Raw genomic sequence first — 56,787 nt, 5'->3', positions numbered from 1 at the left:
ACCAGGTGTAGAGCGTGGCGTGGCCGCTCGCCGTCTCCCAGGCGCCGTCCTCGCTCCAGCAGTACGGGCAGAATTCGCGCGGGTAGTGATGCGCCCTGCCGCACCCGCCGCAGCGGCGGATCAGGAGGTTTCCCCGCGCGGCCGCCTCCCAGTAGGGGCGGGTGAACGCGTCGGGCTCGGGGAGGTCGAACCGCGGATCCCCCGCGCTCACGGTGTTCCCTGTGCTGCCCATGCTGCGGCCTCTTCCGTTCCGGGAAAGGGTTTCTGACGGTACGTCAGTTCAGCGTACGCCCGGCCCGTGCGCAAGGGCCGTACGCAAGAGGCCGTACGCGGGGTCGGCCCGCCTGCGTGCCGCGAAGCCCATGGACACGGGCGCGCCGCCTACACCCGTGATCAATTCGCAACCGGTTTGGGGCTTGACCGTCCCCCATCAAGTGACCACGTGATTACTCTCAGGTTCATGGCCGACACCACTCCCCCACAAACGCCACACCAAGACCGCCCCGTATACGTCGTCGGGGGCGGACCCGGCGGCCTTTCCGTGGCGGCCGCCCTGCGTGCGCGAGGCGTACGCGCGGTCGTGCTCGAGAAGTCCGACCGGGTCGGCGCCTCCTGGCGGGGCCACTACGACCGCCTGCACCTGCATACGACGCGACGCCTCTCCGCGCTGCCGGGCCTCGCGATACCGCGCGCCTTCGGACGGTGGGTGTCACGTGACAACGTCGCCCGCTACCTGGAGAAGTACGCCGAATTCCACGAGCTGGAGATCGTCACCGGCGTCGAGGTCTCCCGCCTGCAACGCGCCGCCGACGGCGACGGCTGGCTGCTGCACGCCACCGGCGGCCGCGAGCTGACCGGCAGCGCGGTGGTGATCGCCACCGGCTACAACCACACGCCCCGCCTGCCGGACTGGCCGGGCCGCGACACGTACACGGGCGAACTCCTGCACGCGAGCGCCTACCGCGAGCCGCGCCCCTACGAAGGCAAGGACGTCCTGGTCGTGGGCGTCGGCAACACCGGCGCCGAGATCGCCGTCGACCTCGTCGAGGGCGGCGCCGCGCGCGTACGCCTCGCGGTGCGCACCGCGCCCCACATCGTCCGCCGCTCCACGGCGGGGTGGCCCGCGCAGCGCACGGGCATCCTCTGCCGCAGGCTGCCCGTCGCGCTCGTCGACCGCCTCGCCGGGCCGCTCGCGAAGGTGAGCGTCCCCGATCTGGCCGCGCAGGGGCTGCCGCGCCCCTCGACCGGCCTGTACTCCCGCGTCAACGAGGGCGCGATCCCGGTACAGGACGTCGGCCTGATCGACGCGGTGCGCAAGGGCAAGGTCGAGCCCGTCGCCGCCGTCGAGTCCTTCGAGGACGGCAAGGTCGTCCTGGCCGACGGCACCCGGATCTGCCCCGACGCGGTCATCGCCGCCACGGGCTACCACCGCGCCCTCGAACCGCTCCTGGGCGACCTCGGCGTACTCGACGCGAAGGGCAACCCGCTGGCCCGAGGCGCCCGCACCCCGAAATCGGCCCCCGGCCTCTACTTCACCGGCTTCACGAACCCCATCAGCGGAATGCTCCGGGAAATGGCCCGCGACGCAGAGAAGATCGCAAAGGCAGTGGCAACCCGCCGGGCCCGCTAACCCCGTCACGGGCGCGGGGAGCTGACGAAACGGGCCCCGCAAGGGGCGCGGGGAACTGCGCGACCAGCCACGACGCCGCCGCAGTCGACCGACACCCCTTCACGAATAGCCCCCGTGGCCGGTACCGCACCCTCCCGGCGACCGAGATCGCCGGGAGGGGAGTAACGCCCCCGGAGCCATGGGTACTGCTAAAGGGCCGCCCCAACTCTTCGTGCAGCAGTGTTCCTGACGCAGCGTCAGTTCAGTAATCTGACTATGCGTCAGTTGCATTCCTTTCCCACAGGAGCGGGCGGACCGATGCTTGGATCGACTTACGGCACCTTCACCACCGACCCCCGCCGCGCGCATGTTGTGGCCTGCGGCGAAGCCCCGGCACCCGCCGTCCACGGACAGGCCGGCACGGCGGACGACCTGGACGTCAGCGGCCGTCCCCTGTACGCCGACATACCGGACCTGGACCGGTTCTTCCGCCCCGAGTCCGTCGCCGTCATCGGCGCGTCGGACGCCGAAGGCCGGCCGAACACCGGTATCACCCGCCAGCTCATGGACTGGGCCGAGCGGGTCGGCTCCCGGCTGCACCCCGTGCACCCCACCCGCCAGTCCGTCTTCGGCACCCCCTGCTTCCCCTCCGTCGCGGACCTGCCGGAACAGGTCGATCTGGCCGTACTCCTCGTCAGTGACCCCCTTCCCGTGATCGAGGAACTCGCCGAGTCCAAGGTGAAGTTCGCCGTCGCCTTCGCCTCCGGGTTCGCCGAGACCGGCGCGGAGGGCGCTGCCGCACAGGCCCGCCTGGCCGCCGCCGTGGAGCGCTCCGGGCTGCGGCTGCTCGGGCCCAACACCAACCTCAACGCCTTCGAGAAGTTCCGCGACGACCTCGAAGGACCGGCGATCGCCCTGATCACCCAGTCCGGCCACCAGGGCCGCCCCGTCTTCACGATGCAGGAGATCGGCGTACGCCTCTCGCACTGGGCGCCCACCGGCAACGAAGCCGACCTGGAGACCGCCGACTTCATCTCCTACTTCGCCGAACGCCCCGAGGTCGGAGCCATCGCCTGCTACGTCGAGGGCCTCAAGGACGGCCGCTCCTTCCTGCTCGCCGCCGACCGCGCCGCCCAGCGCGGGGTGCCCGTCGTCGCGGTCAAGGTCGGCCGCACCGAGACCGGCGCCCGCATGGCCGCCTCACATACCGGCAAGCTCACCGGCGCCGACGCGGTCGTCGACGCGGCGATGCGGCAGTACGGCGTGATCCGCGTGGACGGGCTCGACGAACTCCAGGACACCTCCGCCCTGTTCGCGCGGGCGCGGGCTCCGCAGGCCGAGGGCGTCGTCGTGTATTCGATCTCGGGCGGCACGGGCGCGCACTTCTCTGACCTGGCGACCGAGGCGGGCCTGCGGCTTCCCGCCCTCTCGGAGGCCAAGCAGGCGGAGCTGCACCAGTGGATACCGGACTACCTGAACGTCGCCAACCCCGTCGACAACGGCGGGCACCCGGTGGGCGACTGGCGCGGCCGGAAGATCATCGACGCGATCCTGGACGATCCGGAGGTGGGGGTGCTGATCTGTCCCATCACCGGGCCCTTCCCGCCGATGAGCGACAAGCTGGCGCAGGACCTGGTGGACGCGGCGGAGCAGACGGACAAGCTGGTGTGCGTGGTGTGGGGCTCGCCCGTCGGCACCGAGGACGCCTACCGCACGACGCTGCTCGGCTCCTCGCGGGTCGCCACCTTCCGCACCTTCGCCAACTGCATCACAGCGGTACGCGCCTATCTGGACCACCACCGCTTCACCGCCCGCTACCGCTCCCCCTTCGCCGAGGCGCCGCGCACGCCCTCGCCGTCCTTCCGCAAGGCACAGGCCCTGATGCGGCCCGGTCAGCAGCTGAGCGAGCACGCGGCGAAGCAGCTGCTGCGCGCGTACGGGATTCGCGTACCCCGGGAGCAGTTGGTGACCAGTGCGGCGGCTGCCGTGCGGGCGGCTGGGCTCGTCGGCTACCCCGTGGTGATGAAGGCGTCCGGTGCGCATCTTGCCCACAAGACCGAGCTCGGCCTGGTGAAGGTCGGCCTGACCTCCGCAAGCCAGGTGCGCGACGCCTATCGGGAACTGACCGACATCGCCCGCTACGAAGGGATCGCCCTGGACGGCGTCCTCGTCTGCCAGATGGTGGAGCGGGGCGTCGAGATGGTGGTAGGCGTGACGCAGGACGAGCTGTTCGGGCCGACGGTGACGGTGGGGCTCGGCGGTGTCCTGGTGGAGGTGCTGCGGGACGTGGCCGTGCGGGTGCCGCCCTTCGGGGAGTCCCAGGCGCTCGCGATGCTCTCCGAGCTGCGCGGGAGGGCGCTGCTCGACGGGGTCCGGGGCGCGCCCCCGGCCGACATCGACGCGCTCGTGGAGGTCGTGCTGCGGGTGCAGCGGATGGCTCTTGAGCTGGGTGACGAACTGGCGGAGCTGGACATCAACCCCTTGATGGTGCTGCCCCGGGGGCAGGGGGCCGTTGCCCTCGACGCGCTTGCCGTCTGCCGCTGAGCGGGTCTTCAGGCCGCCGCTTCGCGGCGATTTCTCCCCGCCCAACCACCCGATCACCCCGCAGCGAAATGGAGTACCCCGCGCCATGACACCCTCCCCCGAAGCCGGAACCGACCCAGCCGATCCCCTCGACTCATTGGTACTCCACGCCACTGACAACGCCGTCTCGTGGATCACCCTCAACCGGCCCGAAGCCATGAACGCCGTCACCTGGGACCAGCGCGAACGCGTCATCTCGCTGCTCGCCGACGCCTCCGCCGACCCCGCCGTCCGCGCCGTCGTGATCACCGCGACCGGCAAGGGCTTCTGCGCGGGCGCCGACCTGCGCGGAGCCACTGCCCCCGCCACCGCCACCGCCAAACGCGTACCCGGTGACGTGGCCCGCACCATCAAGCTGGGCGCCCAGCGCCTCATCTCCGCCGTGCTCGACTGCGAGAAGCCGGTGATCGCAGCGGTGAACGGGACGGCCGCCGGGATCGGCGCGCATCTCGCGCTCGCCTGCGACCTCGTCATCGCCGCCGAACAGGCCAAGTTCATCGAGGTGTTCGTGCGGCGTGGGCTCGTCCCGGACGGGGGCGGGGCCTATCTGCTGCCGCGTCTGGTCGGGCCGCAGCGGGCGAAGGAGCTGATGTTCTTCGGCGACTCGCTACCGGCCGCGGACGCCGAACGCCTCGGCCTCGTCAACCGCGTCGTACCCGCGGGCGAGCTGGAGAAGACCGCCCGCGCCTGGGCACAGCGCCTGGCCAGCGGGCCGACCCGCGCCATCGCCATGACCAAGCAACTGGTCAACGCCTCCCTCGAATCGGACCGCGCGACGGCCTTCGCGGCGGAGGCCGCGGCCCAGGAGATCAACATGACCACGGCGGACGCGAACGAGGGCGTGGCCAGCTTCGTCGAGCGACGTCCGGCGTCGTACGAGGGCCGCTGACGCCGCCGACGCCCGCACTGGACGGACCCGCGATGCGGCGCTCCGCACCCTTCCAATCTGACGACCCGTCAGCTTCAATGGGAGACGTGATGGGACACGCAGGGATGGCGGCCACCGTCGTCCGATATCTCAGGTCGGTCGGAGCGCCGACCGCCACCGGCCCGGTCGAAGCCCTCCCGCGCCCCCAGCTGCGGGCGGTCGGCGACGACGAGCGGGCGCCGCTCGACGCGCGTGAATTCCGGCGCGTACTGGGGAACTTCGCGACCGGCGTGACCGTTGTCACGGCACCGGCAGCCGAAGGCGAGCCGGGCCCGGCCGGATTCGCCTGCCAGTCCTTCTCCTCGCTCTCCCTCGACCCGCCCCTCGTCTCGTTCATGGTCGCGCGTACGTCGACGACCTGGCCGCGCATCGCCCGCGCGGGCGTCTTCTGCGTCAACGTCCTGGGCGCCGACCAGGGCGCCCTCTGCCGCGGCTTCGCGGTGAGCGGCGCCGACAAGTTCGCCGGCGTCGCACATGACCCCGCGCCCGTCACCGGCTCGCCCCGCCTGGCCGGCGCACCGGCCTGGATCGACTGCACGATCCAGGCGGTGCACACAGGGGGCGACCACCTGATCGTGGTCGGCCGCGTGGACGCGCTCGGCGCCGCCGACGACGGCGAACCGCTCCTGTTCCACCGGGGCCGGTTCGGCAGGTTCGAGGGACTGGACACGCTCGCTAGGTGAGCGCGGACGGCGGCCGCACCGCCGCCTCGTCGCGCACCCGCCGGATCACCAGGGCCATCAGCGCCGCCGCCGCGCACAGCGCCCCCGAGGCGATCCACATCACGTCGTACGACCCGAAGGCGTCCCGTACGACACCGCCGATGACGGCCACCAGCGCGGCACCCACCTGGTGCGAGGCGAGCACCCACCCGAAGACGATGGCGCTGTCGTCGCCGTACTGCTCGCGGCACAGAGCCAGGGTCGGCGGCACGGTCGCCACCCAGTCGAGGCCGTAGAAGACGATGAAGAAGACCATCGGCGGATGCACGGCCGAGTCGAGCAGGAGCGGCAGGAAGAGCAGCGAGACACCGCGGAGCGCGTAGTACACGGCGAGCAGCCGCCGCGCGTCGAAGCGGTCCGTGAACCAGCCGGACGCGATCGTGCCCACGACGTCGAAGACGCCGATGACGGCGAGGAGCGAGGCGGCGGCCGTGATCGGCATGCCGTGGTCGTGCGCGGCGGGCACGAAGTGCGTCTGGATCAGGCCGTTCGTCGAGGCGCCGCAGATGGCGAAGGTCCCGGCGAGCAGCCAGAACGGCCCGGTGCGGGCGGCCTTGAACAGCACGGTCACCGCACGCCGCGCGGCCCCCGTCGCGGGCGGCGGCTTCGCCACGAACTCTTCCGCCCCGTACGGCTTCAGACCCACGTCAGCCGGGTGGTCGCGCAGCAGCAGCCATACGAAGGGGACGACGGCGAGCGCGGCGAGGGCGACGGTCACCGCGGCGGGCCGCCAGTCGTGCGTCTCCACGATCCAGGAGAGCAGCGGCAGGAAGATCAGCTGCCCCGAGGCGGACGCGGCGGTCAGGATGCCGGTGACGAGGCCGCGCCGCGTGGTGAACCACCGGTTGGTGACGGTGGCGGCGAAGGCCAGCGCCATGGACCCCGAGCCGAGCCCGACGAGCAGCCCCCAGCACAGCAGCAGCTGCCAGGCGGACTGCATCCACACGGTGGCACCGGCGCCGACCGCGATCACGGCAAGCGCGACGGCCACGACCTTGCGGATACCGAAGCGGTCCATGAGCGCGGCGGCGAATGGCGCGGTGAGCCCGTACAGCGCGAGGTTGATGGAGACCGCGAGGCCGATCGTGCCGCGCGACCAGTGGAACTCCTCGTGCAGCGGATCGATGAGGAGCCCCGGCAGGGAGCGGAAGGCCGCGGCGCCGATGATCGTCACAAAGGTCACGGCGGCGACGAACCACGCGCGGTGGATACGACGCCGCCGCTCCGGCGCCTCCGCGTCCGGCGCGGGGACCGGCGTCGGCTGATTCACGTCTGTCTGGGTCACGACAACAGCATCCGGATTCGCGCATCCCCAAACGAGTGGCCCGAAAGACAGCATTAGCTAGAATCGGGCCATGGCCTCACCGACCGAGAACACCCGTCACCGCGTGGCGGTCCTGGCCATGGACGGCGTCATCCCGTTCGAGCTGGGCATTCCGCAGCGGATCTTCGGCCGCGCGCGCACCGCCGACGGCCAGCCGCTGTACGAGATCGTGACCGCCTCCGTCCGCCCGCCGGGCCCGGTGCGCACGGACGCGGACTTCGCGATCCTCGTGGAGAACGGCCCGGAGTGCCTGGCGAGCGCCGACACGGTCGTGATCCCGGCTTCGTACGAACTGGGCCCGGTCTACGAGGAAGGCCGCCTGACCGACGAACTGACGGCGGCCCTCGCGCACATCACGCCGGGCACGCGCCTCATCTCCATCTGCACGGGCGGCTACGTCCTGGCCGCCGCGGGCTACCTCGACGGCCGTACGGCGACGACGCACTGGGCGTCGGCCGAGCACTTCCAGCGCCTCTTCCCGCGGGTCACGGTGGACGCGGAGGTGCTGTTCATCGACGACGGGGACGTGCTCACGTCGGCGGGCGTCGCGGCGGGGCTCGACCTCTGCCTCCATGTCGTACGCGGCGACCACGGCTCGGCGGTCGCGAACGACGTCGCCCGCCGTACGGTGGTGCCGCCGCATCGCGACGGGGGCCAGGCCCAGTACATCCAACGCCCCGTCCCGGAACCCCAGTTCGCCACGACCACCTCGGCGCGGGCATGGGCACTTGCCCGCCTCCACGAGCCGATCCAGCTGCGCGACATGGCGGAGCAGGAATCCATGTCCGTACGCACCTTCACGCGCCGTTTCCGCGAGGAGGTGGGCATCAGCCCCGGCCAGTGGCTCGCGCAGCAGCGGGTGGAGCGGGCCCGCCACCTCCTGGAATCCAGCGACCTCTCCGTCGACCAGGTATCCCGCGACGCGGGCTTCGGCACTCCCCAGTCCATGCGGCAACACTTGCAGTCAGCCCTGGGAGTAACCCCCACGGCCTACCGCCGAACCTTCACCCGCCACACCGCACGCTAGCCGGACGAACAAGCACTCCCACCGCGAGACCGCGCCCCACCACCAAGAAAGCCGCAGTCGGCATCGATACGGGAGGGGACGTGTCGGTATTTCCGCCCGGAGCACGGCTAGCCCCACTCCGGCCCCGAAGCAACAGGGCGGCGCCCACCCGATAGCGAGGACGGACATACCGACGCGGCCCCGCACCCAACGACGAACCCGCCCCGAAGCACAAACGGACCCGCACCCGACCCCCGCACAAAGCCCACTGCCCACCGCCCACCGCCCCCGGCGAGAACCCTCAGAACGTCAACACCCCCCGCGCCACCCGCCCCGCCTCCGCATCCCCCACCGCCTTGGTGAAGTCCTCCACCGGATAGACCTCCGTGACCAGCTCGTCCAGGAGCAGGCGCCCCTCCCGGTACAGCTCCGCGTACAGCGCGAAGTCACGCTGCGGGCGGGCAGACCCGTACCGGCAGCCCAGGATCGACTTGTCCAGGAACAGCGACGAGACCAGGAACGACGCCTCGGCCGTGGCCGGCGGCACCCCCAGGAGGATCGCCTGGCCATGGCGGTCGAGGAGGTCGATCGCCTGCCGGATCAGCTCGACCCGCCCCACGCACTCGAAGACATGGTCCGCCCCCGTCGGCAACAGCTCCCGCACCCCCTCCTCCCCCACGGACGGGAAGAAGTGCGTCGCACCGAACTGCCGCGCAACCCCCTCCTTCGCGGGATTCGCGTCGACCGCCACGATCCGCGTCGCCCCGGCGATCCGCGCCCCCTGGAGCACATTGAGCCCGATCCCCCCGGTACCGATCACCACCACACTGTCCCCGCGATCCACCTTCGCCCGGTTGAGAGCAGCGCCGACCCCCGTCACCACCCCGCACCCGATCAGGGCCGCCGACGTCAGCGGAATGTCCTCGGGGATCTTCACGGCCTGCACGGCCTTGACCACCGTGCGCTCGGCGAACGCGGAATTCGCCGCGAACTGGTAGACCGGCGCACCGCCCCGCGAGAACGGCTGGTCCGGCATCCCGATCGCCCGCCGGCACATCGTCGGCCGCCCCCGGTTGCACTCCCCGCACGTCCCGCAGCTGGCGATGGTCGAAAGCGCCACATGGTCCCCCGCACCCACATGCGTCACCCCCGCACCGACGGCCTCCACCACCCCCGCCCCTTCATGCCCGAGCACCACCGGCGAGGGAAACGGAATCGTCCCGTCGATCACGGACAGGTCGCTGTGGCACAACCCCGCGGCCGCGACGGCGACCAGCACCTCCCCCGGCCCCGGATCCCGCACCTCGAGGTCGTCGACGACCTCGACCCTGCTCCCCTCGGCCCTGCTCCTGTCGAAAACGACACCCCTCATCGCGCCTCCCTCGGCAGGCCGAGCACGCGCTCGGCGATGATGTTCCGCTGAATCTCGTCCGAGCCGCCGTAGATGGTGTCGGCCCGCGTGAAGAGGAAAAGCCGCTGGAGCGCGTCCAGTTCGTACGGGGCGTCCTCGCTCCAGTCGGCGGGCCCGACCGCGGCCGCGGCCCCCCGCACCCCCATGGCCAGCTCCCCAAGGCGCTGATGCCACCCGCCCCAGAGCAACTTGGCCACGCTGGGCGCACCCGGGTCCCCGCCCCCGCCCGGACTCCCCGGCGAACTCCCCAACGTACGCAGCGCGTTCCACCGCATGACCCGCAGCTCCGCCCACTGCCGCACAAGCCGCTCCCGCAGCACCGGATCGCCGACGGCCCCGCTCTCGACGGCCTCCCGGACCACACCCCCGAGCTCCTGCGCGAACCCGATCTGCTGCACGAGCGTGGAGACCCCCCGCTCGAATCCGAGGAGCCCCATGGCGACCCGCCAGCCGTCGCCGGCACCGCCCACCACGTGCGAGGCACGCGCGACCGCCCCGTCGAAGAAGACCTCGTTGAACTCGCTCGTCCCCGTCATCTGCCGGATGGGCCGCACCTCGATGCGCCCGGGCTGGTCCATCGGCACGAGCAGGAAGGAAATCCCCCGGTGGCCACGGGACCCCGCCTCCGTCCGCGCGAGCACGAAGCACCAGTCCGCCTCGTGCGCGAGGGAGGTCCAGATCTTCTGCCCGGTGATGCGGTACGCGTCACCGTCCCGCACCGCCACCGTCCGCAGCCCCGCCAGGTCCGACCCGGCGCCGGGCTCGCTGTATCCCTGGCACCACAGCGCCTCGCCGCGCGCGATCGGCGGCAGGAACTCGTCCCGCTGCTCCTGCGTGCCGTGCGCCAGGAGCGTGGGGGCGAGCAGGTTCTCGCCGATGTGCCCGTGGCGTCCGGGCGCCCTGGCCCGCGCGTACTCCTCCGCCCAGACGACCTGCTGGGTCAGCGTCGCCCGCCGATTCCCGTACGGCCCCACGCCGGACCCCGGCCCCGCTCCCGGCCCTGGGCCTTCGCCCGCACCCCCCGACCCAGACCCCGGCCCAGACCCCGACCCAGACCCCGGTCCCGCCCCCGATTCCCACCCGAGGCCGATCCACCCGCCCCGCCCCAACTCCCGCTCCCAGGCACGGCGTTCCGCCACCCCCTCGTGCTCGCTGCCGGGCCCGCCCCGCCCCACCGCAGCGGCGAACGCCCCCGTCAGATGCTCGTCGAGCCACGCCCGCGCCTGCGCACGGAACTCCTCGTCCCCGGCGCCGAATCCGAACTCCACCGCCCGGCCCCGGCCTACGCGTTGGGCCGGTCTTTGGCGGCGGCCGCCTTCGCCATCGCCTCCAGCTGCGCCAGCATCGGCATCGGGTCGACCCCCACCGTCCCCGGCAGGAAGTCGGCGATCTTCTCCGGGGTCCAGCCGCCCTCGACATACCCCGCCCGCAGCTCACGGGGCTGCGCCCACACCGCGATCTTCGGGCCCGCGACCGTGTAGACCTGCCCGGTGATCTTTTCCGCCCTGGCGCGCTCGCTCAGCAGATAGACGACCAGGGCGGCCACGTCCTCCGGCTCCCCGATCTCCTTCAGCTCCATGGGCACGTTGGCGGACATCCGGGTCCGCGCGACCGGCGCGACCGCGTTGGCACTCACCCCGTACTTGTGCAGGCCCAGCGCCGCGCTCCGCACCAGGGAGATGATCCCGCCCTTGGCCGCGCTGTAGTTGGCCTGCGCGACCGAACCCTGGTGGTTGCCGCTGGTGAAGCCGATCAGCGTGCCCGTGCCCTGCTTGCGCATGACCGCCGACGCGGCCCTGAAGACGGTGAAGGTGCCCTTCAGGTGCGTGGCGACCACCGGGTCCCACTCCTGCTCGGACATGTTGAAGAGCATCCGCTCGCGCAGGATTCCGGCGACGCACACCACACCGTCGATGCGCCCGAACTCGGCGAGCGCGATGTCCACGATCCGCTGGCCGCCCGCCATGGTGGAGATGTCGTCCGCGACGGCGACGGCTTCGCCGCCCGCCGCCTGGATCTCCTTGACCACGCCGTCGGCTATCTCACTGGCCGGTTCGGCGCCCTCCATGGAGACCCCGTAGTCGTTCACGACGACCTTCGCGCCCTCGGCTGCGGCGGCGAGCGCGACCGCCCTGCCGATGCCGCGTCCGGCACCGGTAACGGCCACCACCTTGCCTGCCAAGAAGTTCCCCACGTCCGGCCCCTTCCCGCGGTTTCTGACGGACCGTTAGATTCTATGACCCGTCAGATACCGGAAGACAAGCCCCGCGGAGGACCCATGTCAGACTCGGCATCCACCAAGGCCGCAGGATCGGCACTTCCGCCCGAGTTCCACGACATCGCCAAACGCGTCAACAACTGGGGACGCTGGGGCGCGGACGACGAGACCGGCACCCTCAACCTCATCACCGACGAGGTCGTGCGCGAGGCCGCCGCCACCATCCGCACCGGCCGCCGCGTCCCGCTCGCGCTGCCCCTCAAAGAGGACGGCGTCCAGACGGGCCTGATACCCGGCCGGATCAACCCCCTGCACACGATGGTGCAGATCAACCAGGAGCTCTTCGGCCCCGGCACGGTCGCCACCAGCGACGACGCGGTCACGATGGGCCTCCAGACGGCCACCCACTGGGACGCCCTCACTCACGTGTCGCACTCGGGGAAGATCTACAACGGCCGCCCCGCGGACACCATTACCGCCCACACCGGCGCCCGGTTCAGCGGCATCGACAAGGTGGCGCACCTCGTCTCGCGCGCCGTCCTGCTCGACGTCGCCCGCGCCAAGGGCGTGGACCGGCTGCCCGGCGACCACGCGGTCACGCCCGAAGACCTCGCCGAGGCCGAGGAGTTCGCGGGGGCCACCGTCCGCGCCGGCGACATCGTCCTCGTACGCACCGGGCAGATCCAGACCTACCTCGCGGGCGACAAACACGCGTACGGCTATCCCTCCCCCGGTCTCTCCGTCCGCACCCCGGAGTGGTTCCACGCGCGGGACGTCGCGGCGGTCGCCAACGACACCCTGACCTTCGAGATCTTCCCGCCCGAGATCGAGAACCTGTGGCTGCCCGTGCACGCACTGCACCTGGTCGAGATGGGGATGTTGCAGGGCCAGAACTGGAATCTGGAAAAGTTGTCCACAGCCTGTGCAGAAGTTTCCCGCTACAGCTTCCTGCTCTCCGCGATGCCCGAGCCGTTCATCGGCGGCACGGGAACACCCGTGGCTCCGGTCGCGGTGCTGTGAGTTCTCCGGGGGCGGCAGACCCCTGAGCCTTCGGATGGCGGCGCCCCGGCACCCCCGCGCCCGCCCCGAGCGCGTTGCCGCACGCCGCCATCCGGCTCCCGGCGCTCGAGTCCTGCCCTCTGAGGCCACGAAGGGACCGGCGCCGGCTGCGACCCACATCTCGTCAAGGGCCGGGCCACGGACCACCGTCCCTCGACGTCCCCTCGCGGCGAATCGCTGCACATAAGCGTGATCAATCGAACACGGTACGTCAACACCCGTCCGGTGATTAATGAATTATGCCGCTTTTGTACCGACCGCGCACGGCCGCGCACCGGGGCACAGGACGGCGCATGCGGGCGCCCGGCACCGGCCTGCGGGACGTGCGGGGCTCAGACGGCCTCGTACGCCACGTCCTCGTACGTCGTCCCGTCGAACGCGACCGCCCCGACCCCGGACTGGGATTCGCACCGGTCCACCTCGCACCAGATGCTCTTGCCCGCACCTTCGGTCTGCCAGCCCCAGCGGTCGGCGAGGCCGTCGACGAGTTCGAGGCCGCGGCCGTTGGTCGCGTCGCCGTCCGCGTGCCGCGGCTTCGGCGGCCGTGCGCTGGCGTCGGCGACCTCGACCCGGACCGTCCCGGCCCCCGCCTGTGCGCTCGCGGCGGCCCCCGCGGCCTGCTGCGTCACGTCGGGGGCGTCCGGGAGCCGCATGCGCAGTACGGCCGGACAGCCCGTATGCACCACGGCGTTGGTGACCAGTTCCGAGATCAACAAGATCAGCGTCTCGGCCAGTGGCTCATCGGCTTCTATCCCGGAACCCGCGAGCCGCGAACGCGCCCACCTCCGGGCCCGTCCCACCTCTGCGGGGTCGGGCCTGACTTCCAGCTGAACATGAAGCACCTGCACCGCTCACACCATCCGAACCGGCGGACACATCGCCTCGCGACTCCAAGGAGTCACGGAACGTGATCTCCTTGAGAGACAGCATGGTTGACGTTCAGTCACCCCAACAAGCGCTTCAGGCATATTCCAGCGCGAAGGAGTACGCGTGCGGCATACTGTGCGACGCGCGCTGCGGGGGGTCGAACAGGCGGGCATATAGCCCCTTCCTGCACTGCGAACGGTATGCATCGCCGGGCCCGGCGCCGCCTCAGTGGCAACACCGGCATGGCTCGACCTCAGAACCACTCGCATCTCACACAAGGTACCGGAGCGGAAGCCCGACTCCATGCCGTGACGAGTCACGCATAGGACACAACCCGATATCGACGCTCAGTAGCCTCCCCCCACTTCGGGAATCCCACAAGTCGATCACTCTCCGCTCAGCGGCCCCAGGGCGCATTCCCGGCATCGGGCGCCTCACAGTGCCGCCGCGAGCTCCTCCTCCGCCCCGGCCGCCGACCGCCCCAGGCCGGCCCGCACCCAGGCCCGCTTCAGATGCAGATGTACGTCGGACTCCCAGGTGAACCCCATACCGCCGTGCACCTGGAGGCAGTCCCGCGCGCCCCGCACCGCGGCCTCGTCGGCGAGCAGCTTGGCGCCCGCGATCTCCAGTGGGTCGTTGGTGACGGCCGCCGCGTACACCGCGGCGCGGGCGATCTCGGTGCGTACGAGCATCTGTGCGCATAGATGCTTGACGGCCTGGAAAGCGCCGATGACTTGCCCGAATTGGGTACGTTGTCGGGCATACCGGACGGCCATCTCGCAGGTCTTCCCGGCGCTTCCCAACTGCTCGGCGGCGATCAGCAGGTCCGCCTCCGCCCGCCGGAACGCTTCCGGGGCCGCCGCCCCCGCGCCGCCGGGCACCCGGTGCAGCGGAGTCAGCGGGTCCACCGACCGCAGCGGGACGGCGCCGGACACGTCACCCAGGACCACGTCCGCCTCGTCCAGCCAGGGCACGAGCCCCCCGGAGCCGTCGTCCACCACGGCGGTCACCACGACCGCCCCCCGCGCCGCCCCCTCGACGTCCCGCGCCGCGAGGAACGTCGCGACCAGCGGCCCCGGAAGCAGCGCGCGCCCCGCCTCCTCGAAGGCCAACACGGCCTCCGGAAGCCCCAGTCCGACCCCGCCCTCCTCCTCCGGCACCCGCAGCGAGAAGAACCCGGCATCCCCGAGCTCCCGCCACAGCGCCCGGTCCGGCGAAGGAGTCCCGCGGTCCACGGCGGCCCGCAGGGCGGCCGTGTCGAACCGCCCCTCGAAGAGGTCGCGGACACCGCCCCGCAACGCGCGCTGATCGTCGCTGAGTTGGAAGTCCACGCGACCCCTCACCGCCCCTTCGGCAGGCCGAGTATCCGCTCGGCCACGATGTTCTGCTGGATCTGCGAGGTCCCCGCGGCGATCGTGTACGAGAGGGAGGAGAGCCGGTCCAGGGTCCACTCGTGCCCCAGGTCGAGCGCTCCGGGGCCCAGGACGTCGCCCGCGGCCTCGTACAACTCCTGGCGTGCGTGCGAGTACCGCAGCTTGAAGACGGACCCGCCCACGCCCGGCACGCCGCTCCCGGCCCGCTGCGACTCGCTCACGTTCCACTGCGTGAGCCGCCACAGGGCCCCGAACTCCGCGCTCAGCCTGCCGAGCCTGCGCCGGAGCACCGCGTCGTCCCAGCGGCCGTTCTTGCGTGCCTCACGCGCGAGCTCGCCCAGGACACGGCGGCAGGCGACGACCTCGCCCACGAAGGCCGTGCCCCGTTCGTAGGACAGCGTCACCATGGTCACGCGCCAGCCGTCGTTCTCCGCGCCGACCCGGTTGGCGACCGGCACCCGCACCTCGTCGAGGAACATCTCGGCGAACTCGGTCGAGCCCGCGAGCGTGCGCAGCGGCCGGACCGTGATGCCGGGGGCGTCCATCGGCATCGCGAGCCAGGAGATGCCGCGGTGCTTGGGCACGTCCTCGCTCACCGGTGTCGTACGCACGAGGAGTTCGCACCAGTCGGCGACCTCGGCGTGCGAGGTCCAGATCTTGGATCCGCTCACCACGTAGTCGTCGCCGTCGCGCCACGCGCGCGTGCGCAGCGAGGCGAGGTCCGAGCCCGCGTCCGGCTCGCTGAATCCCTGGCACCACACCTCGTCGCCGCGCAGGACGGGCGGCAGCCACCGTGCGCGCTGCCCGGCGCTCCCTTCGGAGGCGATGGTGGGTCCTGCGTGCAGCAGGCCGACGAAGTTCGCCCCTACGTAGGGCGCGCCCGCCTTCTCCGTCTCCTCCAGGAAGATGAGGTGCTGGGTCGGCGTGGCCCCGCGGCCGCCCGCGTCGACGGGCCAGTGCAGTCCCGCGTACCCGGCGTCGTACAGCCTGCGCTGCCAGCCCATGTCGTACGCGCGCCGTCCCGGCCAGTCGGCCGGGTCGGGGCGCGGCGGCAACAGCGGGAGCGTCCGGGCCAGCCACGCGCGCAGCCCGGCCCGGAAGGATTCCTCCTCCTCGGTGTAGGTGAGGTCCACGTCAGGTCCGCTTGTCGGTCATGGTGTCTCCTCCGGTGGTCTCTCCCGCACCCGAAGCCCATCTGATGGCCCGTCAGAAAGCAGGCTAGCTCCGCACCCCTGGACCGACAAGGCGGTGAGCCTTACGCTCTCGGCACGATCTGACTGCCCGTCAGTTACGTTGGTCCGCAAGCCGGACTCCGGTCGCGAGGGGATCACATGAGGACCCATGAGAGCGCGGGGAACGAGACCGCGCACGCACTCGGCGCCTCCCGCACCCTCTGGGAGCTCATCGAACGCCGCGCCGCTCTCACGCCCGGTGCACCCGTCCTGATCCAGTCCGCCGCCGACCCGGCCGACGACCGGACGCTGACCTTCGGCGAACTGCGCGACCGCTGCGAACGCGTCGCCGCGGGGCTCTACGAGATGGGCGTACGCCCCGGCACCGTCGTGGCCTGGCAGCTGCCCACCCGCATCGAGACCGCCCTGCTCTCCTTCGCGCTCGCCCGCATCGGCGCGGTCCAGTCGCCCGTCATCCCCTTCTACCGCGACCGCGAAGTCGGCTTCGCCCTGCGGGAGTCGAAGGCCGAGTTCTTCGCGGTGCCGGGCTTGTGGCGCGGCTTCGACCACACGGAGATGGCGCACCGGCTCGGCGCGCGGGGCGTCTTCCAGGCGTACGCGTACGAGGACCTGCCGGACGCCGATCCCGCCGTACTGCCCGCGCCGCCCTCCGACGGCACGTCGGTGCGCTGGATCTACTGGACATCGGGCACGACGTCCGACCCCAAGGGCGTGCTGCACACCGACCGTTCGCTGATCGCGGGTGGCTCCTGCCTCGCGCACGCGCTGCACCTGTCGTCGGACGACGTCGGCTCGATGGCGTTCCCCTTCGCGCACATCGCGGGCCCCGACTACACGGTGATGCTGCTTCTGTACGGCTTCCCCGCGGTGATGTTCGAGCACTTCGCGCTGCCGGACGCGCTGGACGGCTACCGGCGGCACGGCGTGACGGTGGCGGGCGGATCGACCGCGTTCTACTCCATGTTCCTCGCCGAGCAGCGCAAGCTGGCGCCGGGCGACAAGCTCATCCCCTCCCTGCGCCTCCTAGCGGGCGGCGGGGCGCCGAAGCCGCCGGAGATCTATCACGCGGTCGTACGGGAGATGGGCTGCCAGCTCACCCACGGCTACGGCATGACCGAGGTGCCGATGATCACCATGGGTGCGCCGGACGACAGCGCCGAGAACCTGGCGACGACGGAAGGGCTGCCGCCGGCGGGGATGGCGATCCGGATCACGGACGCCGACGGCAAGGAGGTGCCCGCCGGGGTCGACGGAGACGTACGGCTGCGCGGGGAGGCGGTCTGCCAGGGCTACTTGGACGCCGAACAGAGCGCCGGGGTCTTCGACGCGGACGGCTTCCTGATCACGGGCGACCTGGGGCACGTACGGCCGACGGGCCATCTGGTCCTGACCGGCCGGGCCAAGGACATCATCATCCGCAAGGGCGAGAACATCTCCGCGAAGGAGATCGAGGACCTGCTCCACCGGCATCCGGCCGTGGGCGACGCGGCCGTCATCGGTCTGCCCGACCCCGAACGGGGCGAACGTGTCTGCGCGGTGATCGAAGGGCGCCAAGGAGAGGCCCCTGCCCTCACCCTGGAGTCCGTGACCGCGTATCTGCGCGGGGAAGGACTCTCCACGTACAAGCTGCCGGAGCAACTGGAGCTGGTGGAGGCCCTTCCCCGCAACGAGACGCTGCGCAAGGTGCTCAAGTACAAGCTGCGGGAGCGGTTCGCGCAGGGCTAGACGAGGTGAGAACGAACACTCACTCGGGAACGGTGAAGTACTCCGAGAACGCCGCGACGATCTCTTCCTCCGTCACGCGCCCGTCCCCGTCGGTGTCGAGCGCGCCGCCCGCCGCGGAGGCGATGTCCGCCTCGACGCCGAGGGCCTTGAGGACCCGCTCGACCTCCTGCGGGCTGACCGCACCGTCCCCGTCACCGTCCGCAACGGCGATCACGGCGTCCAGGAACGGCCGCGCGATCTCGGCGAACCGCGCCGGATTGTCGCGCAGGCGCTTCACGGCGCCGCCCACGAACTCCGGCTTGGTGATCCGCTGGTCGCCGTCCCGGTCGGCGATGCCCGCCATGCCCTGCCAGAAGGCCTCGGCCCCGATGTAGAGGGCCTGGCCCTTCTCCGAGCGCGCGGTGGCGCCGAACTCGCTGAGCAGGGCGACAGCCGCCGTGCTGAAGTCCTCACGGGAGATGTAGCCGTTGCCATCCTGGTCGAAGGTGGTGAAACGGGCCGCGATCTTACGCTCGTACTCGGCACTGTCCATGGTGTTCGGGCCGCCTCACTTCTGCGGTTGGGTGCGTGTGCACGGGGTTTCCCCGGGTGTTACTGACAGCGAGCCTACGTCGTCGGCGACCGCCCGGAGGCGGGATGCCGATGCTTGTGCCAAGACCGGGACAAGAGAGGTTGTACCAGGAGCCGGCCCTTGATGATCTTTTGGGTCTCTCTTGACCTTCCCTCACCCACCGTCGACATCCGTGCCGCACCTCGCCCACTCTCCGTGATCCAAACCTCCCGAGTGTCATGATCAGGCTAAAGATCATTTACGTACGCGCAAAGCGAACGCACAGTGATCCGCACCCGACGTTTCGTGTCCCGAAATCCCAACTGCTTCTGTCGTACCGGGGTGTTACGTTCCTGGCCGCCCTGGATCGCACCAGGGCAGACCAACAAAAACGGGAGAACACAAATGAATCGAAAGCTGGCCGTCGGTGCCCTGGCAGCAGGGCTCTTTCTGACGGGCGCGGGGACCGCTTTCGCTACCGCAAACGGGGGTAGCGGGGACGTCGAGGCGACCGCCTCGTGGCACAAGATTCCGACGCTCTCCAGCAGCGGCGTCAAGTTCAAGAACGGCTACTACAAGTTCGAGGCGCCGGGCGCCAACCACGGTGCCTTCCACTGGAAGGGCGACCTCCAGGACACCTCGGCCGGAGACGGCCACAATGTCTACGTCCAGGTGAAGGTCGAGGGATACGACTGGAACCGGTTCAACGGCAAGCAGAAGAAGACGGTCCACAAGGACAAGCTCGTGTACGACGGCGCCGCTCGCTACACCAAGAACGCCTGGATACGCGCCTGCCGTGACCGGGGCTCCTTCCACCCGGACAACTGCTCGGTGACCAAGCACTACAAGCGGTAATCACCACAGGCACCAAGCGGCGGCACTGACCGGCTGCCGCGCATGCACACCGGGCCCGGGCCCCCGCCCCGGGCCCTTCGCCTTCTTGGGGGAAGCGATCAGTACGCCGACAGGTACGCCCAGTACGTCAGAAGTCCTCAGTGCCACGGGAGTCGACCTCTCCTACGGCTCGACACCCGCCGTCCGTGACGCCCATCTGACCCTGGCGCGCGGCGAGATCGCGGCGATCACCGGGGCGAGCGGCTCCGGCAAATCGTCCCTCCTGTACTGCCTCGCGGGCGTACTGCCGCCCGCGCGCGGCGAGGTGCGGTTCGAGGGCCGGGCCTACCGCGAGCTCGACGACGAGGGCATCAGCGAACTGCGCCGCGAACGCTTCGGCTTCGTCTTCCAGTACGGCGAGCTGCTCCCCGAACTGACCATCGAGGAGAACACCGCCCTGCCGCTGCGCCTTGCGGGCACGCGCAAGCGGCCCGCGCTCAAGGCCGCCGCCGAGGTGCTCGACCGCCTGGGGATCGCCGGTCTGCGCGAGCGGCGTCCGTCCCAGGTGTCCGGAGGGCAGAGCCAGCGCGTCGCCGTGGCGCGGGCCCTCGTGCACAAGCCGGCCGTGGTCTTCGCCGACGAGCCGACCGGCTCGCTGGACAGCGCCAACGCCGCCACCGTTCTCAAGGAGTTCCTCGGCCTCGCCCGCTCCCAGGACACCGCCGTGCTCCTGGTCACGCACGACGCTAACGTCGCCGCCCAGGCCGACCGCAACTACACGATGGCCGACGGAGTCCTCACCGCGAAGGGCGCGTCCGCATGAGCGAGTTCCTGCTCGGCCTGCGGCTCCTGTTCGGCTCCGGACGCGGCACCCGCGTACGTTTCTGGCTCATGACCCTCGGCGGCTCCCTCGGGGTGTGCTGCCTCGCGCTCGTCCTGACGATCCCCTCGATCCTGGGGGCCCACGACGGACGGGCCGCCGACCGCGACCCGCAGGTCTACGCCGGGCAGAAGTCCGGGCAGCACACGCTCGTCCTGGAGCGCTCCGACCCGCACGGCTCGAAGCCCTTCAGCCGCGTCTTCGTCGCCCGCGCCGAGGGCGGCGCCGCCGTGCCGCCGCCGCCGGGCCTGAGCGAACTCCCCTCCCCCGGCGAGGTGTTCGTGTCGCCCGCCCTGCGCGACCAGCTCCGCGACGAACCCGGCCTCAAAGGGCTGCTCCCCGGCAAGGAGAAGGGCCTGATCGGCCCTTCGGGCCTGACCGACCCGAACGAGCTGTACGCCTACGTGGGCACCACCAAGGACAAGCTCGGCGACGACGCGCGCGCGTTGAAGAGCTTCGGCTCCGCGCACCCGCCCACCACGGCCGTCGAGAAATCCACCCTGGACATCCTGCGCTTCACGCTCGCCGCGCTCGTGCTCCTGCCGCTCGGCGTCTTCCTGTCGGTGTGCGCCAAGCTCTCCGCCGCCAGCCGCAACCGGCGTCTCGCGGCCCTGCGCCTGCTCGGCCTGAGCGCCAAGGGCACCCAGCGCGTGAACGCCGCGGAGACCGTCGTCGCCGCCTTCCTGGGGGCGCTGCTCGGCCTCGGCGAGTTCTGGCTCCTCAACCAGATCATGGCGAGGACCGGCCTTCCGGGCCTGAAGTGGTATCCCGCCGACGGCGCGCTCTCCGCCTCCACCATCGCCGTCTGCCTCATCGGCTGTACGGCGCTCTCGTGGTTCGTGGGCCGGGCCAGTGCCCGCGCCGCGGCCACCAACCCGCTGAGCACCCGGCGCACCGCGGCGCCGCGCGCGCCCCGCGTCTGGGGCGGCCTGCTCCTGGTCACCGGGCTCGGCATCGTCATCGGCTACTGCGCGACCGGCCTCACCGACAACCCCGCGCAGAGCTCCGGCATCAACTCCCTCCTTGTGCCGGGCGGGGTGCTGCTCACCGGGCTCGGCCTGGTGATGGTCATGCCGCTGCTCTCGTACGGCATCGCCACGCGCCTTGCCCGCTCCGGCAACCTCGCGCTGAGCCTTGCCATGCGGCGCAACGAAGTCGAGCCGGGCAGCGCGATGCGCGTGGTCACCGGTCTCGTCCTGCTCGTGTTCTCGGCGTCCCTCGCGCAGGGCGTCCTGGTGGAGGAGCAGCAGATCACCCGCTCCGACTCGCCCGTCCAGGAGTACGGCCTGCGGCTTTCACAGCTCAGTGAGGAGCAGCAGGGCAAGCTGCGGGAGATCCCCGCGGTGCGGGCCGACGCGATCGTGATGGACCCGCGCACCGACCCCGCCGGGGAGGGCGGCGACTGGCAGGCCCCGGCCCTGGTCGCCACCTGCGCCCAGTTCGCCCGGCTGACGGAGCACGCGGCGGGCTGCGAGGAGGGCAAGGTGCTCCGGCTCCAGGACCCGAACGTGGCCGAGTCCCCCGTCAAGACGTCCACGTACACGATGAAGCAGGACGGCAGGCGCACCTCGCTGAAGGTGAAGGTGCCCGAGGCCACCGTGCTGTTCGACGGGTACGACGTCACCAATCTGCCGAGCCCCGGCCTTCTGGTGCCGCCCTCCGAGCTCCCGGCGCACGCCGTGCCCGCCGCGGCCACGCTCGTCCTGATGAGCGGCTCCGACCCCGGCACCGTACGGGACGTGCTCGACCGCATCGGCGCCATCGCGCCCACGGCGGACGTCGACCCTGCGGGCATCAACATCGACGGTCTCCAGCAGATCACCGTCATCGAGACGCTGCTCGCGCTCGGCATGGTGATGGGCCTGGTCATCGGCGTCGCGGCGTTCCTCGTCTCCGTCACCGACCGGGCCGTGGAGCGCCGACCCCAGGTCACGGCGCTCTCCCTGATCGGCGCGCGGGCCCGCACGCTGCGCCTGGTGCAGTGCACGCAGGTCGTGCTTCCGCTGGCCGTGGGGCTGCTGCTCGCGCTGGTGGCGGGGAAGCTGGCCGAGTCCGCCTATCTGGTCACCGGCGGCGGCGAGATCTTCTGGGACGGGGCCGGGGTTCCGCTCCTGGTCGCGGCCATGGCCGGGGTGCTCGTCCTGGCGGTCGCGGGGACGCTGCCGCTGGTGGGGCGGCGCATCGACCCGGAGCTGATCAGGCGGGACTGACGGGGCTGAGCGGAATCTTGCGAAGGGGGAGCGGCGTCACGCGGACAGTGGCGCCGCTTCGTCGTCCACGGCCGCGTCCACGTCCGGGAAGACCTCGAAGAGGCGGCGCACGCCCAGTGCCGCGAGGACGCGGTTCACGTGGGAGCCGTCCTCGGCGCCCTGCGCGGGCAGTATCAGGCGCAGGCGGCCCTGACAGGAGCGGAAGAGGCGACGGGTCGCGATGAGCACGCCGACGCCGCTGGAGTCGCAGAACAGGACGTCGGACAGGTCCAGGACAAGGCTGTGCCGGCCGTCGGCCACCGCGTCGTGCACGCGCTGGCGCACGACGGGCGAGGTCACGAGGTCCATCTCGCCGGACACCCGCAGCACGGCCCAGCCGTCCTGCTCGTCCACGGCCACCTGCAGCGTCACTCGCTCGCCTCTCGCTCGCTGATACCGCTCGTCCGTAGCTCGCCTCGCCGATGCGGATGCCTTCCCTACGCTTCCTGTGTACGTCGCGGCTGCCCCACCTCTTCTCCATGAAACACCAGTAACGCCGGTCTCTATCATCCGAGGCCGGGCGGCGGTGCACTTTGCCACAAAGGGAGTGCGTTGTCGGTGGTGGCGACTACATTCGATGGATAGTCGCCACGGGCGATTGACAGTTCGGCACGGGCAAGGAACAGCACGAGCACGGAACGGCACGAGGGGGCCGCATGGCGAAGGACGCGCCGCGTCGCTGGGACCGCCGCATGCAGCAGCGCCTCGCGCACGGAGAAGCCGCCGCACTCGGCGAGCTGTACGACCGCTTCGCCTCGCTCGTGCACGGCCTGGCCCACCGCGTGCTCGGCGACGAGGACGCCGCCGACCGGATCACCCGCGAGGTTTTCGCCCACATCTGGGAGAACCCCGACGCGTACGACCCCAAGCAGGGCCCCCTGCGCTCCTGGGTCGCCACACTCACCCACCAGCGGGCCGTCCGGCGGCTGCGCCAGACCGAGTCCGCCGCCCTGGCCCGCGGCGGCGCGGGAACGGCGGAGGACCTGGAGCGCAAGGTGCGCCGCGCATCGGCCGCCGCCCGCGCGGACTACATCGTCACGGCCATGCCCGCCCCGCTGCGCGCCGCCCTGGAGCTGGCCTACTTCCAGCGGCGCGACTACCGCCAGACGGCCGCCGACCTCGGCGTGACGGAGGACGAGGCGCGGCGCCGCCTGCGCCTGGGCCTGCAATTGCTCTCCACCGCGAACGACGCGGTGGGACCCGCGGAGCCGCATCCCGCACCGGGCCCGCCCCCCGGCTACGGGAGAGCGCTGTGAGCGGGCCCGACCGGCAGGAACCGTTCGAGGAACCGGACCTCCCCGGCAGCGGCGGCGGCGCGGAGGGCCGGGGCGAGCACAAGGACGCCCGCAGGCCGCCCCGCATACCGCTGCCGCGCACCTCCGTGGAGGACACCGGCCGCCCCCTGCCCGACCCGCCGCTCGCCCTCGACCTCGACCACCAGGTCCTGAAGTCGCTCCTGGGGGCCTGGGCGCTCGCCGCCTGCTCGGTCGAGGAAGCCGTCGCCGTCGAGGAGCACCTGGGTCACTGCGGCCCCTGCGCGGAAGAGGCCCTGCGGCTGCGCGACGCGGTGGGCCTGCTGCATCAGGAGGAGAGCCTCGACCTCGACCCCGGCCTGCGCAACCGCGTCATCGAGAGCTGCCTCGGCCGGCGCCCGCCGCGCATCCCTGTGCCCGAGTGGGCCGTGCCGTACGACGCCGAGACCGCCCGCCTGGACGCCCTCCTGCGGGACATCGGCGAATCGGAGTGGCATGCTCCGGTGCGCCTGCGGTGGTTCGACGAGGACAGCCCGGTCAGCCGCAAGACGACGGTGGCCGGAGTGATCGCGCATCTCCTCGCCGTGGACGGCCTCGTCGCACTGGCCCTCGGCCTCGACGACCCGCTGGGCAGGGACACGGCGCAGCCCGCCGACCCCGGCCGCCGCACCGAGGCGTACTGGCGCGCTTCGTACTTCCCGCCCACGCGCAGTGTGCGCGCCCCCTGGCGCGACCAGACCCACGAGCTGATCCGCACGGTCTCCTTCACGGCAGGCGGTACGTACGGCGCGGGATCCGGCCGCCTCACCGTCCCGTACAGCGCCCCGGACGACGAGGGCAACCGCGTCGAGCTGCCGCTGCGGGACTCGATGCTGGACCGCGCCTTCGAGTGCTGGATCCACGCGGGCGACATCGCGGAGGCGGTCGACTATCCGTACGAACCGCCGTCCCCGCGCCATCTGCACCGCATGATCGACCTCGCCGCCCGGCTGCTGCCCGCGACGCTCGCCGCGCGCCGCCGCTCGGGGCTCGCCGCCCCGGCACAGGACCTGGTGATGGCGGGCAATCCGGGCCGCAGCCTGCGCCTGGAGATCGAGGGCATGGGCGGCGGCGAGTGGTTCATCCCTCTCGACTCCCCCGGCGCCGAAGCGTCCGCGGACCGCGAGGTGGCCCATGTCGCACTGGACGGCGTCGAGTTCTGCCGCCTTGCCGCGGGCCACGTCTCGCCGGAGGAGGCGGCAGCGGGACAGGACGGCGACCGCCGCGCGATCAGGGACGTCCTGTTCGCGGCGGCGTCACTGAGCCGTATGTAGCGCCGCTGCCCGGAAGGGGACTAGGCGAAGACGACCGTGCGGTGGCCGTTCAGCAGAATCCTGCGCTCCGCATGCCACTTCACGGCCCGGGCGAGGGCCTGGCACTCGACGTCACGGCCGATCGCGACCAGCTGGTTCGGCGTGACGTCATGGCCGACCCGCTCGACCTCCTGCTCGATGATCGGGCCCTCGTCGAGGTCGGCCGTCACATAGTGCGCGGTCGCGCCGATCAGCTTCACACCGCGCGCGTGCGCCTGGTGGTAGGGCTTCGCGCCCTTGAAGCTCGGCAGGAAGGAGTGGTGGATGTTGATGATCCGGCCGCTGAGCTGCTTGCAGAAGTCGTCCGAGAGGACCTGCATGTAGCGGGCGAGGACCACGAGCTCCACGTTCTCGGCGCGCACGAGCTCCAGGATCTGCGCCTCGGCCTGCGCCTTGTTCTCCTTCGTCACCGGGACGTGGTGGAAGGGGATGTCGTACGACGCGACCAGCTCGGCGAAGTCCGTGTGGTTCGAGACGACCGCGGCGATCTCGACCGGCAGCGCGCCGGTCCGCGAGCGGAACAGCAGGTCGTTCAGGCAGTGCCCGAACTTCGACACCATCAGGACGACGCGCATCTTCTGGTCGGCGCGGCCCAGCTGCCAGTCCATGTGGAAGGAGTCGCCGACCGCCGCGAAGCTGGCCCGCAGCTTGTCCAGCGTCACCGGCGCCCCGGCCGAGAAGTGGACGCGCATGAAGAAGAGACCGGTGTCGTGGTCGCCGAACTGCTGGCTGTCCTCGATGTTGCACCCGGTCATGAAGAGGTAACTCGACACGGCGTGCACGATGCCCTGCTTGTCCGGGCAGGAGAGGGTCAGGACGTACTGCTCAGCGGGATCGGCGGACGCGGCGACGGACGGCTCATTCATGCGCCCAAGGTTCCCACAATCAGCACCCGCAATGGACCGAGAGCGTCCCCGTCAGGAGTACGGGGAACTGCTCGACCAGCCACGACGCGCCCGCAGACCAAAAACCTAGCTCGCGGACCGAGTCAGAATCCGCAGAACCTCAAGCGTCCGGGGCGCCTCATCGGGGCTCTCCCCGTCACTCACGGCGAGAGCGACATGGGCTTCGCGCGCCGCGAGGACGGCCTCCGGCCACCCCGGGTGGTCGAGATAGGCGGACACCAGCGCGTCCGGCCCCACCTCATGCATGATCCGCAGGACCCGCAGCACCGCCGCGTCGACGAGAGCCGCCTCCTGCGCGTCACGGAAGATCGTCCCGACGTACTTGTCGGCGGACCAGTTGTCGAGCCACGTGTCCTCGACCAGGCGGTACACGGCGTCGGTCACGTCCCCGTACTCCTCGCGCCCGGCGAGCCAGCAGTCACGCTGGAACCCCGGGTCGGAGAGCATGTGCAGAGCCGAGCGCACGTTGCTGCGCCAGCGCCACCACGGCATGTCGTTCGTTGGCATGCCGCCCATGGTGCTTGAGCGACGGCCGCGACGGGAAGAGTTCTCCGAACCTTGCACGGTCATCGATCGTACGTTCCCCCTCCGCGCGGCCGAATCGGCCCCTGCCATTCACCTTCTTGTCACCATGCGTTGAGAGCACGTCACACCATGGTTGGCGCTGCGCCGGAATCGTGCATGACCATGCCCGTCTCGCGACGCACCTTGCTCCTCCGCCCCTCGAATCCCCCCAGCCCCACCCGCCCCGGCAGGACCACGTCGCTCACCGCGGCCGCCCTGCTCGCGGTGTGTGCGTCCCTGACCACGGCCTGCGGGGTCGTCCCTGGTTCCACGGGGGGATCCAGGGAGGACCCCGTGACCGTCATGACCTGGGCCCCCGAGAAGACCAAGGCGACCAACAAACCCGGCATACCGGCGATGGCACAGGCGTACGCACGCTGGGTCAACGCGAACGGCGGGCTCGACGGCCGCAAGCTCAAGGTCCTCACCTGCAACGACCACAACGACCCGGTGGGCGCCGCCGACTGCGCCCGCAAGGCCGTCGACAAGGAGGTCGCGGCCGTCGTCGGCTCCTACAGCCAGCACGGCCAGTCCTTCCTCTCCCCCCTCGAAGTCGCCGGAATCCCCTACATCGGCGGATACGGCGTCACCGACGAGGAGTTCAGCAGCCCCCTGTCGTACCCCGTCAACGGCGGCGAACCCGCCCTGATGGCGGGCAACGGCCGACAACTCGCCGCCCGCTGCGAGCGCGTCGCCCTCGTACGCCCCGACACGATCGCCGGCGACGACCTGCCGGGGCTCCTCGACGCGGGCCTCGCCGAGGGCCGCCGCGGGCCCGCGGCCGACATACGGGCGTCCGAGGACGGCACCGACTTCACGCTCCAGGCCGAGCAGGCGCTCAAGCGCGCCGGCACCGACGGCTGCGTGACGGCGGCGCTCGGCGCCCGCACCGACACGTTCTACGACTCCTACCGGCGCACCGAGAGCGCCCTGCCCGCCGCGAAGATCTCCTCCGTGCTCGGCAGCGTCGACCAGTCCCTGATCGACCGCACGGGCGGCGGCAACGGCCCGTACGAGGGTGCCTACGTCACCGGCTGGTACCCGGCGGCCAGCGACGCCCGCTGGGACGAGATGCGCGAGGTCATCCGCGAGCAGGCCTTCGGCGACAACCGGATCGACCCGACGGACGCGGGCGTGCAGACGACGTGGATCGCGTACACCGCCCTGAAGCAGGCCGTCGAGTCGCTCGACGGCGGCGAGGTCTCGGCGCGGACGCTGCGGCGGACCCTCGACCAGGGGCTCCGGGTCGAGACGGGCGGCCTGACGCCCACCCTGCGGTGGCGCTTCAAGGACATGCTCGCGGCGAGCGACTTCCCGCGCCTGATCAACGCCGACGTCACGTTCCAGATGGTGCGCGACGGCCGTCTGGTGCCGGCGCGCAAGGGCTTCGTGAACGTCTCGAAGACCCTGGAGCAGGTGAAGTGACCCGCTCCGGGGCCTCGCGCCGACCGGCTCCTACAGCTGCGACTTGTCGCGCTTGGTGAGCCCGTACTTCTGGGCGATGGCGTTCCACAGCCCGGCCGCCTCCTGCTTGGCCGTGGTCGCCTCGCCGCTCGACTTGTTCCCGGCGACCGCCTGCGGCGTGCCGCGGGCGTGGCCCTTCTTGCAGCCCTTCTTGCCCGCGACCTGGCCCGCCCACGCGGCGTAGTGGTTGTCGGCCGCGGCCGACGCCTTCCAGGCCTTGGTGAGCGAGGCGGTCAGCTGGGCGTTGGCCGGGAGCTTGTCCACGGAGAGCTGCGAGAGGCGCGTGACCAGGCCGTTGCGCTGCTTGGCGGCGTTGCGCAGATCGGTGGCCGACTGGCCGAGGTTGTCGCACTTGCCGACGTTGCGTACGGCGGCGATGACCGAGTCGCGGCTGTTGTTGCTGTCGGCGAGGAGCTTGTCCAGGGCGATCGCCTGCTCCTCGGCCGGGTCGACGGAGGGCGAGGGTTTCTCGTCGGACGGCGCGGAATCGGAGACGGTCTTGGGGGCGGCCTTCTCCTCGTCGCCGCCTCCGCCGCTCAGGAGCGCGCCCGCGCCGACGCCGATCACCGCGATGGCGACGCCGACGGCCGCGAAGAGCGGCACCTTCGACCCGGTCCGGCCCGTGCGGCCGCCTTCGCCGCGCGGGGCGGGAGCAGCGGCGGCGGCCCTGCGCGCGGCACGGCCCCCGCCGTCACCGCCGTGGGCGGCGGGCTGCTGGGGATCGAAGCGGGGCATCTGCTGGGTCGACGCGGGGCCTTCGGGCTCCGCCTGCTCCGTACGGAAGAGACTGTCGAACTCGGCGGGGGGCTGCCGGTCGCCGGGGGCGCCGGGCCGTATCCCGAAGGGCGCCTTGCCGGGCTCGGCGGGCACGGGGGCGATGAACTGCGTGGGCTCGCTGTCGGGGCCTGCCGCCGGGGGCATCGGCGCGCCGGGTGCGGATGCGCCGGGCATGGGCGAGCGGCCCAGGAACTGCGTGGCGTCTCCCGCGGGTGCCTCGGGCGGCAGGGCGCCGGGGGCCACGGGGGGTATGTACTGCGTGGCGCCTTCGTCGAAACCGGCTCCGGCGCCGGGCGTCGCGGGTATGTACTGCGTCGCGTCCGCGTCACCCGCACCGGCGGGCGGCAGCGGCGCGAGGCCGCCTGCGACGGGCGGCAGCGGTGCGCCCGCGCCGGAGGCCGCGGGGGGCAGCTGGCCCGCCTGGGTGGCGGGCGGCAGCTGACCGGCCTGACCGGCCGGTGGAAGCGCGTGTCCCGGCTGGCCGGGATAGGCGGCGTCGGCGGGCTGCCCGGCGTGCGCACCACCGGCCGCCTGTCTCGCGTGCGCGCCGCCTGAGGGCTGCCCGGCGTGGGTGCCGCCCGCCGGTTGGCCCGCGTGAGTGCCGCCCGCAGGCTGGCCCGCGTGGGCTCCGCTCGCTTGCTCGCCCGTGTGGGCGCCACCGCCCTGCTGGCCCGCGTGCGCGCCACCCGTGCCCGGACCCGCGTAGGACCCGTCGGCGGGCTGGCCCGCGTGCTGGCCGCCCTGAGCGTGCCCCGCATGCTGGCCGCCCTGAGCGTGGCCCCCGTACGGCCCGCCCTGCTGCTGTCCCGCGTACGGCGCGCCCGCGCCGCCCTGCGTCCCGTAGGCAGCGCCCTGGTCCTGGCCGCCGCCGTACGAGCCGCCGGGAGCCTGGGCGCCGTAGCCCTGGCCGCCGTACGAAGCATCCGTGTGTCCGTAGGAGCCGCCCTGCGCGTAGCCCTGCTGCTGCGTGCCCTCGGCGGGCAGCGGGGTGCCCGCGCCGTACGACTGCTGCTGGCCCGGCGCGGCGTCCCACGCCTGGCCCGAGCCGGGCGGCGGGTCCTGCGGGGACGGGCCCCACGGCTGGCCCCAGGGGCTGCCGCCGGAGGGCGCCACGTGGTCGCCGGCGGTGCCGGGCATGAAGGGCTCGCTTCCGTCGGCAGGCAGCACGATGCCTTCGTGCGCGTGCCGTTCCGCGGGATGCGGATCGGAGGAAGCGGCACCCTGCCCGCTCTGCTGCGTCACCGGGACTCCTACGAATGGGGGACCTACGGAACCGTCGGCTCACGCTACCGGGTCCCCACAGCCGTCTGCCACGCAGCTCAAACCTCCGAGGCCGCTTCAATCGCAGAAGTAACAAAAGCTCTGCGCGAAACGCTGTTTATGCCACGGGGGAGAACCGGACGCGTACGGGAGTTGGCCGTTCACCGTGCGGAAAGGGCAGGGACGGGCCGGGTTCACAGGTGCGCGACACACATCACAAATTATTCACGCGCCCGCTGCCGCGCCTCTGCCCCGATCCCGCGTCACCCCGCCCCGTCCCGCGCCCCCTTCACGCCGCCTGGACGTCCATCCGTGCCCCGAACTCCCTTACCACCGGCTCCTCGCGGTAGGGCAGGAGCCGCTCCTGGAAGTCCTCCAGATACTCGGCACCGCGGTTCGACCGCAGCGTGCCGAGGAGTTCGACGGCCTTCGTGCCCGTGTGGCACGCCTGCTCGATGTCCCGCCGCTGCACCTGCGCCGTGGCCAGCAGGACAAGGCCGATGGCCCGCCGCCGCGCCCGCGACTCGGGATGCCCCGCCAGGGACTCCTCCGCGCTGCGCGCCGCCGCGTCCGCCTGCCCCAAGTCACGGTGACAATGAGCCAGTTCATCGGCCAGATACGCATGGTCGAAGTGCCGGATCCACACCGGGTCGTCGCCCGAGTCCGCTTCCCCGGCGGCCCGGTCCATCGCCTCGACCGCATGGCCCGCGACGACCTGCGTCGAGCGGCCGTCCCCGAGCAGCGCGTGTCCCCTGGCCTCGGCGGCGTAGAACATGGCCTCCGCGCGCGGGGTGACCCGCCCGCGCGTGCCCTCCTGCGCGGCCCGCGCCAACTGCGCGATCTCCCGCGGGTTGCCCAGCTGCGCCGCGAGATGGCTCATGGACGCGGCGAGCACATAACCGCCGTAACCCCGGTCGCCCGCCGCCTGCGCGAGCCGCAGCGCCTGGATGTAGTAGCGCTGGGCCAGACCCGGCTGGCCCGTGTCCACCGCCATGTAACCGGCGAGCTCCGTCAACCGCGCCACGGCCGAGAACAGTTCGCGCCCCACCGCCTCGCGGTACGAACCGGCGAGCAGCCCCGACACGACGCTGTTGAGGTAGTGCACGACGACCGGCCGCACATGCCCGCTGCCGTACTGGTGGTCCAGCTTCGTCAGCGCCTCCGTCATGGCCCGCACCGCCGCCACGTCGGAGAGCCCCACCCGCGGCCCGGCCATCCGGCCGACCTGCGCGTCAGGGGACGAAATCAGCCAGTCGCGGCTCGGCTCGACCAGCGCGGAGGCGGCGACGGACGACCCCGAAAGGAAGTCCCGCCGCCCCACGTCGCTGCGCCACAGCTCGCAGACCTGCTCGATGGCGCCGAGCACGGTGGGCGAGAACTGCAGGCCGACGCCGGACGCGAGATTCTTGCCGTTCGCCATGCCGATCTCGTCGATCGTCACGGTCCTGCCGAGTTTTCGGCCCAGCGCCTCCGCGATGATTCCGGGCGCCCTGCCGCGCGGCTGCTGACCGCGCAGCCACCGGGCGACCGACGTCTTGTCGTAGCGCAGATCGAGTCCGTGCTCCGCGCCGCACATGTTGACCCGGCGGGCCAGGCCCGCGTTCGAGCAACCCGCTTCCTGAATGAGTGCCTGCAGCCTTTCGTTGGGCTGCCGCGCGACGAGCGGCCTTGCGGCCATGGCGTACCCCCTGATGTGCACCGTGGTTCATCTGGACGGACTGGACGGAGGGGCCGGAATCAGCCACCCCAGATGATCAATGCCCTTGGGACAAACGGAAGATGCACCACAAACGGACGATAAGTCGGCAACTGGGCTTCTTCGGAGTGCCCCAGTCTTGGCTACCCGCACATGGAACCCATTCCCCATGCGCGCCCCCGCCCGTGCACCCATGCGCCCCACATGCAGGATCGATGCTCCGCCCCCGCGCACGCGACAGCCGTAACCGTAGGTGTCGGGCGGAGTTGAGAAGTCCGTGGAAGAGACCATGGGAGTCACGTCAGCCGCGCACATCCCGAAGCAGCGCGGAGAATCCTTGCTGGACACGGCCGTGCGATACGCGGAAGAGCGCCACTGGGACGTGTTCCCGGGGACGTGGCTCGAGTCCGTCGAGGGGGCCGAAATCTGCTCGTGCGGTGACACCGCGTGCACGGCACCCGGTTCGCACCCGGCGCGCGAGGACTGGGCCACGCAGGCGACGGGCAGCGCGACCGGCGCACGGCGCCTGTGGACCAAGCAGCCCAAGTCGTCGATCCTGCTGCCGACGGGCCGTACGTTCGACGCCATCGACGTGCCGGAGACCGCCGGGTTCCTCGCGCTCGCCCGCATGGAGCGCATGGAGCTGACGCTCGGCCCCGTGACCTGCACGCCCGACCGCCGCATGCAGTTCTTCGTCCTGCCCGGAGCCACCGCCAAGGTGCCCGACCTCGTACGCAAGCTGGGGTGGCTGCCGGCCGCGATCGACCTGGTCTCCCTCGGCGAGGGCGCCTACGTCGCCGCGCCGCCCACCCGGTTCGGGGCATCCGGCGCCGTGCAGTGGGCGTGCCGCCCCACCGCGGCGAACCGGTGGCTGCCCGACGCCGAGGAGATCATCTCGCCGCTGGCGTACGCGTGCGGGCGCGAGGCACGGCGCTAGGGAATCTCCGGGGGCGCAGACGCCGGACGGGCTGGTTTTCCAGCTCCCGTCCGGCGTTTGTGCTTCTCCCCGACGTATCGTGCGCAAACGGCGACGAAAGGCGGACACCGTGACCGAGGCAGCACCACCCGCAGCGGTAAGAGTGCAAGGGCTGTGGAAGGCCTTCGGACAGCAGATCGCCGTAGCCGGGATCGATCTGACCCTCCCCGCGGGCAAGTTCATCGGCCTCGTCGGACCGAACGGCGCGGGCAAGACCACCACCCTCTCCATGGTGACCGGCCTCCTGCGGCCGGACCGGGGCACGGTCGAGGTCGTCGGCCACGACGTATGGACCGACCCCGTCCAGGTCAAGGCCCGCATCGGCGTCCTGCCCGAGGGCCTGCGCCTCTTCGAGCGCCTCTCCGGACGCGAACTCCTCGCCTACACCGGAAGGCTCCGCGGACTCCCCGGCGACGAGGTCGACAAGAGAGCCACCCAGCTCCTCGACGTACTCGACCTCGCGGGCGCCCAGCACAAACTCGTCGTCGACTACTCCACCGGCATGCGCAAGAAGATCGGCCTCGCCGCAGCCCTGCTCCACAACCCCGAGGTCCTCTTCCTGGACGAGCCCTTCGAAGGCGTCGACCCGGTCTCCGCACAGACCATCCGCGGCGTCCTGGAGCGCTACACCGCGTCCGGAGCGACCGTCGTCTTCTCGTCGCACGTCATGGAACTCGTCGAATCGCTCTGCGACTGGGTCGCCGTCATGGCCGCGGGACGCATCCGCGCCCAGGGGACCCTCGCCGAGGTACGCGGCGCCGCCCCCTCCCTCCAGGAAGCGTTCCTCGAACTGGTCGGCGCAAGCGCCCGCGACAACGGCTCACACCTCGACTGGCTGGGCGGCGGCACCCGATGAGCGCGCCGACGGCCACGTCCGCGCCCTCCATCACCCCCGTCTTCGTACGCCTGAAGCTCTCCCTCCTGCGCAACGGCCTGCACCAGTCGACGGGCCGCCGCGCCGCCTACATCGCCTCCGTCGCCGCCGCGCTCCTCGTCGCGGCACTCCAGCTCCTGGGCCTGATCGCCCTGCGCGGCAACGAACACGCCGCCACCGTCTCCGTCCTGCTCACCGCCGTGCTCGCGCTCGGCTGGGCGGTGATGCCGCTGTTCTTCCCCAGCGGCGACGAGACCCTCGACCCCACCCGCCTGGTGATGCTGCCGCTGCGCCCGCGGCCGCTGGTGCGCGCGCTGCTCGTGGCGTCCCTGGTGGGCATCGGGCCGCTCTTCACGCTCTGCCTCGCGCTCGGCGCGGTCATCTCCCTCGCGCACGGCGCGGCGGCAGCCGTCACCGCCGTCCTCGCCATCGCCCTCACCCTCCTCATCTGCGTGGCCCTCGCCCGCACCGTCGCCGCCGCCAACATCCGGCTCCTGACCAGCCGCAAGGGGCGCGATCTGGCCGTTCTCAGCGGCCTGGTCATCGCGATCGGCGCACAGGTCGTCAACTTCGGTGCACAGCGCCTGGGTTCATCCGGGCTCTCGCAGCTCGATCCGGCGGCGGACGTCGTGCGCTGGATCCCGCCCGCCTCGGCGATCGGCGCCGTCGACTCGGTGAGCGAGGGCTCGTACGCCACCGGGATCGCGCAACTCGCCCTCGGCGCGGGCGCCCTCGCCGCGCTCCTCGCCCTCTGGCAACGCAGCCTCACCCACCTCATGACGACCCCCGACGGCTCCACCCTCGCGGCGTCCGGACCCGCCAAGGCCCGCGCGGCCCGCGGCCCCGGCAGGCTGCTGCCCGGCGGACGCACCGGCACGGTCATGGAACGCAGCCTGCGCTACGTGTGGCGCGACCCCAAGACCAAGGCGGCCTGGGTGACCTCCCTGGCCATCGGGCTCATCGTGCCCCTCTTCAACGCCCTCCAGGGCACGGGATCCATCTACTTCGCCTGCTTCGCGGCCGGGATGCTCGGCGTCCTGATGTACAACCAGTTCGGCCAGGACACCTCGGCGTTCTGGATGGTCGCCATGACGATCTCCTCGACGTACGACGCGTACATCGAACTCCGCGGCCGCGCGCTGGCGCTCCTGGCGATCACCCTCCCGTACGCGACCCTCGTCACCGTCATCACGGCGGCGGTGCTCGGCGACTGGACCGGCCTCGCCGAGGCACTCGGCCTCTCCTTCGCGCTGCTCGGCGCGATGCTGGCGACGGGCGCCTGGTCATCGGCCCGCTTCCCCTACTCGATCCCGCAGGAGGGCTACAAGAACGTGGCTCCCGGGCAGGCGGGCCTTGCCTGGATCTCGATCTTCGGCGGGATGGTCGCGGCGGCGCTGCTCTGCGCCCCGGTGCTCGCCTTCACCATCTGGCTGCACGTCTCGGGCGCGGCCTCCTGGTCCTGGCTGCTGCTGCCGCTCGGCGGGGCCTACGGAGCGGTGATCACCTACTTCGGCCTGCGGCTCGCGGCGCCCAGGGTGGCGCGACGGCTGCCGGAGATCCTCTCGGCGGTCAGCAAGGGCTGAGGGCGCTGCGCGCGCCCCGCACACGCAGACGACCCGCGAGCCTTGGTCCCCGCCGTACGGGACGGCGGGAAGCCGGCCGGACTTACCGGCGGCTCGCGGGTCGGGCGACTGCTTGGGATTGGGCCGGTTGCACGCACATCACACGTGCTGGTCCGGCGCCGAAACCGAGTTGCGACGACGGGCCACTAGCCCGCAGTCACCTCACGCGTCCGGTTTCCATACATCTGCCGAACCACCTCCCTTCATGTGTACGTGCCACCCTAGGAACGACCATGTCCGACGCACAAGCGATTTTCTGAGGGCTTTGCCCGGGCTTCGGGGGCAAGCTTGGGGGCAACGATTTCGTCGAACTTCTGGGAAGTACCTGTGGGCTGCGTCACGTTCGAGTTCAATGATCTGACGTGCGGTACATGCGGAACTCGCAGAACATGCAGCTCATGAGGACACGGCCTGCAGGGGGTGCCAGGTGAGTGCTTCCCGGCGTAGCGGAACCACCGACGAGCTGGGGCCCGAGGAGCCCGGGCCCGGTGGGGCCGAATTGCTTGCGGCATTGCTGGACGGGATGGACGCCGCGTTGTGCGCGTTCGATGCCGACGGAGTGGTGACGCACTGGAACCGTGAGGCCGAGCGAATTCTCGGGTGGTCGGCGGCGGAGGCCGTCGGGCGGCAGGGGTTCGCGGGGTGGGCGGTGCGGACGGCCGATGCCGAGGAGGTCGAGTCGCGGCTTCTGGCGGCCATGGAGGCGCACGGGCGCCAGGTGCACGAGTTCGCGCTGCTCACGAAGGACGGCGGGCGGGTGCTCGTGCGGACCCAGTCCGCTGCGGTGCGGGGCGGGGACGGGAAGCCCGCCGGGTTGTACTGCGCGTTCAGCGAGGTGCACGCGCAGATCGACCTGGAGCGGTCCATAGCCCTGAGCGAGGCGCTGTTCGAGAACGCGTCGTGGGGTGTGGTGTTGGTCGATGCCGATCTGCGTCCTGCCGTGGCCAATGAGCATGCCGCCCGTGCGCTGGGGATGGGGCGTACGGCTCTGCTCGGGCGGCCGCTCGGGGAGTTGCTCGGGCAGGGTGTGGAGGAGCTGGAGAGTGCGCTGAGCCATGTGCTCGCCGAGGGGGCGCCGCCCGCTCCCGCCGAGATGTGGCTCTCCGTGCAGGCTTCGGAGGGCGGTGAGCCCGAGCGGCGTTGCTGGCGCAGCGGCTTTCTGCGGCTTGCGTCGCCGTTGGCGGAGGAGCCGGTTCCGCTGGGGGTCGCCTGGCTTTTCCTGGACGTGACGGAGGCGAAGCAGACCGAGCAGGAGGCGGCGCAACTGCGTTTCCGCTCGCAGCAGTTGCACCGGGCCGCGCGGGCCGCGGGCGAGTGCGAGGATCCGACGGAGGCGGCCACGGTCCAGCTGGACTTCGCTCTTGCGGGGTTCGCCGACCATGCGCTGATCGACTTGGTGGCGGGTGCGGGGGACGCGGGGGGCGCGTCGGGTGCGGGGGGCCTTGAGGAGCCGGTCCGTCTCATCCGCGTCGCCGCGACGCCCGCGGGTGCGCCGGGGCCGTGCCTGCCGGTGGCCAAGGCGGGGCTGCCGGTCCGGTATCTGGAGGGCCACCCGGCTCCGCAGTGCGTGGACCGGGTGGGTTCCGTACGGACCAGCGCCGGTACGGCGCCGCCCGAGCGGGCCCGTGTGTGGGCCGCGGCGAGGCAGTGGCCGGAGGACTCCGTCCACGCGTTGTGCGCGGTGCTGCGGAGCCGGGGGCGGACGTTGGGCGTCGTGACGTTTCTGCGGAGTGCCAGTCGGACGCAGTTCGAGCGGGCGGACGCGGCTTACGCGGAGAGCGTCGCAGCGAGGGTTGCGGCCTCGCTTGATCTGGCGGATGCGGTGGGCTCCGCCGGCTGAGCTTGCCCCTGCGGGGGCTGGGGGCCCAACCGGGGGTTTCCCGGCTGGGCCCCAGCGGCTCAGGCCCCCTCTACGCCGCGTGCAGCGCCAGGGTTGGGGAGAGGCGGGCCGCTCGTATCGCGGGGTAGAGGCCCGCGACCGTGCCGATGAGCAAGGTTGCGGCGAAGCCGCCCGTTACCGCCCAGAGGGGGATCACCCAGGGGAGGCCGCCCGATACCGCGTACGCGGCCGTCGCCGCCGCGCCCAGGGCGATCCCCGCAAGGCCGCCGAGGCCCGACAGCATCAGGGACTCCGTCACGAACTGAATGCGGATCTGCCCCTTCGTCGCACCCATCGAGCGGCGGAGCCCGATCTCGTAACGCCGCTCCAGGACTGAGATGATCATGGTGTTGGCCACCCCGACGCCTCCCACAAGGAGCGCGATCCCGCCGAGCCCGAGGAGCAGCGTCGAGAACGCTCCCTCCGTCGCCGCCTTCGCCTGGAGTGCCGAAGAGGGGTCCGTCACCTGGACGTTGCGCGGGTTCTCCGGGTCGATCGACGCGGCGAGCAGGTCGCGTACCTCGTGCACCGAGGCGTCGGTGGACCGCTCGTACACCGACGTCGGACGCCCGTCGAAGCCGAGTTCGCTCCTGGCCGCCGCCCACCCCACGAGGGCCGAGCGCTCCACGTCGGGCGAGAGCGGCAGCGGGTCGAGGATGCCGACGACCGTGAAGTAGCGGTCGTCCACCCAGACCTGCTGGCCGGGTTCGGTGATGCCGAGCCGGTCGGCGGCGACATGGCCGAGGACGATCGACGGATAGCGGCTGTTGGCCGCGTTGAACCACGTCCCGCTCCCCATCCCGCCGCGCAGCACCTTCAGCAGCCCCTCGGTGGCCGCCTTGACGGATATGCCGCCGGTCTCGTCCTCGGGGATCTTCTCGCTGCGCCGCACACTGCGTTCGAGGTCGCCGGTCGCGCCCACGTCCCGTACGCCCTTCACGCGCGAGACCCGGCCCGCCGCGTCACGCGGAAGCACCACCTTCTCCCCGGAGAACATGGGCTCCCCGGGCGAGGCCACCAGCATGTTCGTGCCCAACTCGTCCAGTTCACGCATGAGTTGCGCCTTGCTGGAGGACGAGATGCCCACGACCGCGATCATCGTGGCGATCCCGATCGCGATGCCGAGCGCCGACAGGACGACCCGGACCGGGCGGCTGCGCAGGCCCGCCGAGCCGACGTGCAGCACGTCCCGCGGCCCCAGCCGCGCCGCCTTCAGCCGCGGGTTCCTGATCTTCTTCGTACGGATCATCCGGCCCGCACCCCCTGCCGGGCAGCGGCCCGCACATCCGCCACCACCTGCCCGTCCCGTATCCGCACCTGCCGTGGCAGCCGCTCCGCGATCTCCGTGTCGTGCGTGATGACGGCGATCGTCGCGCCCTCCGCGTTGAGATCGTGCAGGAGCTCCATCACCGCCTCGCCGGACGCGGAGTCGAGCGCCCCGGTCGGCTCGTCGGCCAGGAGCAGGTCCGGCGCTCCGACCACCGCGCGGGCGATGGCGACGCGCTGCTTCTGGCCGCCGGATAGTTCGTGCGGCCGGTGCTTCATGCGGTCCGCGAGGCCGACCCGGTCGAGGGCTTCCGCGGCCCGCGCCCGGCGCTCCCCGCGCGAGAGGCCCGAGTACAGGAGCCCTTCCGCCACGTTGTCGCGCGCGCTGATCCCCGGCACCAGGTGGAACGCCTGGAAGACGAAGCCGATGTGCCGTGCGCGCAGCGCGGAGAGGCTGCGGTCGGCCAGCGTCGCGACATCGTGCCCCGCGATGGCCACCGAGCCCTGTGAGGGGCGGTCGAGGGTGCCGACGATGTGCAGCAGCGTCGACTTGCCGGACCCGGAAGGGCCGACGATGGCGAGGAGTTCGCCCTCCTCCACCCGCAGGTCCACCCCGCGCAGGGCGGCGACGCCGCCGGGGTACTCCTTGGTGACCCCGCCCAGCTCCACGACGGCGCTCATATCTTGGGCACCCCGACCTTCGTGCCGTCATCGAGGCCGCCGCCGGTGACCTCGACCCGCCCCTGGCCGAACATGCCGAGCTCGACCTTGACCTGGCGGGCGCGGCCGTGCTCGACGACCTGGACGCCGTAGCCGCCGCCGGGCAGCGCGAGGAGGGCGTTGACGGGTACGGACAGGACGTCCTTGCGGGTCTCGCCGGTGAGGTTCACCGTGACCGGGGACTGGTCGAAGCCGTCGACCTTGCCGGGGTCGTCGAAGGAGACCGTCACCGGGATCTTGGGGGTCTTGTCGGCCGGGTCGTCGCCCGGCTTGGCCGTCTTGCCGACGGAGGCGACCCTGCCCTTGGCGGTCGTGCCGTCCGGCAGGTCGACGGTGACCTTGGTGCCCGTCTTGGCGAGCTTCCCCTCGGCGACGTCGAGCTGGAACCGCACGACCCGCTCGGAGCCCGTGGTGCCGAGCACCGGCTTGCCCGGCGCGACCTGGTCGCCGACGGCCGAATCGGCGGACTTCACACGGACGCCGCCGGGCGAGAAGGCGATAGCGTCGGGGCCGACGCGCCCCGTCTGCTTCTCCTCGTGCGCCTTCTGCCACTGCTTGACCGCGGCGGCCGTACCCGCCGTGTATTCGTCGTCGACGGCGAGCCCGGCCCCGTACCCGAGCGCCTGGAGGTTCTGCTCCAGCTGTCGTACGTCGTTGCCCTCGTCGCCGGTCTTCAGCGTGCGGTACATGGGCTCGGTGCCGTACATGAGGCGCACGGGGACGCCGTTGACCTCGTACAGGCGTCCGTCGCGCCCGATCGTCGAGCCGGTGGGCGCGGACCAGGTGAGGGTGCCTGCGGTGCCCGCGTTGATCTTGCGTTCCTTGGCGTAGCCGAGGGTGCCGTCGGTCTGGGTGCCGCTGCTGAGGTCGCCGCGTTCGACGGGGGCGGTGGCGGGCGGGAGTCCGGTGTCCCGGCTCGCGGGGCCGTCCTTGCCGTTGTCGGCGAGCGCGGTGACGGCGACGCCGCCGCCGGTGATCGCGAGCAGGGCGACGACGGTGGCGACGACGGCGGTGCGGCGCCTCACGCGACGATGTCCTTGCACGCCGCGGCGGCCTTCTCCATCTTCTTCGCCTCGGCGCCCTTGGGGATCTTCTGGGCTTCCATCGCGCCGCCGTCGAACTTCGGGTCGGGCATGTTGAAGCCGTTCTCGCGCATGCAGCGGGCGTACTTGAGCATCTTGTCCTTGTCGGCCTGCGAGGGCGCGCCGCCGCCGGACCTGCCGTTCTTGCCGGCGCAGTCCTTCATGGCGGCCTCCATTTTCTCCTTGCTGAGGTCGCCGCCGATGGTGATGCCGCGGGTGTCCTCGCCGGCCTTGGGCTCGGGCACCTTGAGGCCGTGCTTGCGCAGGCACTCGCGCTCCTTGAAGGCGGCGTCGGCCTGCTTGCCCTTGCCGCCGTCCGCCTTGTCCTGGCCGCTGCTTTCGCCGCCGCCGGAGGAGCAGGCTCCGGCGAACAGGGCGAGTGCGGCGAATCCCGATGCGATGGCCGCCGAGCGCGTACGAGTCCTCATGGCTTCCCCTTCACTTCTCGCTGTCGCGTGACGCGCTCAGGCTCGCGGGAAGGGGGGTTTCGTTTCTCTCAACGGAGACGCTTACACCGACGAAAGGTGCACTTCAGGTACACAGGGCCGCATGCGCGTACTGCTGGTGGAGGACGAGGAATTCCTGGCCGAGATGATCGCCGCCGGGCTGCGCCGCGACGCGCTCGCGGTGGACGTCGCGGCGGACGGCCTGACGGCGCTGCGCAAGCTGCGGTTCGGCGAGTACGACGTCGTCATCCTCGACCGGGATCTGCCGGGCCTGCACGGCGACGAGGTGTGCCGCAGGGTGGTGTCGCAGGGGCTGCTGACCCGCGTCCTGATGCTGACGGCTTCGGTCACGGTCCGGGAGCGTGTCGCGGGCCTGGGCCTGGGCGCCGACGACTACCTGACCAAGCCCTTCGCGTACGACGAACTCCTGGCCCGCGTCCTGGCCCTCGGCCGCCGTACGCGCCCCGCGCTGCCGCCCGTGATCGAACGCGCGGGCCTGGTCCTGGACACGGCCCGCCGCCAGGCCAGCCGCGACGGCCGCCACCTCGCGCTCTCCCGCAAGGAGTTCGCGGTCCTGGAGGCGCTGCTGCGGGCACAGGGCGCGGTGGTCAGCGGCGACGACCTGATCGAACAGGTCTGGGAGGAGGACACCAGTTACCGCACGAACGCGGTCCGCGTCACCCTCTCCAAACTGCGTACGAAGCTGGGCGACCCCCCGGTGGTGGAGACGGTCCCTGGCGCGGGCTACCGGATCGCGGGCCGGTCGTCGTGAGGCGCCTGAGCAGTGAGCGCGCCCGGCTCACCGCCCTCTACGGCGGGATGCTCGTGGTCGCGGGGGCGTTGCTCACCGGGCTCGTGTACTTCCTGGTGCGGCAGGGGCTCTACTCCTCCATCAGTACCGCCGTCACCACCGCCGTCCCCGCCCGCAGGATGTACCCGCCCTGGCAGACGGCCGCCCCGGCCCCCTCCGCGTCGCCCGCGAGGCCGATGCCCACGGACGGCGTCACGTCCGCCGACATCACGCAGGGCCTGGCCGTCACGAAGATCAGTGACGTCGCCGAGCAGGCGGCCCTGAGCCGGCTGCTCACCGTGTCCGTGATCGTGCTCTTCGTGTACGCGGCGCTCTCCATCCTGCTCGCCTGGTGGATGGCGGGCCGCGTCCTGCACCCCGTGGCCGTGATCACCGGCACCGCGCGGCGGCTCTCCGGCGAGAACCTGCACGAGCGGATCGCGCTGGACGCCCCGCCCGGCGAGCTGAAGCAGCTGGCCGACACCTTCGACGAGATGCTCGGGCGGATAGAGCAACTGGTCAGCGCCCAGCAGCGGTTCGCCGCCAATGCCGCGCACGAGCTGCGCACCCCCCTCGCCGTCCAGCGGGCCGCCGCCGAGATCGGCCTCGCGGGCGAGCCCGATCCGGAGCAGGTGGCCCGCATCCGTACGAAGCTGATCTCCGTCGCCGACGACAGCGAGCACCTGATCGAGGGGCTGCTGCTGCTCGCCACCTCGGAGCGGGGGCTCGAACGGCGTGAGCCCGTCGCGCTCGACGTCATCGCCGACGCGGTGGCGGAGGGGCTCGCGGGCCGGGCCGCCGAGCGGGACGTCACGCTGTCCCTGCACGCGGAGCCGCTGACCGTGGACGGTGACGGGGTCCTGCTCGACCGGCTCGTACACAATCTGGTGGCGAACGCCGTGGACTACAACGTCAAGGGCGGACGGGTCGGGGTGCGCACGGGGCCGGACGGCGTCGAGGTCACCAACACGGGGCCGGTCGTCCCTCCGGAGACCGTCCCGCACCTCTTCGAGCCGTTCCGGCGGCTGCGGGAACGCACCCACGCGCGCGGAGAGGGCGCGGGCCTGGGTCTGTCCATCGTCGACGCGATCGCCCGCGCACACGGCGCGCAGGCGACCGCGGAGGCCAACGGAGCGGGCGGCGGGCTCACCGTGCGGGTGCGCTTCCCCACGGGCCCGTAGAGGCCGCGGGCGGGGGCCTCAGCGCCGGTAGAAGATCCGGTCTCCGTACTCCTCGAACACCCTGCCGTTCCAGTCGTGCCCCCCGTCCACGTTCCCCGACCGCAGCAGAGGGGGCTGGGTCCCCCGCTCCGCCAAGGCCTCGACGGCGGTCGCCATCATGGCCTGCATGATCGCGTTGGTGACCACGCTGGACGCGGGCCCGAACGGCGCGTCGACCGCGTCCAGGCTGAGCTCCGCGTCACCGAGCGCGATCTTGGAGTCGATCACCACGTCGCAGTGGTCCTTGAGGAAGGTGCCGGACACGTGCCGCGACTTCGTCTCCGTCGCGTACGCCACCGACGTCACGCCGATGACCTTCAGGCCGAGGGCGCGGGCGTTCATCGCCATCTCCACGGGCAGTGAGTTGCGCCCGGAGAGCGAGATGATCACCAGTACGTCGCCGGGGCGGGCCGGCGAGGAGTCCAGGACGGCGCCCGCGAGCCCGTCGACGCGCTCCAGGGCGGAGCCGAGCGTGGCGGGCATGACGTCGATGCCGACGACGCCGGGGACGGCGAGGAGGTTCATCAGGGCGAGGCCGCCCGCGCGGTAGACGACGTCCTGGGCGGCGAGCGAGGAGTGCCCGGCACCGAAGGCGAAGAGCCTGTTGCCCGCCTCGACCGCGTCGGCGAGCAGCGTGCCCGCCGCGTCGACGTTCCCGCCCTCCTCGTCACGGACCCGCCCGAGCAGTCCGATCGCGGCGTCGATGTACTGACCGGCCAGCTTGCTCTCGCTCTTCGAGCCCATGCGCCGAGGAACCTTTCCGGGTACGTATGTGTTCTGTACGTAAGTCCTGCACGTATTTCCTGCACGCTTTTCCCGTGTGCCGCGGATCACGTTGCGGTCTGGACCAGTGCCCTGTCAATACGGCCCGAGCACGCCGTCGAGGCCGTCAGGACCGGGTTTTCCCCCGGCGGGACCCGGTTGTCAGCGGTATGCGTCAGACTTGATGCCAGGGCCGGCCGCACGAGCGAGATCTGAGGGGCACCCATGTCGGGGCTTATTGACACCACTGAGATGTATTTGCGCACCATCCTCGAGCTGGAGGAGGAAGGTGTCGTCCCCATGCGCGCCCGGATCGCCGAGCGTCTTGACCAGAGCGGACCGACGGTCAGCCAGACGGTCGCGCGCATGGAGCGTGACGGCCTGGTGTCCGTCGCGAGCGATCGCCACCTGGAGCTGACGGAGGAGGGCCGCAGGCTCGCCACCCGCGTGATGCGCAAGCACCGCCTGGCGGAGTGCCTGCTCGTCGACGTGATCGGCCTGGAGTGGGAGCAGGTCCACGCCGAGGCGTGTCGCTGGGAACACGTGATGAGCGAGGCGGTGGAGCGCCGCGTCCTGGAGCTCCTGCGCCACCCCACCGAGTCTCCGTACGGCAACCCGATCCCGGGCCTCGAGGAGCTGGGCGAGAAGGACGGGGCCGACCCGTTCCTGGACGAGGGCATGGTCTCCCTGGTGGACCTCGACCCCGGCGCGGACGGCGCGACGGTGGTCGTGCGCCGCATCGGCGAGCCCATCCAGACGGACGCGCAGCTGATGTACACGCTGCGGCGCGCGGGTGTGCAGCCCGGCTCCGTGGTGAGCGTGACGGAGTCCGCGGGCGGGGTGCTCGTGGGCAGCAGCGGTGAGGCCGCGGAGCTGGACTCCGAGGTCGCCTCGCACGTCTTCGTCGCCAAGCGCTGAGTCCCCCCGTACTCCCGTTACCGGGAGTAGGAGTCAACTGGCGTTGCGCGTCGTGCAGTTGTGAAGGGCCCGGGATTGTATGGGGTCCAAGATTCAGTGTGCGGAATCGCAGCGCCGGGCCGTTTTGCGTGCCAGGCTGTCGCGAGAGGCATATGACTTGAGGGCTCTTGTCGCGGCGCCGGGTCCGGCCGCCGCGGCCGTGGGAGGGGGCAGGAGGATGTGCCCATCTGAGGAGCGGGAGCACGTACGCAAACGGCGCGGACCAGCACGCCCCGCGCAGACAGAGGGCCCCGGCGCCCTTGAGCGCCGGGGCCTGTCCTCCCCTGCTTCGACCCGGAGCCCCGAGCTCCCGGGGTCGACCCCCACGGACCGTTTTCCCCGAGCGGTCCGCCTCCCGATGAAGATCTCCCCTCGGCTGCGGCGGCCAATCCTTGAGCGTGGTCACTCGAACGAGGGGTGTTACCGGCGAACCGGCCGCTTTCGAAAAAGGGTTCGATAGCGTGCGGGAGTGCGTGACAGAACCAGGCGTTCAGCCCGAGATGATTCAAGGGGGGTGCCAGGAACCATGGTGCGGCGCATTGACGTGACGGGCGCGGACGGCGTACGCCTCGCGGCCTGGGAGTTCGCCGATCCTCCCAAGTCCACGGAGCGGGACGGGTCACCGGGAGGCGTGCTGTTATTGCACGGCCTGATGGGCCGCGCGTCCCACTGGGCGGGCACCGCCCGCTGGCTCGCCGAACGGCATCGCGCGGTCGCACTCGACCAGCGCGGGCACGGGCAGAGCGACAAGCCCGCCGATGGCCCCTTCAACAGCGAGGCCTACGTGGACGACGCCGAGGCCGCGCTCGTCCAGCTCGGCCTCGCCCCCGCCGTCCTCATCGGCCACTCCATGGGCGCGCTCACCGCCTGGCAGCTCGCCGCGAAGCGCCCCGACCTCGTCCGCGCCCTGATCATCTGCGACATGCGGGCCTCCGCGCTCGGCGCCGCGTCGCAGCGCGAGTGGGAGGACTGGTTCAAGGCCTGGCCCGTCCCCTTCGCCACCCTCGCCGACGTACGGAAGTGGTTCGGCGAGGACGATCCCTGGGTGGAGCGCAAGAACCCCTCACGCGGCGAGTTCTTCGCCGAGGTGATGACCGAGGGCCCGGACGGCTGGCGCCCCGTCTTCGACCGCGACCAGATGCTGAAGTCCCGCGAGACCTGGGTGTACGACGCGCACTGGGAGGGCCTGACCCAGGTCCAGTGCCCCGCCCTGGTCGTCCGGGGCCTGGACGGCGAGCTGGGCCGCGCCGAGTCCCAGGAGATGGTCCGCGTGCTGCCCCGCGGGGCGTACGCGGAGGTGGCCGACGCGGGCCACCTCGTGCACTACGACCAGCCGGAGGCGTGGCGCGAGGCGATCCAGCCGTTTCTGGACGGCGTCCTGACGGGGTAGACCGGCGCCCGGCAGCCGGTCACCGCTCGTCCTCGCTCGCCCTCGCTCGTCCTCGCTCACGGGCTGAGGCGCTCCACCGTCCACTCGGCCCCTTCCGTCCGCTCGGCCCCTTCCGTCCGCTCGTAGCGCAGGCGGTCGTGCAGGCGATTGGCCCTGCCCTGCCAGAACTCCACGGACCGCGGCTCGACGCGGAAGCCGCCCCAGTGCGGCGGCGCGGGCACCTGCTCGCCCTCCGGATAGCGCGCCGCCAAGTCGTCGTACGCGCGATCCAGTTCGTCGCGCGTGGCGATGACCGAGGACTGGGCGCTGGCCCAGGCTCCGAGCTGGGAGCCGTGCGGCCGGGTGCGGAAGTACGCCACCGTCTCCTCGCGGGCCACGCGCTCCGCCGTGCCGGTGACGATGACCTGGCGGGCCATCGGATGCCAGGGGAAGAGCAGCGCGATGTTCGGGTTCGCGGCCAGTTCGCGGGCCTTGCGGGACTCGTAGTTGGTGAAGAAGACGAAGCCGCCCTCGTCGTAGCCCTTCAGCAGGACCGTGCGCGAGCTGGGGCGGCCCTCGGCGTCCGCCGTCGAGACGACCATGGCGTTCGGCTCGTGGAGCAGGCCGTCGCCGGTCGCGGCGACCGCCTGCGAGAACCAGAGCGCGAACAGCTCGATCGGCGTGGCCGGCAGCTCGGCCTCGACGAGTCCGTCGAGGCCGTAGTGGGCACGGATGGCGGCCGGGTCGGCCAGGGCAGGTGCGGGAACGGCGCGATCGGTCACGCGGTCATACTGCCGTATACGAGGCGCCTGCCGACGGGTTGCCGTGCGCCACCGGGAGGTGACGTGTGGCACTGAGTGCCGCATACCATCGCCAAGGGTGGCACCAAGGGATATCGTCCCGCTACCGAATCGGTTGGGTGACCACCAGCCGCACGGGGCATCACCCGGGTGACTGATCCGGAACGCGAGTCGAGGACCGGTAGCCGCAGAGGCACCGGCAGACCGCGGAACCGGACCGGAAATGCCCACTTCTGACACATGGTCACGAGCTGTCTGTCACCACCATCTGTCGCACACATCACGAGGAGCCGCCTGATGTCCGACTTCGTACCCGGACTTGAAGGAGTCATCGCGTTCGAGACGGAGATCGCCGAACCGGATAAGGAAGGCGGCGCGCTTCGCTATCGCGGCGTCGACATCGAGGATCTGGTCGGCCACGTCTCCTTCGGCAACGTCTGGGGCCTGCTGGTCGACGGTGCGTTCAATCCGGGCCTGCCGCCCGCCGAGCCGTTCCCGATCCCGGTGCACTCCGGTGACATCCGGGTCGATGTCCAGTCCGCGCTCGCGATGCTCGCCCCCGTGTGGGGCCTGAAGCCGCTCCTGGACATCAGCGAGCAGGAGGCCCGCGACGACCTCGCACGGGCCGCCGTCATGGCGCTCTCGTACGTCGCGCAGTCCGCGCGCGGCCAGGGCCTGCCGATGGTGCCGCAGCGCGAGATCGACAAGGCGGACACCGTCGTCGAGCGGTTCATGAAGCGCTGGCGCGGCGAGCCCGACCCCAAGCACGTCCAGGCCGTCGACGCGTACTGGACGTCGGCCGCCGAGCACGGCATGAACGCGTCCACGTTCACGGCGCGCGTCATCGCCTCCACCGGCTCCGACGTGGCGGCGGCGCTCTCCGGCGCCGTGGGCGCCATGTCCGGGCCCCTGCACGGCGGGGCGCCGTCCCGTGTCCTCGGCATGATCGAGGAGATCGAGCGGACGGGGGACGCGGTCGCGTACGTGAAGCAGGCCCTCGACAAGGGCGAGCGGCTGATGGGCTTCGGTCACCGGGTGTACCGGGCCGAGGACCCGCGGGCGCGGGTGCTCCGCCGTACGGCGCGTGAGCTGGGCGCTCCGCGCTTCGAGGTGGCGGAGGCGTTGGAGAAGGCCGCGCTCGACGAGTTGCACGCCCGCCGTCCCGACCGGGTCCTCGCGACGAACGTCGAGTTCTGGGCGGCGATCGTCCTCGACTTCGCCGAGGTGCCGGCGCACATGTTCACTTCGATGTTCACCTGCGCGCGGACCGCCGGATGGTCGGCGCACATCCTCGAGCAGAAGCGGACGGGGCGCCTCGTCCGCCCCTCGGCGCGGTATGTGGGCCCCGGCACGCGGGACCCGCGGGAGGTCATCGGTTACGGGGACATCGCCAGGTAGGGATTTCTCCCCAACCCCGCCCCTTCCCGAAAACCCGCTGCGCGGGGGCCTTGGCGGACGTCATCACCGGCTTCGCCGAGTTCGTCCTCAAACGCCGGACGGGCTGGAACTGTCCAGCCCGGCCGGCGTTTGCGGCGCTCAGCGCAGCGCCCCCTCCACCAGCACCGTCCACTGCGCCACCACCCGGTCCCGCCGGGCGCCGTCATCCGTAAGCAGGTTCGCGAGGCCCAGGCCGCGGGCCATGTCCAGGAGGCCCTGGATGGTCTCCCTGACGCCGGGGGCGGACTCGTCGGCCCCCAGGAGCTGTACCGCGATCCGGTGGGTCTCACGGCCCACCCGTGCCTCCAGCTCCGTGACCCTGGCACCCAGCTGGGGCTCGTTCGACGCCGCCACCCACAGGTGCAGCGCCGCCCGGAACAGCGGCCCCGTGTAGAGATCGACCAGGGCGGCCACCACCGACGCCCGGTCCTGGGCCGGCAGCTCCTTCAGGGCCGTGGAGCGCTGCTCGGCCACGTACTCCACCGCCGCCGTGAAGAGGTCCTCCCGGGTCGGGAAGTGATGCTGGGTCGCGCCCCGCGAAACCCCCGCCCGCTCGGCCACCACGGACACCGTGGACCCCGCCCAGCCGCTCTCGGCGAGGCACGCCACCGCGGCTTCGAGGAGCCGTTGCCGCGTGGCCCGGCTGCGGTCCTGCTTGGGCGAGCGATCGGCTCGGTCGGCGCGATCGGCACGATCGGCACGGTCAGCCGCTGTCACAGCACCCATGGGCACTCCCGTCGTTCGAGGAACGCCCCCATCCCGTCCCGCGCCTCCTCCGATGCGAAGAGCCGCGCGGACAGAGCGATGAGGGAGTCCGTGTGGTGGTCGAATGCGTCGAGCACCCTAGCCGTGAGCAGCTTCTTCGTCTCGGCCAGGGCCTCCGGCGCCCCCTTCCGCATCCCTTCGAGGAGGGGCGAGAGCTCCGCGTCCACGTCATCGCCCGCCACCGTCACGAGCCCCACCCGCGCCGCCTCCGCCCCGCCGAACCGCTCCCCGGTGAGGAAGTACCGCGACGCGGCGCTAGCGTCGAGCCGGGCCAGCAGCGGCATGGAGATCACCGCGGGCGCCACCCCGATCCGTACCTCCGTCAGCGCGAACGACGCCCCCGGCCCCGCCGCGGCCAGGTCGCACACGCCGAGCAGACCGAGCCCGCCCGCCCGCACATGCCCGTCCACCCGCGCCACCACCGGCTTCGGCAGCTCCACGATCTGCCGAAGCAGCCCCACGAAGACGGCCGGGTCCGGCGGCTCCCGCAGGTCGGCGCCGGAGCAGAACGTCGAGCCGGTGTGCGTGAGGACGACCGCGCGCACGCCGGGGTCCTTGCCGCAGGCGTCGAGCGCCTGCGCGAGGCCGCTCACGAGTTCCGCCGAGAGCGCGTTGCGGCGGTCGGGGTTGTCCAGGGTGAGCGTGGCGATGCCGCGTTCCGGGGGTGTGTGCACAAGTCCCATGGGACGAACCTCCAGCAATTGAGGGGCAGCGGCGTGCCGGTCAGTACGACTTGGGCAGGCCGAGGGTCTGGTGCGACACGTAGTTGAGGATCATCTCCCTGCTCACGGGGGCGATCCGCGCCACGCGTGACGCCACGATCAGCGAGGCGAGGCCGAACTCCTTGGTCAGGCCGTTGCCGCCCAGCGTGTGCACGGACTGGTCGACGGTCTTCACGCACGCGTCGGCGGCGGCGAGCTTGGCCATGTTGGCGGCCTCGCCCGCGCCCATGTCGTCGCCCTCGTCGTAGAGCCGGGCGGCCTTCTGCATCATCAGGCGGGCCAGCTCGATGTCGATGTGGGACTGCGCGAGGGGATGCGCGATCGCCTGGTGGGCGCCGATCGGGCTCTTCCACACGCTGCGTTCCTTGGCGTAGCCGACGGCGCGGTTCAGGGCGTACCGCGCCATGCCCAGCGAGAACGCCGCCGTCATGATCCGCTCGGGGTTGAGCCCGGCGAAGAGCTGGAGCAGCCCGGCGTCCTCGTCGCCCACCAGGGCGTCCGCGGGCAACCGCACGTCGTCCAGGGTGAGTTCGAACTGCTTCTCCGGGGCCTGGAGTTCCATCTCGATCTGCCGCCGGTGGAAGCCCTCTGTCTCGCGGGGCACGATGAAGAGGCAGGGCTTGAGGCTGCCGGTGCGGGCGTCTTCCGTACGGCCCACGATCAGTGTCGCGTCGGCGATGTCGACGCCCGAGATGAACACCTTGCGGCCGGTCAGGAGCCAGTCGCCGCTCGCCTCGTCCTTGCGCGCGGTCGTCGTGATCCGGTGGGAGTTGGAGCCCGCGTCGGGCTCGGTGATGCCGAACGCCATGGTGCGGGTGCCGTCGGCGAGACCGGGCAGCCAGGCCTGCTTCTGCTCGTCGGTGCCGAAGCGGGCGATGACGGTTCCGCAGATCGCGGGCGACACGACCATCATCAGGAGAGGGCAGCCTGCCGCGCCCAGTTCCTCAAGGACGATGGAGAGTTCGGCTATCCCGCCGCCCCCGCCGCCGTACTCCTCGGGCAGGTTCACGCCCAGGTAGCCGAGCTTTGCGGCGTCGGCCCACAGTTCGTCCGGGTGGCCTTCGCCCGCCACGACGCCGGTCATGTAGTCGCGGCCGTAGCGCTTGCCGAGTGCGGCGACGGCCGCGCGCAGGGCCTGGTGCTCCTGGGTTTCGAGGACGGTGCTCATACGGATTGCTCCTCCTGTACGGCCTGTACGTCGTCTGTGACGTCTACGACTGCGAGCAGTGCGCCGACCTCGACCTGGCGGCCGGGCTCGGCGTGCAGGGCGGTGAGCGTGCCGGAGGCGGGAGCGGTGATGCGGTGCTCCATCTTCATGGCCTCCAGCCAGATCAGGGGCTGCCCGGCGGTCACCCGCACCCCCTGCGCGAGCCCGTCGGCCAGGCGCACGACAGTGCCCGGCATCGGCGCGAGCAGGGAGCCGGGCTCCTGCCGGGTGACGGGTTCGGGCAGCAGTGGCAGCGAGGTGAGGGCGGTGTTGCCGACGTACACCCGGTCGTCCCCGTAGCGACGGACCGCGAACTGCCTGCGCACGCCGTCCACTTCGAGCACGACGAGCTCCCCGGACACGGAGAGCACCCGCACCCCCTCCGCACCGAACCCCTCCCGCGTGTGCCGGTAGCGCACCTCGTGCTCGGTCCCGTCCGGTTCGCTGCGGAAGAGCTTGGCCTGCGGCTGCGACGCGAGGTTGCGCCAGCCGCCGAACCGCGAGCGTCCGTGGGCGTCGGCGAGGGCGGCGGCGAGCGGCGCGTGCGGATCGGGCGCGGGGGCGGTGAGTTCGGCGAGGTGCCGGTCGTAGAAGCCCGTGTCCATGCGGGCCTCGGTGAACTCCGGGTGCCGCAGGGACCGTACGAGCAACTCCCGGTTGGTGACGGGACCGTGGACCACCGCGCGCTCCAGGGCGCCCGCGAGTGCGCGCACGGCCGCGGCACGCGTGGGGGCGTACGAGATGGCCTTGGCCAGCATCGGGTCGTAGTGCACGCCGATCGGATCGCCGTCCGCGTACCCCGTGTCGAGCCGCACGCCCGGCACGGAGAGCCGGTGCAGGGTGCCGGTCTGCGGGGCCCATTGCGCGGCCGGGTCCTCGGCGTAGAGCCGGGCCTCGACGGCGTGGCCGCGCGCGGCCGGCGGCTCTTGCGCGAGCCGTCCGCCCTCCGCGACCTGGATCTGCAACGCCACGAGGTCGACCCCGAACACGGCCTCGGTCACCGGGTGTTCGACCTGGAGCCGCGTGTTCATCTCCAGGAAGTGCGCCCGGTCGCCGTCGACCAGGAACTCCACCGTGCCCGCCCCGCGATACCCGGTCACCCGCGCCGCACGCAGGGCCTGCGCGTGCAACTCCTCGACGAGACCGGCGGCCAGACCCGGCGCCGGGGACTCCTCGACGACCTTCTGGTGCCTGCGCTGGAGCGAGCAGTCCCGCGTGCCGAGCACCCACACGGTGTCGTGCGCGTCGGCCATGACCTGCACCTCGACGTGCCGCCCGCCCTCCAGATAGGGCTCGACGAAGACCTCGCCGTCCCCGAAGGCACTGGCCGCCTCCGCGCTCGCGGCGGCCAACTCCCCCTTTAGGGCGCCGATTTCCCGTACGACGCGCATGCCGCGCCCGCCGCCGCCGGACGCCGCCTTCACCAGGACCGGCAGATCGTCCTCGGTGACGTCGTCCAGGGCCAGGGGCGCGATGCCCATGAGTTCCTTGGCGCGCGTCTTGGAGGCCATGGATTCGATCGCTTCGGGCGGCGGCCCGATCCAGGTGAGCCCGGCGTCGGTGACGGCGCGCGCGAAGTCGGCGTTCTCGGAGAGGAAGCCGTAGCCGGGGTGGACGGCGTCCGCGCCGGCCGCCTGCGCGGCCTTCACGACGAGGTCGCCGCGCAGATACGTGTCGGCGGGCGCGGCACCCGGCAGCCGTACGGCGGAGTCGGCCTCGCGGACGTGGAGGGCGTCCGCGTCGGCGTCGGAGTACACGGCGACGGTGGCGATGCCCAGGTCGCGGCAGGTGCGGAAGATGCGGCAGGCGATCTCGCCGCGGTTGGCCACAAGGATGGCGTTGATCATGGTGAGTTCCTCACAAACGTTTCTCACATCCGGAAGACGCCGAAGCCACCGCGCGCGCCCTCGTAGGGGGCGGTGTGGATCGCGGACAGGCACAGGCCGAGAACCGTGCGGGTGTCGCGGGGGTCGATGACCCCGTCGTCGTAGAGCCGGCCGGAGAGGAACATCGGCAGGGACTCCGCCTCGATCTGCTGCTCCACCATGGCGCGAAGCCCCGCGTCGGCGTCGTCGTCGTAGGGCTGCCCCTTGGCGGCGGCGGAGGCCCGCGCCACGATCGACAGGACGCCCGCGAGCTGCTGCGGCCCCATGACGGCGGACTTGGCGCTGGGCCAGGCGAAGAGGAAGCGCGGGTCGTAGGCGCGCCCGCACATGCCGTAGTGCCCGGCTCCGTACGAGGCGCCCATCAGAACGCTGAGATGCGGCACCCGCGAGTTGCTCACCGCGTTGATCATCATCGCGCCGTGCTTGATGATGCCGCCCTGCTCGTACTCCTTGCCGACCATGTATCCGGTGGTGTTGTGCAGGAAGAGCAGCGGAATGTCCCGCTGGTTGGCCAGCTGGATGAACTGGGCGGCCTTCTGCGACTCCTCGCTGAAGAGCACGCCCTGCGCGTTGGCGAGGATGCCGACGGGATAGCCGTGCAGCGAGGCCCACCCCGTGGTGAGGCTCGCCCCGTACAGCGGCTTGAACTCGTCGAAGTCGGAGCCGTCGACGATACGGGCGATGACCTCGCGGGGGTCGAAGGGCACCTTGAGGTCGCCGGGCACGATACCGAGCAGTTCGTCCTCGTCGTACTTGGGCGGCTCGACGACACCGGCCGGATCGGCGTACGCCTTGCGCCAGTTGAGCCGCTTGACCACCCGCCGCGTCTGCCGCAGCGCGTCACGCTCGTCGTCGGCGAGGTAGTCCGCGAGGCCGGAGGTGCGGGCGTGCATCTCGGCGCCGCCGAGCGATTCGTCGTCGCTCTCCTCGCCGGTGGCCATCTTCACCAGCGGCGGGCCGCCGAGGAAGACCTTGGCGCGCTCCTTGACCATGATCACGTGGTCGCTCATGCCGGGGACGTAGGCGCCGCCCGCCGTGGAGTTGCCGAAGACGACGGCGATGGTCGGGATCCCGGCGGCCGACGACTGGGTGAGGTGCTTGAAGAGCGCACCGCCCGGAATGAAGATCTCCTTCTGGGACGGCAGGTCGGCGCCGCCCGACTCCACGAGATGGATGGACGGCAGCCGGTTGGCGTGCCCGATCTCGTGCGCCCGGAAGGCTTTCTTCAGGGTCCAGGGATTGCTGGCTCCGCCGCGTACGGTCGGGTCGTTGGCGGTGATCAGGCACTCCACGCCCTCGACGACACCGATGCCGGTGACCATCGAACCGCCCACGGGGTAGTCGCTCCCCCAGGCGGCGAGCGGCGACAGCTCCAGGAACGGCGTGTCCGGGTCGAGGAGCAGCTCGATCCGCTCCCGGGCGAGCAGCTTGCCGCGCTTGCGGTGCCGGGCGACGTACTTCTCGCCGCCGCCTTCGAGGGCCTTGGCCTGCTCGGTGCCGAGCTCGGCGAGCTTGGAGAGCATGGCCTCGCGGTGCTCGGCGTACTCGGCGCTCGCGGGGTCGAGCGCGGACGCGAGGACGGTCACGGGAGTACCTCCGTCGTTTCATTGGGTTCGACCGCTTCGAGAAGCGCGGCCGGGATGTCGAGGTGGCGGGCGCGCAGCCATTCGCCGAGGCCCTTGGCCTGCGGATCGAAGCGGGCCTGCGAGGCGACGCCCGCGCCGAGGATCCCCACGACGACGAAGTTCAGCGCCCGCAAATTGGGCAGAACATGCCGCACGACACCCAATTCCGCTGCCTCCGGGATGAGTTCGCGGAATCGCTCGACGGTCAGCTCATGGGCGAGCCACCGCCAGGCGTCGTCCGTGCGCACCCATACGCCGACATTCGCGTCCCCGCCCTTGTCACCGCTGCGGGCCCCGGCGACACGGCCGAGGGGGGCGCGGCGGGTGGGACCTTCCGGCAGTGGCGGGGGCAGGGGCGGCTGGTCCAGGTCTTCGAGTACGAGGCTGCCGCCGGTGGCTCCCACGGGCCGCCGCTCGCCGCCGGGCAGGACGGCGACGTGATCGACGGTGCCGCGTTCGACGTAGGCGGCTTCGAAGACTCCGTAGGGGGCGCCCTTGCCCGGAGGCGCCGTCACGTGGAAGCCGGGATAGCTGCCGAGGGCGAGCTCGATCGCGGCGCCGCTCAGGGCGCGCCCGACGGGCTCCTGCTGCGGGTCGCGCACGACGAGCCGCAGCAGGGCTGAGGCTGTCTCTTCGGTGGGAGCATCGCCCCGATCGGCACGCACAAGCTCCCACCGCACCTCTTCCGGCCGGGATTTGGCCCGCCCGAAGGCATCCTCGACCTGGGCGCGCACGAGCGCGGCCTTGGCCTCGACATCAAGGCCCGTCAGCACGAAGACGACTTCGTTGCGGAAGCCGCCGAGCCGGTTCAGGCCGACCTTGAGGTCCGGCGGCGGAGCCTCACCCCGTACGCCGGACACGCGTACCCGGTCGGGCGCTTCCTGCGTGAGGGTGACCGTGTCGAGCCGGGCGGTGACGTCGGGCCCTGCGTACCGGGCGCCGGAGGTCTCGTACACGAGCTGCGCGGTGACCGTACCGACGTCGACGAACCCGCCCGTGCCGTCGTGCTTGGTGATGACGGCGGACCCGTCCTCGTGGATCTCGGCGAGCGGAAAGCCTGGCCGCAGAAGGTCGGTTGCGGGGCGCTCGCCGAAGAAGGCGTAGTTGCCGCCGGTGGCCTGCGTCCCGCATTCGAGGATGTGCCCGGCGACGACGGCGCCGGCGAGCCGGTCGTGGTCACCGTCCCCCCACCCGAAGTGCGCGGCGGCGGGCCCGCTGACGAGTGCGGCATCAGTGACCCGCCCCGTGACGACGACATCGGCCCCGCCCCTCAGGCAGGCGGCGATTCCGGCGCCGCCGAGGTAGGCGTTGGCGGTGAGCGCGCCGGGAAAACGACTCCCGAGGTCATCGCCTTCCACATGCGCGACCCGCACTCCGATCCCCAGCCGCCCGGCCAACTCACGCACGGCATCGGCAAGTCCGGCGGGATTCAGGCCCCCGGCATTGGCGACGATCTTCACGCCCCGCTCCTGCGCGAGCCCCAGGCACTCCTCCAGCTGCCGCAGGAAGGTCTTCGCGTAGCCGCGCGCGGGGTCCTTGAGCCGGTCGCGCCCCAGGATCAGCATGGTCAGCTCGGCGAGATAGTCGCCGGTGAGGACGTCGAGAGGGCCGCCGGTCAGCATGTCGCGCATGGCGTCGAAGCGGTCGCCGTAGAACCCGGAGGCGTTCCCGATCCGCAGCGGCGCGGTCACAGTGCGCGGCCCTGTTCGGTACGCGGTCCGGTACGCGGGGCCCGCCCGGCGCCCGGTGGCCCCGCGAAGGCCTGCGCGATGCCGAGCCACTGCTCGGCATCGGGACCGACCGCACGCACGGCGAGATCATCGCGGTGCGCGCGCTGCGTGACGAGAAGACAGAAATCAAGCGCGGGCCCGGTAACCCGCTGCCCGGCGTCTTCGGGCCCACTGACCCACAAATCACCGCTCGGCAGCCGCAGCTCAACCCGAAAGGCATCAGCAGGCGCACTCAGCCCCCGCGCCCCGAACGAGAAGTCCCGCGCCCGGACCCCGATATGGGCGACGTGCCGCAACCGATCCGTGGGCACCCTCTCCACGCCCACCGCGTCGGCGACGTCCTGGCCGTGGGCCCAGGTCTCCATCAGCCGGGCGGTGGCCATGGAGGTGGCCGACATCGGCGGCCCGTACCAGGGAAAGCGGGTCCCGCGAGGGGCAGCGCCCAGAGCCTTCCACAGCGCATCGCGCCCGTCACGCCACCGCGAGAGGAGTTCACCACCCGGCAGACGGGCCCCTTCCGCGGCCCCGTCATCGACAAAGGTCTCGGGAGCCGCGAGAGCGGCCTCGACAAGCCGGCCGAACCCTTCCCCATCGGTGACGGCGATCAGCGCGGCCCGGTCGGTCCAGGCGAGATGGGCGATCTGATGGGCGACGGTCCACCCTGCGGCGGGAGTGGGCAAGGCCCACCCCTCATCCCCCAACCCCTCGACCAACTGATCGAGTTCGTCGCTCTCACGGCGCAGATCGTCGAGTACGGGCACAGCTTCGGGCACGGAACGCTCCCCTCGGGGCACGACGGTGTGCCCCGGAGCATGGCAGCGTCCGGAGAAACAAGCAAGCGTGCTTGCAT

General features: G+C 71.6%; 50 protein-coding genes (1 of these 50 only partly in view). 22 read left to right on the top strand and 28 right to left on the bottom strand.

Features of this window, described 5'->3' with window-relative positions:
• A protein-coding gene (locus ACQKIP_RS02400; protein WP_365860413.1) for a Zn-ribbon domain-containing OB-fold protein crosses the window boundary here: on the bottom strand, positions 1-232 show its start. The gene continues 251 nt to the left of window position 1, outside the view; only the first 232 of its 483 coding nucleotides appear in the window; the start codon lies at positions 230-232; the stop codon falls past the left edge of the window.
• Between the two features lie 228 nt (positions 233-460).
• On the opposite strand from ACQKIP_RS02400, the gene ACQKIP_RS02395 reads away from it, so the two are divergent.
• The 4 genes from ACQKIP_RS02395 (at position 461) to ACQKIP_RS02380 (ending at position 5,803) form a co-directional block, all read left to right on the top strand.
• Positions 461-1,630, top strand: a complete 1,170-nt coding sequence (locus tag ACQKIP_RS02395) for a flavin-containing monooxygenase (RefSeq protein WP_365860412.1) — start codon at positions 461-463, stop codon at positions 1,628-1,630.
• Positions 1,631-1,927: 297 nt separating this feature from the next.
• A complete protein-coding gene (locus ACQKIP_RS02390) occupies positions 1,928-4,153 on the top strand; it encodes an acetate--CoA ligase family protein (protein WP_365860411.1) in 2,226 nt (741 codons plus the stop codon).
• Positions 4,154-4,238: 85 nt separating this feature from the next.
• The gene (locus ACQKIP_RS02385; RefSeq protein WP_365860410.1) at positions 4,239-5,081 is read left to right on the top strand and encodes an enoyl-CoA hydratase/isomerase family protein; all 843 of its coding nucleotides are present in this window, start codon (positions 4,239-4,241) and stop codon (positions 5,079-5,081) included.
• Positions 5,082-5,170: 89 nt separating this feature from the next.
• Positions 5,171-5,803 carry a flavin reductase family protein gene (locus ACQKIP_RS02380; RefSeq protein WP_365860409.1) on the top strand — a complete coding sequence of 211 codons (633 nt, stop codon included), beginning with the start codon at positions 5,171-5,173 and terminating at the stop codon, positions 5,801-5,803.
• Here ACQKIP_RS02380 and ACQKIP_RS02375 read toward each other — a convergent pair.
• Positions 5,796-7,181: an MFS transporter gene (locus ACQKIP_RS02375; RefSeq protein ID WP_365860408.1), complete on the bottom strand. Its 1,386-nt coding sequence runs from the start codon at positions 7,179-7,181 to the stop codon at positions 5,796-5,798. The two genes, ACQKIP_RS02380 and ACQKIP_RS02375, sit on opposite strands and share 8 nt — an antisense overlap.
• Positions 7,182-7,197: 16 nt before the next feature.
• Between ACQKIP_RS02375 and ACQKIP_RS02370 the strand changes: the two genes are divergently transcribed.
• Complete coding sequence (locus ACQKIP_RS02370; protein ID WP_427741952.1) at positions 7,198-8,193, top strand: GlxA family transcriptional regulator; 996 nt, start codon at positions 7,198-7,200, stop codon at positions 8,191-8,193.
• Between the two features lie 280 nt (positions 8,194-8,473).
• On the opposite strand, the gene ACQKIP_RS02365 is transcribed toward ACQKIP_RS02370, so the two are convergent.
• The 3 genes from ACQKIP_RS02365 to ACQKIP_RS02355 are packed head-to-tail and all read right to left on the bottom strand — an operon-like array spanning position 8,474 to position 11,777.
• Positions 8,474-9,544, bottom strand: coding sequence for a Zn-dependent alcohol dehydrogenase (locus ACQKIP_RS02365; RefSeq protein ID WP_365860406.1), 1,071 nt, complete (start codon positions 9,542-9,544; stop codon positions 8,474-8,476).
• Complete coding sequence (locus ACQKIP_RS02360) at positions 9,541-10,851, bottom strand: acyl-CoA dehydrogenase family protein (protein ID WP_365860405.1); 1,311 nt, start codon at positions 10,849-10,851, stop codon at positions 9,541-9,543. The genes ACQKIP_RS02365 and ACQKIP_RS02360 overlap by 4 nt, the downstream gene beginning before the upstream one ends.
• A 14-nt stretch (positions 10,852-10,865) precedes the next feature.
• On the bottom strand, positions 10,866-11,777 hold the full coding sequence (locus ACQKIP_RS02355) for an SDR family NAD(P)-dependent oxidoreductase (RefSeq protein WP_365860404.1): 912 nt from the start codon (positions 11,775-11,777) through the stop codon (positions 10,866-10,868).
• An 84-nt stretch (positions 11,778-11,861) separates the two neighbouring features.
• Here ACQKIP_RS02355 and ACQKIP_RS02350 point away from each other — a divergent pair, with 84 nt between their 5' ends.
• On the top strand, positions 11,862-12,821 hold the full coding sequence (locus ACQKIP_RS02350; RefSeq protein ID WP_365860403.1) for a cyclase family protein: 960 nt from the start codon (positions 11,862-11,864) through the stop codon (positions 12,819-12,821).
• 371 nt (positions 12,822-13,192) lie between these two features.
• On the opposite strand, the gene ACQKIP_RS02345 is transcribed toward ACQKIP_RS02350, so the two are convergent.
• The 3 genes from ACQKIP_RS02345 to ACQKIP_RS02335 all read right to left on the bottom strand — a co-directional run bounded on the left by ACQKIP_RS02345 (position 13,193) and on the right by ACQKIP_RS02335 (position 16,233).
• On the bottom strand, positions 13,193-13,708 hold the full coding sequence (locus ACQKIP_RS02345) for an ATP-binding protein (RefSeq protein ID WP_365860402.1): 516 nt from the start codon (positions 13,706-13,708) through the stop codon (positions 13,193-13,195).
• Between the two features lie 453 nt (positions 13,709-14,161).
• Positions 14,162-15,058, bottom strand: a complete 897-nt coding sequence (locus tag ACQKIP_RS02340; RefSeq protein ID WP_365860401.1) for an acyl-CoA dehydrogenase family protein — start codon at positions 15,056-15,058, stop codon at positions 14,162-14,164.
• Positions 15,059-15,066: 8 nt separating this feature from the next.
• On the bottom strand, positions 15,067-16,233 hold the full coding sequence (locus tag ACQKIP_RS02335; RefSeq protein WP_365860400.1) for an acyl-CoA dehydrogenase family protein: 1,167 nt from the start codon (positions 16,231-16,233) through the stop codon (positions 15,067-15,069).
• 198 nt (positions 16,234-16,431) lie between these two features.
• Here ACQKIP_RS02335 and ACQKIP_RS02330 point away from each other — a divergent pair, with 198 nt between their 5' ends.
• The gene (locus tag ACQKIP_RS02330; RefSeq protein WP_365860399.1) at positions 16,432-18,018 is read left to right on the top strand and encodes a class I adenylate-forming enzyme family protein; all 1,587 of its coding nucleotides are present in this window, start codon (positions 16,432-16,434) and stop codon (positions 18,016-18,018) included.
• Positions 18,019-18,037: 19 nt separating this feature from the next.
• Here ACQKIP_RS02330 and ACQKIP_RS02325 read toward each other — a convergent pair whose 3' ends face one another.
• The gene (locus ACQKIP_RS02325; protein WP_361194619.1) at positions 18,038-18,550 is read right to left on the bottom strand and encodes an EF-hand domain-containing protein; all 513 of its coding nucleotides are present in this window, start codon (positions 18,548-18,550) and stop codon (positions 18,038-18,040) included.
• Positions 18,551-18,973: 423 nt separating this feature from the next.
• Between ACQKIP_RS02325 and ACQKIP_RS02320 the strand changes: the two genes are divergently transcribed.
• The 3 genes from ACQKIP_RS02320 to ACQKIP_RS02310 all read left to right on the top strand — a co-directional run bounded on the left by ACQKIP_RS02320 (position 18,974) and on the right by ACQKIP_RS02310 (position 22,492).
• Positions 18,974-19,423, top strand: coding sequence for a hypothetical protein (locus ACQKIP_RS02320; RefSeq protein ID WP_365860398.1), 450 nt, complete (start codon positions 18,974-18,976; stop codon positions 19,421-19,423).
• An 85-nt stretch (positions 19,424-19,508) separates the two neighbouring features.
• Positions 19,509-20,225, top strand: a complete 717-nt coding sequence (locus tag ACQKIP_RS02315) for an ABC transporter ATP-binding protein (RefSeq protein ID WP_365860397.1) — start codon at positions 19,509-19,511, stop codon at positions 20,223-20,225.
• A complete protein-coding gene (locus ACQKIP_RS02310; protein ID WP_365860396.1) occupies positions 20,222-22,492 on the top strand; it encodes an ABC transporter permease in 2,271 nt (756 codons plus the stop codon). Before ACQKIP_RS02315 ends, ACQKIP_RS02310 begins: the two co-directional genes overlap by 4 nt.
• 36 nt (positions 22,493-22,528) lie before the next feature.
• Here the strand turns inward: ACQKIP_RS02310 and ACQKIP_RS02305 are convergent, their stop codons facing one another.
• Positions 22,529-22,903 (bottom strand): STAS domain-containing protein, encoded by a 375-nt coding sequence (locus ACQKIP_RS02305; RefSeq protein WP_361194614.1) that lies wholly within the window; start codon positions 22,901-22,903, stop codon positions 22,529-22,531.
• A 284-nt stretch (positions 22,904-23,187) separates the two neighbouring features.
• Between ACQKIP_RS02305 and ACQKIP_RS02300 the strand changes: the two genes are divergently transcribed.
• Positions 23,188-23,787, top strand: coding sequence for a sigma-70 family RNA polymerase sigma factor (locus ACQKIP_RS02300; RefSeq protein WP_365860395.1), 600 nt, complete (start codon positions 23,188-23,190; stop codon positions 23,785-23,787).
• Positions 23,784-25,097, top strand: a complete 1,314-nt coding sequence (locus tag ACQKIP_RS02295) for a zf-HC2 domain-containing protein (RefSeq protein ID WP_365860394.1) — start codon at positions 23,784-23,786, stop codon at positions 25,095-25,097. The genes ACQKIP_RS02300 and ACQKIP_RS02295 overlap by 4 nt, the downstream gene beginning before the upstream one ends.
• Before the next feature lie 20 nt (positions 25,098-25,117).
• Here the strand turns inward: ACQKIP_RS02295 and purU are convergent, their stop codons facing one another.
• The 3 genes from purU to ACQKIP_RS02280 form a co-directional block, all read right to left on the bottom strand.
• Positions 25,118-26,002 carry a formyltetrahydrofolate deformylase gene (purU, locus tag ACQKIP_RS02290; protein WP_365860393.1) on the bottom strand — a complete coding sequence of 295 codons (885 nt, stop codon included), beginning with the start codon at positions 26,000-26,002 and terminating at the stop codon, positions 25,118-25,120.
• 105 nt (positions 26,003-26,107) lie between these two features.
• Complete coding sequence (locus ACQKIP_RS02285) at positions 26,108-26,611, bottom strand: SCO4402 family protein (RefSeq protein WP_365860392.1); 504 nt, start codon at positions 26,609-26,611, stop codon at positions 26,108-26,110.
• Between the two features lie 77 nt (positions 26,612-26,688).
• The gene (locus tag ACQKIP_RS02280; protein WP_365860492.1) at positions 26,689-26,877 is read right to left on the bottom strand and encodes a hypothetical protein; all 189 of its coding nucleotides are present in this window, start codon (positions 26,875-26,877) and stop codon (positions 26,689-26,691) included.
• 31 nt (positions 26,878-26,908) lie between these two features.
• Between ACQKIP_RS02280 and ACQKIP_RS02275 the strand changes: the two genes are divergently transcribed.
• Positions 26,909-28,030 (top strand): ABC transporter substrate-binding protein, encoded by a 1,122-nt coding sequence (locus ACQKIP_RS02275; RefSeq protein WP_427741963.1) that lies wholly within the window; start codon positions 26,909-26,911, stop codon positions 28,028-28,030.
• A 30-nt stretch (positions 28,031-28,060) separates the two neighbouring features.
• Here ACQKIP_RS02275 and ACQKIP_RS02270 read toward each other — a convergent pair whose 3' ends face one another.
• On the bottom strand, positions 28,061-30,088 hold the full coding sequence (locus ACQKIP_RS02270; protein ID WP_365860391.1) for a hypothetical protein: 2,028 nt from the start codon (positions 30,086-30,088) through the stop codon (positions 28,061-28,063).
• Positions 30,089-30,395: 307 nt separating this feature from the next.
• The gene (locus ACQKIP_RS02265; protein WP_365860390.1) at positions 30,396-31,784 is read right to left on the bottom strand and encodes a transcriptional regulator; all 1,389 of its coding nucleotides are present in this window, start codon (positions 31,782-31,784) and stop codon (positions 30,396-30,398) included.
• 307 nt (positions 31,785-32,091) lie between these two features.
• On the opposite strand from ACQKIP_RS02265, the gene ACQKIP_RS02260 reads away from it, so the two are divergent.
• From ACQKIP_RS02260 to ACQKIP_RS02245, 4 genes are all read left to right on the top strand, one after another.
• Positions 32,092-32,739 carry a bifunctional DNA primase/polymerase gene (locus ACQKIP_RS02260; RefSeq protein ID WP_365860389.1) on the top strand — a complete coding sequence of 216 codons (648 nt, stop codon included), beginning with the start codon at positions 32,092-32,094 and terminating at the stop codon, positions 32,737-32,739.
• A 109-nt stretch (positions 32,740-32,848) separates the two neighbouring features.
• Positions 32,849-33,634 (top strand): ABC transporter ATP-binding protein, encoded by a 786-nt coding sequence (locus tag ACQKIP_RS02255; protein ID WP_365860388.1) that lies wholly within the window; start codon positions 32,849-32,851, stop codon positions 33,632-33,634.
• Positions 33,631-35,235 carry a transporter gene (locus ACQKIP_RS02250; protein ID WP_365860387.1) on the top strand — a complete coding sequence of 535 codons (1,605 nt, stop codon included), beginning with the start codon at positions 33,631-33,633 and terminating at the stop codon, positions 35,233-35,235. The genes ACQKIP_RS02255 and ACQKIP_RS02250 overlap by 4 nt, the downstream gene beginning before the upstream one ends.
• Before the next feature lie 466 nt (positions 35,236-35,701).
• On the top strand, positions 35,702-37,114 hold the full coding sequence (locus ACQKIP_RS02245) for a PAS domain-containing protein (RefSeq protein WP_365860386.1): 1,413 nt from the start codon (positions 35,702-35,704) through the stop codon (positions 37,112-37,114).
• Between the two features lie 70 nt (positions 37,115-37,184).
• Here the strand turns inward: ACQKIP_RS02245 and ACQKIP_RS02240 are convergent, their stop codons facing one another.
• The 4 genes from ACQKIP_RS02240 to ACQKIP_RS02225 are packed head-to-tail and all read right to left on the bottom strand — an operon-like array spanning position 37,185 to position 40,649.
• Positions 37,185-38,402, bottom strand: a complete 1,218-nt coding sequence (locus ACQKIP_RS02240; protein WP_365860385.1) for an ABC transporter permease — start codon at positions 38,400-38,402, stop codon at positions 37,185-37,187.
• On the bottom strand, positions 38,399-39,100 hold the full coding sequence (locus ACQKIP_RS02235) for an ABC transporter ATP-binding protein (RefSeq protein WP_365860384.1): 702 nt from the start codon (positions 39,098-39,100) through the stop codon (positions 38,399-38,401). Before ACQKIP_RS02235 ends, ACQKIP_RS02240 begins: the two co-directional genes overlap by 4 nt.
• Positions 39,097-40,164, bottom strand: coding sequence for a peptidoglycan-binding protein (locus ACQKIP_RS02230; protein WP_365860383.1), 1,068 nt, complete (start codon positions 40,162-40,164; stop codon positions 39,097-39,099). The genes ACQKIP_RS02235 and ACQKIP_RS02230 overlap by 4 nt, the downstream gene beginning before the upstream one ends.
• Positions 40,161-40,649: a hypothetical protein gene (locus ACQKIP_RS02225; protein ID WP_365860382.1), complete on the bottom strand. Its 489-nt coding sequence runs from the start codon at positions 40,647-40,649 to the stop codon at positions 40,161-40,163. Before ACQKIP_RS02225 ends, ACQKIP_RS02230 begins: the two co-directional genes overlap by 4 nt.
• Before the next feature lie 121 nt (positions 40,650-40,770).
• Between ACQKIP_RS02225 and ACQKIP_RS02220 the strand changes: the two genes are divergently transcribed.
• The gene (locus ACQKIP_RS02220; protein WP_365860381.1) at positions 40,771-41,439 is read left to right on the top strand and encodes a response regulator transcription factor; all 669 of its coding nucleotides are present in this window, start codon (positions 40,771-40,773) and stop codon (positions 41,437-41,439) included.
• Positions 41,440-41,444: 5 nt separating this feature from the next.
• On the top strand, positions 41,445-42,638 hold the full coding sequence (locus ACQKIP_RS02215; RefSeq protein WP_365860488.1) for a sensor histidine kinase: 1,194 nt from the start codon (positions 41,445-41,447) through the stop codon (positions 42,636-42,638).
• Positions 42,639-42,656: 18 nt separating this feature from the next.
• Here the strand turns inward: ACQKIP_RS02215 and ACQKIP_RS02210 are convergent, their stop codons facing one another.
• Positions 42,657-43,421, bottom strand: coding sequence for an SIS domain-containing protein (locus ACQKIP_RS02210; RefSeq protein ID WP_365860380.1), 765 nt, complete (start codon positions 43,419-43,421; stop codon positions 42,657-42,659).
• 243 nt (positions 43,422-43,664) lie between these two features.
• On the opposite strand from ACQKIP_RS02210, the gene ACQKIP_RS02205 reads away from it, so the two are divergent.
• A complete protein-coding gene (locus ACQKIP_RS02205) occupies positions 43,665-44,357 on the top strand; it encodes a metal-dependent transcriptional regulator (protein WP_361194579.1) in 693 nt (230 codons plus the stop codon).
• 565 nt (positions 44,358-44,922) lie between these two features.
• Positions 44,923-45,786 (top strand): alpha/beta fold hydrolase, encoded by an 864-nt coding sequence (locus ACQKIP_RS02200; RefSeq protein WP_365860379.1) that lies wholly within the window; start codon positions 44,923-44,925, stop codon positions 45,784-45,786.
• A gap of 56 nt (positions 45,787-45,842) precedes the next feature.
• Here ACQKIP_RS02200 and pdxH read toward each other — a convergent pair whose 3' ends face one another.
• Entirely contained in the window at positions 45,843-46,547 is a 705-nt protein-coding gene (gene pdxH, locus ACQKIP_RS02195) for a pyridoxamine 5'-phosphate oxidase (RefSeq protein ID WP_365860378.1), read from the bottom strand.
• Positions 46,548-46,862: 315 nt separating this feature from the next.
• Between pdxH and ACQKIP_RS02190 the strand changes: the two genes are divergently transcribed.
• Entirely contained in the window at positions 46,863-47,963 is a 1,101-nt protein-coding gene (locus ACQKIP_RS02190) for a citrate synthase 2 (protein WP_365860377.1), read from the top strand.
• Between the two features lie 138 nt (positions 47,964-48,101).
• Here ACQKIP_RS02190 and ACQKIP_RS02185 read toward each other — a convergent pair whose 3' ends face one another.
• Genes ACQKIP_RS02185 through ACQKIP_RS02155 form a run of 7 tightly spaced genes read right to left on the bottom strand, consistent with a single transcriptional unit; the run spans position 48,102 to position 56,710 of the window.
• The gene (locus ACQKIP_RS02185) at positions 48,102-48,728 is read right to left on the bottom strand and encodes a TetR/AcrR family transcriptional regulator (RefSeq protein WP_365860376.1); all 627 of its coding nucleotides are present in this window, start codon (positions 48,726-48,728) and stop codon (positions 48,102-48,104) included.
• Entirely contained in the window at positions 48,716-49,450 is a 735-nt protein-coding gene (locus ACQKIP_RS02180; RefSeq protein ID WP_365860375.1) for an enoyl-CoA hydratase family protein, read from the bottom strand. Before ACQKIP_RS02180 ends, ACQKIP_RS02185 begins: the two co-directional genes overlap by 13 nt.
• Before the next feature lie 40 nt (positions 49,451-49,490).
• Positions 49,491-50,657, bottom strand: a complete 1,167-nt coding sequence (locus tag ACQKIP_RS02175) for an acyl-CoA dehydrogenase family protein (RefSeq protein ID WP_365860374.1) — start codon at positions 50,655-50,657, stop codon at positions 49,491-49,493.
• The gene (locus tag ACQKIP_RS02170) at positions 50,654-52,543 is read right to left on the bottom strand and encodes a biotin carboxylase N-terminal domain-containing protein (RefSeq protein ID WP_365860373.1); all 1,890 of its coding nucleotides are present in this window, start codon (positions 52,541-52,543) and stop codon (positions 50,654-50,656) included. The genes ACQKIP_RS02175 and ACQKIP_RS02170 overlap by 4 nt, the downstream gene beginning before the upstream one ends.
• 23 nt (positions 52,544-52,566) lie before the next feature.
• A complete protein-coding gene (locus ACQKIP_RS02165; protein ID WP_365860372.1) occupies positions 52,567-54,168 on the bottom strand; it encodes an acyl-CoA carboxylase subunit beta in 1,602 nt (533 codons plus the stop codon).
• Positions 54,165-55,898: an acyclic terpene utilization AtuA family protein gene (locus tag ACQKIP_RS02160; protein ID WP_365860371.1), complete on the bottom strand. Its 1,734-nt coding sequence runs from the start codon at positions 55,896-55,898 to the stop codon at positions 54,165-54,167. Before ACQKIP_RS02160 ends, ACQKIP_RS02165 begins: the two co-directional genes overlap by 4 nt.
• Positions 55,895-56,710 (bottom strand): TIGR03084 family metal-binding protein, encoded by an 816-nt coding sequence (locus ACQKIP_RS02155; protein ID WP_365860370.1) that lies wholly within the window; start codon positions 56,708-56,710, stop codon positions 55,895-55,897. The genes ACQKIP_RS02160 and ACQKIP_RS02155 overlap by 4 nt, the downstream gene beginning before the upstream one ends.
• Between the last annotated feature and the right edge of the window lie 77 nt (positions 56,711-56,787).

The organism is Streptomyces sp. NPDC059900 (assembly GCF_050270335.1).
Classification (GTDB): Bacteria; Actinomycetota; Actinomycetes; order Streptomycetales; family Streptomycetaceae; genus Streptomyces.
This window is presented reverse-complemented; position numbering and strand designations above follow the sequence as displayed.

Excerpts from the sequence above, each read along its gene's own strand:
- ACQKIP_RS02240 (WP_365860385.1), bottom strand. The coding sequence starts at position 38,402 with ATGATCCGTACGAAGAAGATCAGGAACCCGCGGCTGAAGGCGGCGCGG.
- ACQKIP_RS02390 (WP_365860411.1), top strand. The coding sequence starts at position 1,928 with ATGCTTGGATCGACTTACGGCACCTTCACCACCGACCCCCGCCGCGCG.
- ACQKIP_RS02325 (WP_361194619.1), bottom strand. The coding sequence starts at position 18,550 with ATGGACAGTGCCGAGTACGAGCGTAAGATCGCGGCCCGTTTCACCACC.
- ACQKIP_RS02190 (WP_365860377.1), top strand. The coding sequence starts at position 46,863 with ATGTCCGACTTCGTACCCGGACTTGAAGGAGTCATCGCGTTCGAGACG.
- ACQKIP_RS02260 (WP_365860389.1), top strand. The coding sequence starts at position 32,092 with ATGGGAGTCACGTCAGCCGCGCACATCCCGAAGCAGCGCGGAGAATCC.
- ACQKIP_RS02210 (WP_365860380.1), bottom strand. The coding sequence starts at position 43,421 with ATGGGCTCGAAGAGCGAGAGCAAGCTGGCCGGTCAGTACATCGACGCC.
- purU (WP_365860393.1), bottom strand. The coding sequence starts at position 26,002 with ATGAATGAGCCGTCCGTCGCCGCGTCCGCCGATCCCGCTGAGCAGTAC.
- ACQKIP_RS02380 (WP_365860409.1), top strand. The coding sequence starts at position 5,171 with ATGGGACACGCAGGGATGGCGGCCACCGTCGTCCGATATCTCAGGTCG.
- ACQKIP_RS02250 (WP_365860387.1), top strand. The coding sequence starts at position 33,631 with ATGAGCGCGCCGACGGCCACGTCCGCGCCCTCCATCACCCCCGTCTTC.
- ACQKIP_RS02385 (WP_365860410.1), top strand. The coding sequence starts at position 4,239 with ATGACACCCTCCCCCGAAGCCGGAACCGACCCAGCCGATCCCCTCGAC.
- ACQKIP_RS02365 (WP_365860406.1), bottom strand. The coding sequence starts at position 9,544 with ATGAGGGGTGTCGTTTTCGACAGGAGCAGGGCCGAGGGGAGCAGGGTC.
- ACQKIP_RS02200 (WP_365860379.1), top strand. The coding sequence starts at position 44,923 with ATGGTGCGGCGCATTGACGTGACGGGCGCGGACGGCGTACGCCTCGCG.
- ACQKIP_RS02235 (WP_365860384.1), bottom strand. The coding sequence starts at position 39,100 with ATGAGCGCCGTCGTGGAGCTGGGCGGGGTCACCAAGGAGTACCCCGGC.
- ACQKIP_RS02320 (WP_365860398.1), top strand. The coding sequence starts at position 18,974 with ATGAATCGAAAGCTGGCCGTCGGTGCCCTGGCAGCAGGGCTCTTTCTG.
- ACQKIP_RS02220 (WP_365860381.1), top strand. The coding sequence starts at position 40,771 with ATGCGCGTACTGCTGGTGGAGGACGAGGAATTCCTGGCCGAGATGATC.
- ACQKIP_RS02350 (WP_365860403.1), top strand. The coding sequence starts at position 11,862 with ATGTCAGACTCGGCATCCACCAAGGCCGCAGGATCGGCACTTCCGCCC.
- ACQKIP_RS02275 (WP_427741963.1), top strand. The coding sequence starts at position 26,909 with ATGACCTGGGCCCCCGAGAAGACCAAGGCGACCAACAAACCCGGCATA.
- ACQKIP_RS02285 (WP_365860392.1), bottom strand. The coding sequence starts at position 26,611 with ATGACCGTGCAAGGTTCGGAGAACTCTTCCCGTCGCGGCCGTCGCTCA.
- ACQKIP_RS02310 (WP_365860396.1), top strand. The coding sequence starts at position 20,222 with ATGAGCGAGTTCCTGCTCGGCCTGCGGCTCCTGTTCGGCTCCGGACGC.
- ACQKIP_RS02185 (WP_365860376.1), bottom strand. The coding sequence starts at position 48,728 with ATGGGTGCTGTGACAGCGGCTGACCGTGCCGATCGTGCCGATCGCGCC.
- ACQKIP_RS02175 (WP_365860374.1), bottom strand. The coding sequence starts at position 50,657 with ATGAGCACCGTCCTCGAAACCCAGGAGCACCAGGCCCTGCGCGCGGCC.
- ACQKIP_RS02370 (WP_427741952.1), top strand. The coding sequence starts at position 7,198 with ATGGCCTCACCGACCGAGAACACCCGTCACCGCGTGGCGGTCCTGGCC.
- ACQKIP_RS02225 (WP_365860382.1), bottom strand. The coding sequence starts at position 40,649 with ATGAGGACTCGTACGCGCTCGGCGGCCATCGCATCGGGATTCGCCGCA.
- ACQKIP_RS02205 (WP_361194579.1), top strand. The coding sequence starts at position 43,665 with ATGTCGGGGCTTATTGACACCACTGAGATGTATTTGCGCACCATCCTC.
- ACQKIP_RS02330 (WP_365860399.1), top strand. The coding sequence starts at position 16,432 with ATGAGGACCCATGAGAGCGCGGGGAACGAGACCGCGCACGCACTCGGC.
- ACQKIP_RS02170 (WP_365860373.1), bottom strand. The coding sequence starts at position 52,543 with ATGATCAACGCCATCCTTGTGGCCAACCGCGGCGAGATCGCCTGCCGC.
- ACQKIP_RS02265 (WP_365860390.1), bottom strand. The coding sequence starts at position 31,784 with ATGGCCGCAAGGCCGCTCGTCGCGCGGCAGCCCAACGAAAGGCTGCAG.
- ACQKIP_RS02395 (WP_365860412.1), top strand. The coding sequence starts at position 461 with ATGGCCGACACCACTCCCCCACAAACGCCACACCAAGACCGCCCCGTA.
- ACQKIP_RS02180 (WP_365860375.1), bottom strand. The coding sequence starts at position 49,450 with ATGGGACTTGTGCACACACCCCCGGAACGCGGCATCGCCACGCTCACC.
- ACQKIP_RS02300 (WP_365860395.1), top strand. The coding sequence starts at position 23,188 with ATGGCGAAGGACGCGCCGCGTCGCTGGGACCGCCGCATGCAGCAGCGC.
- ACQKIP_RS02375 (WP_365860408.1), bottom strand. The coding sequence starts at position 7,181 with ATGCTGTCTTTCGGGCCACTCGTTTGGGGATGCGCGAATCCGGATGCT.